This window comes from Clostridium sp. (assembly GCF_026168755.1).
Taxonomy (GTDB): Bacteria; Bacillota; Clostridia; order Clostridiales; family Clostridiaceae; genus Clostridium.
Genome location: NZ_JAPFDR010000014.1, coordinates 1 through 57,671, shown reverse-complemented (window position 1 = coordinate 57,671; position 57,671 = coordinate 1). Strand labels below are relative to the sequence as shown.

Below are 57,671 nucleotides of genomic sequence, written 5' to 3'. Positions count from 1 at the left end.
CTATAGCATCTACAACATAGTCTATATCTTCTGGAATTATTTCTTGTATATTATCTGCTGTAATAAATTCTTGCTTTGCTTCAACATTGCAATTAGGATTTATAGATAATACTCTTGCTTTCATAGCCTCAACCTTAATACTTTCTACTGTAGCCTGTGTAGCATGTATTTGTCTGTTTAAATTAGATATACAAACAGTATCATTATCTACTAATATTAAATTTCCAACTCCAGCTCTTGTTAAAGCTTCAACTACAAAGCTTCCTACTCCCCCAATTCCAAAAACTATAACTTTAGAATTATGTAACTTTTCTACTCCTTCTTCACCTATAAGTAATTCAGTTCTGCAAAATTCATTTAATGACATATGTTTTTTCTCCTTCGTCCATATTTATTTTCCTGTTGAGACTATTATATATTTCAGCTCAAATTAATACAAGTAATTCTATCGGCTTTCTTTGTTTTAAATTTACTAATAAATCTGCTATTAATTAATTGAATGTCAGTATATAATATATTTTAAGTAAATTTATATAAATTATATACTTACATGGAGGATTTAAAATGATTTTAGGAATAATAGGTGCTATGTCTGAAGAATTAGAAATTCTTTTAAAAGATATGGCGTTAGAAACAGTTGAGGAAAAGGCAAAAATGAAATTCCACAAAGGAAAACTATGGGGACATGATGTTGTTGCTGTTGTATGTGGTATAGGTAAAGTTAATGCTGCTATATGTACTCAAATACTAGCTTCTGAATATAACGTATCATCAGTGATAAATGTTGGAGTTGCTGGTGGTATAGGTAAAGATATTTATCCAGGTGATGTAGTAATAGCAGAAAATTTAGTTCAATATGATATGGATACAACTGCTTTTGGTGATCCAATGGGTCAAATTCCAAGAATGGATACTTTTGATTTTAAATGTGATGAAAAATTAGTTGAAACAGCTAAAGCTGCTTGTGCTGAAGCTTCTAATTTTAAAACTTTTTCTGGAAGAATAGTATCTGGAGATATGTTCGTAGCTTCACTTGAAAAAATTCAATGGCTTGAAAAGGAATTTGGTGCATTAGCTTGTGAAATGGAAGGTGCTAGTATAGCTCACGTTTGCTATTTAAACAATATTCCTTTTGTTGTTGTTAGATCTATATCTGATAATGCTAACAATGGAGCTCATATGGATTTTGAAAAATTCACTCCTATTGGAGTTAAAAACTCAACATTCATATTAAAAACAATATTAGAAAAACTTTAATAATATTTAGCACTACATGGGTACAAAAATGAAATATTAATTTTCCGATAATCGTGAAATTGAGTCTTAAAACTTAATATTTCATTTTTCTTTCTCCATGTATCTACTTATAACTCTATCATTTATAAGATATATTCTTAAAACCTCTTCATAAATTAAACTAAATATTCTACTCCTTCTATTGGCATAACATTATAAATACTAACTTTCATTCCATCAAGCTTTTTAAGAACTAATTTAATAGTCCCCGTTATAATCCTCATCAAAAATTAAAATTGATTCTGTTTCTCTACAATATTTAACACACTTACATTGACCTAAATGCCTTGGACATTTATAACATAAACACCCCTTGTCATCTCCATTACATCTTTTCTTTTCAAACTCTGGACAATACCTACAATTAACCCCATTTCCTGCTGGCATAATTTCTTCCTCCTATAATTAAATTCGTATACATATTTATATTTCTAATGGTTATATTAATAGTATAGACGATACATTAATTATATTAGTGTATCATTTATATATAAAGGGTGTAAACGGATGTAGTGTTTACACCCTAATTTATTTTTTAAATTTTGTAACATTTTTTATCATTTTAAATAATATATAGTATTCAGAAGCTTTTCGCTTATAGCGATTAATAAAATCTTCTAACTCCCGTCTATATAAATTTAGGGAATCTTCAATTTTATGAAGATTCCCTATCTCTTTAAATAAAATTCAAAATTCTAATTTAAAAAAATAATTGAAAAATTACTAAAAATATAACTCCTGGAATACCTAAAAATCCTGCAATAAGTGCAGTTATAGGATTAATTGTTATATAAAAATTAAAATATTCTCCTATGTAATTTGCTACATATAATAATACAATACCTATTATTCCATTAACCAATATTTTAATAGGCCACTTTAACAACTTTATAATCAAAAACAAAAGTGCTAATCCAAATAGAGCATAAATAATCATTTCACCACTCATTTTTATAACCCCCTATATAATATAAAATAATACAATACTATATTATTTTATATTATATAACAATATTCATTATATCTCCATTTCTTCATTTGATTCTATCTTTTGTCTTGAATATTGTTGCTTAGCTATAGATAGTAAATAATCAAATTTCTTCTTTGCTGCCTCTTCTCTATAAATTGCAGCTTCTATTAGATTTGGATCATCAACACTATTGAACATAGATTCTGCAACTTGCATTTCCTTAATAGATTCTTGTATTTCTTTTAGTATCTTATCACTAATCGAATCATCACTACTATATTTTACAAGCATTAAACTTAATACATTTTTTATATTCATATCCTACCTCCTAAAAGTACTTATCTAGATACTTTCCACATTAATAGAATCTTATTCAAAATATATTTCTATATATATTCATAGTTTCAAATTATTAGCATATATTTTCTGTACTTAATTTTAATTATTTGATATAATACCTTAAATAATGTTAAATTTACCAGGAGGTGTTTCTTTTTGAGTATAAAAATAATAGCAGATAGTACCTGCTACTTACCTCAAGAATACATAAATAAATATAAAGTTTCTATAGCTTCTTTAAACGTTTTGCTTAATGGTAACAGTTATAGAGAAATAGATTTATCAAATGATTGGTTTTATAATGAAATGGCTAAATCTTCAACAATCCCAACCTCATCGCAACCTAGTATTGAAGAATTATATAATATAGTAGAGTCTCTAGTAAAAGATGGTCATGACATTGTAGGAATATTCTTATCTTCAGATATGAGTGGTACATTTTCAACATCAAATTTAGTAAAAAATATGATTCTTGAAAATTATCCAAATGCTAAAATAGTAATGATAGATTCTAGAAGTAATTGCATGCAAGCTGGTTTTGCTGTATTAGAGGCAGCTAAAGCAGCAAATGAAAATAAATCTTTAGATGAAGTAGTAAGTATTGCAAAAAATGTTATAGAAAATAGTAAGTTTATATTCGTACCTGATACTTTAGAGTACTTAAAAAAAGGCGGTAGAATTGGTGGCGCTGCAGCTTTATTTGGCTCACTACTTCAAATAAAACCTATACTTACAGTTGAAGATGGAAAAACTACTGTATTTACTAAGGTAAGAACAAAGAAAAAAGCTATTGATAAAATAGTTAATACTGTTTTAGAACAAAATTCAAAAACACCAATAAAAGGTCTTATAGTTCACCATATAAACTGTGAATCTGAAGGTCAAGAACTGGCTGATAGACTTAGAAGTAGCTTAGGATTAGATAACGTAAAAATTCAATCAATAGGTCCTATTATAGGATTACATGTAGGGCCTGGAAGCATTGGCGTTGCATATCATTATTAAAATAAATATGTGGCTATATCATATTGAATTTATAAATTCAATATGATATAGCCACTTTTTAACTTATAAATATTTTTTTAAATTTCTTTTCTACCCTCAAGAGCCTTTGAAAGTGTTACTTCATCAGCGTACTCTAAATCTCCACCAACTGGTAAACCAGATGCTATTCTTGTAACTTTAACTTCTAATGGCTTAAGTATTCTTGATATATACATAGCTGTTGCTTCCCCTTCAACATTTGGGTTAGTTGCAATTATAACTTCCTTAACATCTGCACTCATTCTCGCAACAAGTTCTCTTATTTTAATATCTTGAGGTCCTCTACCTTGCATTGGAGAAAGATTTCCATGTAGAACATGATATACACCATTAAATTCTTTAACTTTTTCCATTGTCATAATATCTTTAGGCTGTTCCACAACACAAATAACATTTTTATCTCTATTTGGATTTCCGCATATTGCACAAGGGTCCTTGTCAGTAAAGTTTCCACATACAGAACAATACTTTATAGTTCCTCTAGCTTTTACCAATGCATTAGCAAACTCCTTAACTTCTTCTTCAGGCAAATTCAAAACATGCAATGTAAGTCTTTGTGCTGTCTTTTGACCAATGCTTGGCAATTTTGCAAATTCTTCAATTAATTTTTCTATAGCCACTGGATAAAAATCCATAATTACACCACTTTCTATTATTTTCTTACTAAAAAAGTATTACTTAACAATATTTTTAAAAAAATGAAGGACTGTTTAAAAAAACAGCCCCTATGTCCTAGAACATTCCTGGTATATTTAACCCACCAGTTAATTTACCCATTTTATTTGAAGTTTCTTCATCCGCTTTCTTTAGTGCTTCATTAACTGCGCTTAGCACTAAATCTTCTAACATTTCAACATCATCTGGATCTACTACTTCTTCTTTTATATTTATAGCTAAAACTTCTTTCTTTCCGTTAACCTTAACTACAACAGCACCACCACCAACTGATGCTTCAAATTCTTTAGTCTCAAGTTCTTTTTGTGCTTGCTCCATATCTCTTTGAAGCTTTTGAGCTTGCTTCATTAAGTTATTTATATTTCCTCCCCCGAAACCTCCTGGGAATCCACCTCTTGCCATAAAATATCCTCCTTTAAATAACTAAATCTATTTTTTATTATATAGTATTTCTTTAATATTTACTAGAATAAAGTAATCATATACTTTTATTCATCTATAAAATCAATTAAATCATCACCTAATGTATCTCTTAAAATATCTTCTGTACTTTTTCCATTATTATAATCAGATTGAACTACAAAATTAACTTTAACCTTTTCTCTAAATATTTCAAAGAAAACATCATTTATAACATCTCTATTTTTAGATTCACTTAATCTATTCTTAGCAAATTCATTTTGACTATCAAATTCCACAGTAATTACTCCATTAGAACAATCTACTGGTTTTCCTATCATAATTAAAGAACTTATTATCATTTCTCTTCTAGCTTTAAATCTTTCTATTATATCTTTCCAAGACTTTTTAACATCATTTATCGTAATTTTAGAATCTGGATTTTCACTAACATTTCCACCATTACTATACTGTTCTTTAATAACCTTATTGCTAGTCATTGTATTAACTTGTTTACTAGCATTTATCTGTGCAACTTCTTTTGATGCAGTAGCAACTTTAATACTACCATTTCTTAAACTTTCTTCTAACTTATTTAACCTAGTTAACATTACTTCATTTGATGTGTCATATTCTATCTTACACATTTTAATAATAGCTAACTCACAATATAACCTTGCTTGTTTGCTTAACTTAGCATTATTTTCTGCCTCTTGAAGTATTCTTATACATCTCATTATCTCTTCTGCTCTTAAACGTGCACCTTGCTCCTTAATTAAAGCAATATTTTCCTCTGACATATCTAATACTTCTTCAGGATTATTAGTTACCTTAACCATAAGTAAATTTCTATAATGAGCAATTAAATCCTTTATAAATAAATATATGTCCTTTCCTGAATATATTACATCTTCTATAATTTCAATACTTTTTTCTACACTTCTTTGAATTACTGCATTAACTAAGTTAAATAAATGTTCATTAGTAACTAAACCTAACATGCTCACTACAGTATTATAATCAACATTTCCATTTCCCATAGAAATAGCTTGATCTAATATACTTAACGAATCTCTCATCGCTCCATCCGAAACTCTAGCAATTAAGTTTAAACTTCTTTCATCCGCTAAAACATTTTGATCATTTACTATTTTTCTAAGCCTTGCTGTTATATCACTATTGTTTATTCTTTTGAAATCAAATCTTTGACATCTTGAAAGAATAGTAATAGGTAACTTTTGTGGATCTGTTGTTGCTAAGATAAATATTACGTTATTAGGTGGTTCTTCTAAGGTCTTTAGAAAGGCATTAACTGCACCTGCTGATAGCATATGAACCTCATCCATTATGTAAACTTTATATCTCGCTTCTTGTGGTGGATATTTAACATCATCAATTATATCTCTAATTTTATCAACACCATTATTTGAAGCTGCGTCTAGCTCTGTAACATCTATAGCCAAACCTTCATTTATCTTTCTACACATTTCACACTCATTACAAGGTTCTCCATCCCTTAAATTAAGACAATTAAGTGCTTTTGCAAATACTTTTGCTGTAGAGGTCTTTCCAGTTCCTCTAGTTCCACAAAAAAGATACGCATGAGCAATTCTATTATTTAAAATTTGATTTTTTAATGTTGTTGTAATATGTTCTTGACCTACAACATCATAAAATGTTCTTGGTCTCCATTCTCTATATAAAGCCGTATATGCCACTATACTCACCTCTCTTTTGCGTAGTTGTTTATTTTTTTATTATACCCAAATTATATTAATAGTTAAAGATTTTTCCCCCTTTTATTACTTTAAGCTCTAGATATATTATTTATAAAAACTACATATACCAATATAAGAAAACTAGAATTCACTTCTTGTATATTTATTCACATCTTATACATAACTCTATAAATATTTTCATATCTATTTATTACAAGAATTATTCCGCTCTTTATATTTCGTTATTTTTTTAACATTGTAATGTATTTATTTTACATTTACTTGTTAATTTCTTAACCATTCGCTATTTTCCTGCTTTTTTGCCTCTAATATGATTTTTTTATATACATTTCTTCGTTTTTTATATAAGAATTTTGTAGTAAAATAGATAATATACATTGTAGGAGGTGTTAAAATGAGTCTATACGACAAAAAATACTTAAGCATAGTAGAAGATATTTTAAATAATGGGTACTATGATAACAATAGAACTGGTATGCCAACATATAAATTACCTCATCAAATAATGCAATTTAATCTAGAGAAGGAATTTCCAATTCTAACCACTAAATTTGTAGCATTTAAAACTGCTGTAAAGGAAATGTTATGGATTTATAGAGATCAATCTAATGACGTAACTAAATTACAAAAACAAAATGTTAGAATTTGGGATGAGTGGGTTGATGAAAATAATACTATTGGTAGGGGTTACGGCTATCAAATAGCTAAATTCAATCAAATTGATAAGCTTATTGAAGCCTTGAAAACAAATCCTCAAGATAGAAGAATGATTATGTCTATGTGGAATATAGAAGATCTACCTCACATGACACTTCAACCATGTTGTTTCATGACTATGTGGGATGTTACTGATGGTAGATTGAATTGTATGCTTGTACAACGCAGCGGAGACATACCACTAGGTGTACCATTTAATACATCTCAGTACGCAGTGCTAGTTCATTTAATTGCTCAAGTAACAGGACTTAAACCTGGTTTATTTACTCATGTAATTAATAATGCACATATATATGAAAACCAAGTAGAAGGGATGGAACTTCAATTAACTAGAGCTAATGATGAATATGAAGCTCCTAAGCTTTGGATTAATCCTGAAATAACTAACTTCTATGACTTTACAGCAGATGATATTAAACTTATAGATTATAAATATCATCCAGCAATAAAAATGGAGGTATCCGTTTAATGCTTTCTATTATAGTTGCTGTAGCAGAAAACAATATTATAGGTGGGGATAATAAGCTTTTATGGCATATACCAGAGGACCTAAAAAGATTCAAAGCAATTACTTCAGGACATTCAATTGTAATGGGTAGAAAAACATTTGAGTCTTTACCTGGTATCTTGCCTAATAGAAAACATGTTATAATCACACGAGATAAAAGCTATTCTGTTGATAATGATAACGTAGAAGTTATCCACAGTTTGTCTGAAGTTATCAACAAATATAAAAACTCATCTGAAACCGCATTTATTATAGGTGGAGGCGAAATTTACGCACAACTTATCCACAATGTGGATAAGTTGTTTTTAACAAAAGTTTTTAAATCTTTTGATGGGGATACAAGTTTTCCACAGATAGATTTTGAAGAATTCGCTGTGGATTTTCAGTCAGAAATATTTACTTGTGAAAAAAGCGGATTAAAATATCAGTTTATTGATTTAATAAGAAAATAATATATCTACTAAAAAGCAAAAAAGTCGGCCTAGCCGACTTTTAATTGTTTAATTATTAATTTTATCCAATACTTCCTCTAACTTTACCCATTCTAATAATCCATTCATTTAGAATCTTTAACTCTTCAGTCTTACTTTGAATTATATCTGACTCTAAGCCTATTAAATGCATTGAATGTGATTAAATAATGGTTATAAAGATAGTAAATATCACAAATTTATATTAACTTTTTAACTCAACATATTCCTATTTAATTGGTTTAATTAATACCTCAATAATTGGTATAATAATATGTTATATTAAATAGTAACATTTGTAAATACTAAATTCCAATTTTATCTTTAATTTCTTCAACATCTTCTTTAATATCTTCTACAATAGATATTTTATCTGTTAATTTATCTATTGTATTTATGTATTTTTCTTCTCTTTGTTTACTATCTTTCCTAGTATCAAAAAATAGCCACACAAATAATACTGCAAATATTCCCTGACTAATAACCATCTTTATAATCTCTGTTTCCATATAAATTACCTCCTTTTCTATTTCTCACTCCCTCTCACTCTACTTTCAAATAATTAATATCTTGTAGTCATAAAATCAAATGTACCTACTTCTTCACCATTAACAATAGCATTTAAAGTACCTAATTCATTACTTTTTAAAGCCTTAATTGTACATGAATAGTTATCTGTAAATATTATTTCTGCTATATTACCTTCGATAGTATATTCATCCAATTCAAACTCTATCGTACCTACCTCTGGAGTTATTGTATATACTTGTGTGGTATTTAACTTAATAGTATCTGCACCAGCTATAGTATAGGTTACATTCTGTAACATGTTTACAGTAACATTAATTACACAACTAACCCCATTCCAACTGCATATAATTTTACAACTACCTTCTTTTAGTGCATTAATAGTTCCATCTTCTGATACTGTCGCAACTGTTTCATTATTTGAACTATACTTAATGCCTTCTGGACTTTCTACTATTATATAATCTTCTTTACAAGTAGTATTTATTTTATACGTGCTTCCCACATCCATAGAATAACTGTTTATAGCTTCTATAGAGTAATTCTTTGCCACATTATAATATTTAGTGTAATAAGTAAAATAAGGCTCTACTGTATCATCTATCGCAGTAACCTTATAAATTTTATTTTTATATGTAATTTCATCGTTTATTTTAAATGACTTATCTACTATAAAAATTAATTCATCTCCTACCATTGAAATTAATTCATTATTAATAACTATATTATTTTTATATTTAACAATAGCTTTATAACTGTTATTATCTACAAATATATTCTGTCCATTTAGTTCTATAGCCTTTTTATACATATTAGCTAATAATTTATTATTGTTCATACTTCCACCTACCTTGTAAAGAAAATAGGATTAATATTGCCATTATATTCTTGTTTAGCTTCTTCAAGCTCTATAACTTTAGCTTTTAAATTATAAATTCTTTGAGATAAATACTTACTAGCTTGATCTATAGTTAATATATCTTTACTATCAATTTTACGCATTATATCAACATCATTGGCTAATGTTTCCAGAATTGCAATTACTGTATTTAATAACTTTATTTCATCATTAGACTTTGAATATTCTTCATCATCTATAAGTCCATTTTCTTCTAAAAACACTTTATATTCATCGTCAGAATAATATTCTTTATTCCCTAATTCAAGTTTTAATCTTTCCAGATTTGTTTTTGGATAATTTTTAAATTCCATTGTATCAACTCCTTATTTTTTAATTATTTTGCAAATACTTGAAAATTAATTTAATTATTTTTAAATGAATGTTTTGCATTTCTTTGCATTGATTTGAATTAATTTGCATTTCTTTAAAAAGATTTACATAATAAAAAGGATACAAATTAATTTTGTACCCTTAACTTAAAACATTATTTATTAATCATAGCTTACATCTGTTACTTCAACGCTATACTTTTCTACACTACTTGATAAATTTCTTACTGATATTGTAAAATCCATTGTTCCACCTGATTTTAGCTTATCAGAAGTATTTGTCCACTCTGTATCAACTTGGTTACCTTCACTATCATAAAAGAAAACATCTACTCTTATATATCGGGTAGTTTTATTAGTATTATTCTTTACTGTAACATTCACCCTAGTTTCATTATTATATGTTGCAATACTTTTATCTATTATTTCTATATTGGGCTTTGTTGTATCTTGTACAGTTTCTTTGGATGCCACGTAATCCTCATCATCATAACCACTCTTACTATGTATAACCTTAGGATCTTCATTATCATTTTGCCTTTCCTTGACAGTTACTTCTACGAATGGATTATTAATATATTTAGAAGAATACTCAACAATCTTACTATACAAAATACTTGGAAGACCATTAGCTCCATCTGAAACCTCACCTTTATCATAGAATATATTTATCTCTACTGAATTTTCTTCATCTGCACTAGGCTTATCAAATACAACACTATATTCTCCACCATATTTTGATTGATACTCTTTCAACATATCTACTAGTTCTTTTTTAATTTTCTTGTTTTTTGCATCACCTTGACTCCATACTACTACATTCATATCCTTGTATCTTATTTCTTTAAATAATTCATTTGCCATTACTGATATAAACCCAATTAAACATATAACTCCTATTAAAAGACATATCTTTGCAGTTTTTTTATTATCACTCATATCTACACCCCCAAATATTATTATTCTATATTTTTTACATTTTTCCTTTTTTATTCCTTATTCATCCTAAAATATTCCTAAAATTATCTGTGGGTGGTTAAAGGTATAGTTAGTGGCTCCATTTTAATATAGGGGTAACGCAAATTATTTCCCAACTCTTTACCCTATATTATTATATAAAATGCATTAAATAAAAACTGCGTCTTTTCGTTAATAAACGCAGTTTTTTATAAGAACGGCTTATTTACTAGGTTTATGCACATTTAATAAAACACACTTATTATATTTTAGGATTGAATACGCAGTTTTTAAGTGTAAAACACGCAGTTTTTATCTGTAACAAATGGCTATTTTACTGGTTTTTAAAAATAACATCCTATAATTACATAATTATAATACGCTAATTTAATTAATTATTTCCCGATATTATTACTTAAAATATAGCCTATTTTTACCTATATAGATCTGCTACTGAATGTATTATACGATAAATTTTTTTACTATTATAATTTATTGTATATATTGTGTGGAAATAGCCACTATCAATCCCGACTACTTTACTCAGATATTACCCCACTATCAACCTCACCTACACCTTTATTCAATCTATTTAATTCTTGGTCTACATCTGTTGTAATAGGCGATTTCTCTATAATACTACGCTTACTAATAGCTCCCATATCAAATTGTTTTCTTATATTATCTAGTAATTCACTCGCATTCTGAGGTCTTGCATAATTGAAAGCTACGTCTATATAATCTTCCTTACCTATCTCATTACCTAACATCTTTCTAAATACTTCAAACCTCTTAGCGAATCCATTTCTCATTATTTTCTCTGATAACATAGCATACACATCAGCTAGTTGATACAATAACTTCAAAGATACTTCACTCACATTAGCTATATTACCATTACCACCTAATATACTTGGCATATAGGCACACATATTAAGATTATTTTGTAATGTATCAAGATAATATTTTATAGTGTTATAATCCATTTCTGCATTGACATATTTCATATCTGATCCATTTTCTAAAGCTACATTAAAGCCTACTGCATCATTACTAACAGTACCCTCTATAGCTTGTCCTAGCGTTAATAACAGTGGATTTAAAGATAATGTATAAATAGAATCCCCCATCTTACTTAATAAGTCTTCTATTTCATCTAATACAGGAATTATATTCTCTAATAAACCTTCTCCAAATCTTTCATCCTCATCACTTATTCCACAATAATGAATTGGCAAACCACTTATATTCTTATATGTAGCTATTAAGTGAGTATCACTTCCTTCATTACTCCATTCTTCAACTCTATCCTTATAATACACATTCCAATAACTTATATTATCTATGTTATTCCAATGTTCTATAAACGCTATATATTCTCCTGCATCATCAAATACTGGATAACCGTCCTCAGATGCAATCACCTTTGACTTTATGACTCCATCATCTTTATATATATATTCGTAACTATCTCCAAACTTTATAGCCTTATCTAGTAGCCTGTAGTCCACATCTGAATAATTTCCCTTCCTATATATATCTTCAACAATATTAACCATGTTCTCGCTTCCTACAAGGCTTATAGGATTACCCAATAAATATGTACTATGAAAGTTTAATATAGTTTTTGCATTGTTTAAAATCAGCTTCTTAACTTTAAACTCCTTATCCTTAAACTTCATGTCCTCTCGACCTAATACTCTATGTCTACCAGCTAAATACTCTTTTAATCCAAATATTTTACTTATTCTGTGCATATTTATCGTTTTATTAACTTCATGTGTAAACCATAATACATCATTTTTATATACATCTTGAATATATTTATCAATTTTATTCATTCTATCAACTCCTATTTACTTTGTATTTTATATTTTGCGTTATACCTTCTTATTTGAGCCTTTTTGCGTTTTAAAGCCTTCTTTTCAGACTTTGTATGACAAGGTATGGCTTTTATGTCTTTACCCTCTAACTTCAATTCTAGTGCCATTAAATCAATCTTTTCCTCGATAGTTAATTCATTATACCTATTCTTTAACTTTCTTACCTTTGTTCTTAAATTAAAATAATTATCAATCATATAAAACTTCCTTTCTATTATTTTTTAAATTTCAACTTTTTATAAATATTTATAAGTAGTAATTTAATTTATTCTATAATTTAAATTTTTATATAAATCAAAATTATCCCCACTTATAATACTTTCCACTCTTAACTCCAACTAAAGATAAAGCCGTTGCCATAACTAAGTCATCATGATATCCACTCATAGCCCCCATAGATCCATTTTCTTTAATTTCAAATACTTTCATCTCTTCAACTGTATCTGCCGAATTAATTAATATTTGTCCTTTCTCAAACATTTCTCTCAAATCATTAATAATAAGCCCTTTAGTTTTTGCATTAGTATCAAATCCTATTTGCCACTGAACTCTATTAAACTGGTCATAGGATTTATATTTTGCCATATTCATATATTTGTACTCGTATCTTAAACGCTCAATAACAGAGTGTCCTCCACTAGCTTTTTCTACTACTAAATATGCCTTGTTATAATATCGCCCTAGTTCATTTATAAACTCTGCAAATGTATGAGGCTTTATCTTATTATTCTTAAACATAGCCACTTCTTTACCGTCCTTATCTATGACAACACAAGTAGAATAGTCCTTTCCAATACCTTCGCTACTATCCACACCGATATAATATTTCATGCCTATAATTGGTTTTTCGTACATAAAAAAAGACTTACCATAATATCTGTTTAAAATACTCGGTAAATCTAACTGACCTTTATTTATATATTTTTCTTTTTTAAGTTGCAAAACTCTTAATACATTAGTAATTCTTTGATTATCAAATACACTTGCACCTGAAGTAATAAATGCCATTTCGTCTGTAAGTGGAAATTCTTGATTAAATTGGTCTACAGTAGAGTTTTGGATTTTTAATCTTCTCCAGCATAACATATCCAATGTTACACCTTCATAATCATTCATTAATTTAATTTCTTCATCTGTTAAATCATCCATAGAAAAATCCTTGCCATTTATATTCTTCCATATCCTTTTATATTTCTTATATTCATCTTCAAACATACAAGAAGTATCTATATAATTATAGAAGAAACTTTTATATGCGTTTTCATTTTTCTTAGATTTTTGATATAAGTTATGAAAGAAATTTAATCCATTTGCAGTAGTTTCTATTATTAGGTGTCCATCAGCTCTTAACGTTTGTTCTAGTGCCAGTAATTGTTTTGTTGCAATTTCACTATCAACAAACGCAAATTCTGAAAGATGTATTAATTTTGCAGTATTTCCACGACCCTTATCCGTTCTTCCTAATGTACTACAACTAATTATACTACCATTTGCAAGTTGTAATTCTGCCCTGTTATTCCTTAGTAATCGAGGTCTTATTGCCGAAGGTATACTGTTATATATAGCCTTTAATTTATTAAATATTGCCCTTGTACTTTCATCGTTATGACTTAACATCATGCACACACAATTAGGCTCTGTAATTGCATAATAAATAGCTAATGCACATATGCAAACACTCATACCACCTTGCCTAGCTTTCAGTATAATATTATATGAATCCATATTTTCTATAAAATCTTTCTGCATCTTGTTCCAAATAAATGGTACTACTTTACCCTTTTTATCTGTAATTTGCAGAAAGTTCTTTGAGAATAAATAGGGATTATTCCAAACTTTTAAGAATCTTTCTTCTCTTGGTGTCATATTATCCCTCCTCGCTAATATCTAATGTATCTAAAATCTTATCAATTTCTGATTTATTTGAATTAAAGAATGAACTATCACTAAATTTAATTACCCAATTTGCACTATTAACATCACCTTCAAGAGCCTTCTTAACCATTGCCATGTATATTTTGACTAAGTTTATATCCCTCTGAGCCTTAACTACATATGCAATAGCATATTTCACATCATCTCTTTCTAAGTACCTTGTAAGTGCCTCCTCGCGTTCTAGTCCAGTATATGACTTAATTCTTTCATAATCTTCTATATCTGCTCCATCTGTATACCAACGCACAAAATGCCTTAATTTTTTATTATCTAACATATCCTCTATATCTTTATTTAAATCATTTATTGTTCTTTGTTGTTTTTTTGCCATTAAATCACTCCTTCACTTTATTTTTAGCCTCTCTTTCTTGTTTTAATTTTTCCTCATATTCTTTTATCTTACGTTCAGCTTCCTCTTTATCTTTACTATGTATTACTTCTTCCTTTATTTCATCTGGAGCAGAAGCTAGTGAGTAGAGTTTTCTTACTGATATATTATCCAAAATGTTTGGTGAACAGTGTTCACCAAGTTCATTGTATATTCTTATATATCTATTTGCCATATTACGATTGAATCCCACTCTCTCATCGTTTAACCATTGTTCAAATAGTTTATAATTATTTAAACCTTCTCTTGTTTCTTTTAATATTTGTCCAAGTTCTATTACTCCTCTTGCAACTTCTACTTTCTTTTGATAAAACTTTTTATAGTAACCAATTTAGGGATACCCAAATGGTGTCCCTATTTATAGTAAGATACTAAATTTAGGGATACCCAAATGGTGTCCCTGTGGAGGTGTAATAAGAGAAAACCTAGGTGTGATTAAGAGTAAACCAGATCCTAACACGCGCAAAAAAAATATTTTTTTACACGTGTGAACTAACTATACTCTCTAGTTCCATTAACTCATCTTCAGTTATTGTATTGTTGTTTTGTTTTTTAATTAAATAACCTTTTCTTCCATTTATCTTTCTATTATTATTTTTATAATCTTTTTTAGTTATCTTAAATCCTTTATCTTCATAATCAAACTTCTGTTGTTTCATACCTTCTCTTAATTCATCTTTTATAAATTCTTTTCCACTTATTTTTATTAGTGCATATATATTAGCACAATCTGTTAATAACTTCGGATTATCCTCTTTATATTTCTTGCCTAAGTTGTCATAATCAATTAAATTTATTTCTTTTAGAATATCTATGTACTTTTTAATGTTTCCTTCTGATATAAGTGTATGTTTACTTATATTTTCATAACTACAATATGTTGTTTCTGCTTGGCCACCTGTATAACATAATTCAGTCCCTCTTTTATGACATCTAGCTTTTAAATAAAAATAAACTTTAATTATATTATTTACTTCCCTTATATCATCAGATGCATCAGATATTATTTTCAGTTCATCTTCTTCCACTACAAAGAATTCATCATTTACATTTAGATTTTCAGTATTTATTTTCATTATTTTGGAATAGCTTTTTATTTCACCTTCATAATCAATAAAACCTAACTGTTTTAATTGATTTAGTATTTCTTTAATTTGTGGCTGAATCTTTTTAGTTACTTTATATCCAAGTTCTTCTATAAGGAAATCTATACTTGTTATAGCTCGTCCTTTTCTATCTGTCATCAAGTATAAATTATGCATTATTAATAAAGTTTTACTATCTTTAGTAACTTTTAAAATACTTTCTTCTTTATTATCATTTAATTTATAAAATAATTTATTAGATATTTTACTAAAGTGGCTCATTATCTCACCACCCTTAATACATTATTATTTGATAACTTAGTAAGTCCATTATCTTCTAAAACTGCAAGATATTTTATTAACTCACTTACATCCATGTTTAAATCTTTTGCCATTCTTAATAATTCTTTTTTTGTTAGTTTTATTCCGTTCTTTTTATTCATAATTTTTACACTCCTTCTAATTGTTTTATAATAAAAGGGTATCCTGTTTTATCACACCTTCAGGACACCCTATAATTTTCTAATCTACTTTTCTATATTTATCGCAATATTTAGTCCAATACTCTCTAAACTCTGGTGTATCTCTAAATTTAAATACCACCTTATCTGTATTGAATTTATCTTTTTCTATTCCCATTAAATCAAATCCAGCTCTAACTAAACAATTAACTGCCTTTATATTTTTAACTATGTACATACTAATTACCTCCTTCTAATCCTTCTAAAAATTCTTTATGTTTTTTTAATAATTCTTCTCTTTCTTTTCTAGATTCTTCTATATATCTATCTACATCTTCAGATATTTCTCTTATCTCTTTATTTATTCTTTCTTGCCATTCCCTGTAAGTTTCACATCTTTCCACACCTTGAGAATCAACATATTTTATTTTCATTATTTTATTTATTAATCTTTTTAACATTCTAATTCCTCCTTTATTTTAAATAACTTATAACACCCTTGTTCCTATAACATAGGGCAAAATTAAATATATTGTATTTTTCTATTAAGTAATCTTTTGAATAGTTAACATTCTGTATATATCTCTTTTCCAATGTAGACTTTTCAGTAAATTCACAATTTGGTAAAGAAATATACCAAAATATATCTTCAAAAATCTCTGATAACTTGTCCAAATCAATTGCAGTAGTTAACTTTCCATCGCTTCCTACTTTTATTTTTGCATCTAGCTTCAATTTATTTTTTAAGTCCAATATCAGTTTCATATTTTCCTTAATAAAATCTTCTAAAAACTCATAACCTAATATTTTTAAATTCTTTCTTCCTGTTGCAATAAAGTTACTACCTATTCTAAATGGATAATAAAGTCCATCGATGGCACATAATACTGCTAGTTGTTCTTTACTCCATGTAGAAATATCTATATCGTAATAACTTAACATTGTTATAAATGTACTTACACACGCTTTATCTGTATAATTAATTTGACACACATCTAAAGCTAAGTTTAAATTAGCACTATTACTATTAGTTGTATCAGCTCTCTTAATTTTAACTATATGGTTGTCCCAAGTTTTAATATCTCCTTCTAGTGCAATATCTAATCCTATAACATTGTCATTTCCTACACTTTCTACATCTTTAGCTTTATATAACTTTTGTGTAAATCCTTGTGCATTTGCATCAAAGAAGAATTTAACTTGTCTATTAAAGTACCAATTTTGGAATGTATAACACATTAAACTATCAATATCATCACTCATAATAAGTGAGTATTTTCTTTCTGTATCTTCGCACCATTGCGGGAATTTGTCCTTGATTTCTTTTTTCATAATATAGATTAATTAATCTATCTTTTCTCTCTCTAAATTTTCTGATTATATTGTTGTTTAAAATTTTCATATTAAAACCTCTTTCATAATTTAATTTTTGAACATTTTTATAATCATAGTTAACGACCTTTTTAAACAAGTCGTTATGGTACCTCATAATCATTTTTCATCCTCATTCTCTCCTATAAGAGAAAACGAGATAAATTAATTAAAATTCACCTCGCTTTCTTAATTCTTATTTAATTCTAATTCTTTTTTTATATCCTCTAAGGCTTGATCTAATAAACCTTTTTTCTTAGCTTCACCAATTTTATAAATTCCATTTATTAATTTATTGTATTGTTCTTTGGAAATTTGTAATTTGTTATTTTCTACCTGAGAAATATAATTTCTACTTGTACCAATAGCTTTACCTATTTGTGTCTGATTTAATTGATATAGTACACGCAAATATCTTAATCTTTCTAATTTGTCCAATATTTCACCTCCTACTATTACATTTTGCACATTTTAAAAAGGAGGATAGAAAACCCATCCCCCTTATGGTGATGACTAAGCTATAGTCTTTCTTAAAACTACAACTCCTTCTTCATTCACTAATTTTACTGCATAAATTGCGTCAGTATAAATTGCAGTTCTCTTATATTTAGCTTGTCTTTCTACTTCAACATCACAAACTTTTTCTGATTTAAACATCTTAGCTAATGCGTGTTTCTTTATTATGTAAGTTTTACATTCAGATTTACTAGAGTCTAATGTACCTTTATCAGATAATAAAACTGGTACACCTCTAAAATATCCAATCACACCATTTTGAACTACTCCATTACCACCAGTTGTATGAGTTAAATTTGCATTGACGAACTCATCCATTTTATAAAAACTAGCAGATAACATAGAATTAACTACTATACCAGCCATTTCAGATGTATCTTGTTCATCACCAAACATCATAAAGCCTTGATTTAACTCATCAGCAGTTATTGAATTTGCATTTGCAACAGCTACTTTTAAAGTAGTCTTATCACACTCTGCTATTAGATCTGCATCTACTTTTCTAGCTATAGATGTTCCTTGTTGCATTGCACCATTTTCCACTTGATTTCCTAAAGCTGTTTTATTTTCTATATCGTATACCACAATACCTGGCGCTACTACTTGTTTAATTGTAGCTTTTGAATCTACTTGAGATAACTCTTGTTCGTTAATTCCTTCCCCTTTTGTTAATTCTGTAGCTTCTCCAATAGCCTTGAACGTTGGGAATGATACTGTTTCTCCAACATCACCACTTAATACCCCTAAGTCATCAGCTAAATGTGTTACCACCATTTTTCCTTTAATCTTTTCTGTTGCGATAGAAGTGTAAACTTCTGGTTTAATAAATGCCATAATAAATTCCTCCTTAATATTTTCAATTTATTTTTTTATATGTAAAAAGCCACATTGCCGTTCTAACAATGTGACCTATATAAGCTAACTATTTACTTAAAGCGTCATATAACGCCCTATTATTTTCAAATAAATTCATTCTCTCCATATAACTCATTTTTGAAAATTGTTCTTTTGTAACTCCTACATTGGATTCATGACCTCTAGGCTTGTACTCTTGCACTTGCCTACCTACTACTTTGGCAATATCTTCTATGTAAGTTTCTAAATCTTCTACCCCTTGCACATTTAAATATTTTGCAAGTTGTTCATCTAGCCCCTTATCCTTTAATTTGCCTTGTACTGTAGCCATATACTCTTTTTCTGCAATAGCCTTTTCTCTTTTCTCTAATGCCTTAATTCTTTCATCAAATGCCTTTTCTTCCTCTGTCATTTGTCGAGGTAATTTACTTTCTAAGTCCTTAATTTTCTTAGAGTATTCAGTTCTTAACTTATCTGTTTCAGATTGAATAATCTTATTTACTACTTGTAATTGTTCCTCAGATAAATTTAATTCTTTTAATTCCATATTTTCCTCCTTCTAGTTGCAATAATTAATCCCTATAATTAGTTACTAATTAATACCCCTATTCAAATATTTCTTTTTGTATTTTTATCGATAAACCTTTGCCTAAATCTTTACTATGAAATTGCATAGGTATCTTTTTACCATCTTTATTTTCAAAATTTCTATGTCTTCCACTTTTAACTTCTGAGAAGTCATTTTCTTTTAACATTTTCAGAATGTCTTTTCTCTTCATGTACTTATAACGAATCTTTTCTCTAGTTTCATTTAATTGTTTTATTTTTTCTTCTTCTGAAATATTAGAGTATAAAATATTTAATAAATGTTCTCTTAAATCTTCTACAATAATAAAAGTTTTACTTACATCAGATAAAATATCATCTATTACTTTCCTCATCGCATTATTTATATTTAACATTTTATTTTCTAATATTTCTCTCTCAAACTGATTTATCTTAATTAAAAATAGACAATATCCAATATCATTATGTACACTATCTTTGTATGTTCTTATATCCTTTCCAATACCCTTAACACCGTTTTCTACCTCTGATCTTAATAATTCAATTTCATTAAATACCCATTGTGAACTTTTAACTGTATTTACATTATGCTCACAGTCATTATCACTTTCTATGATGTCAATTAATTGATATAATGCTACAATACATTTATTGAATCTTTCGTCTTTAGATTCTATTAAGTCAAGCACTCTAACGTAAAACTCCTCAGAACAATATTGTTCTAATTTTTCTAGTTCCTTCTTCCAGTCTTTTCTAGGTTTGTTTAAATGATTTCTTTCCATTGTTAATACATCTCCTTCTTAATTCTAATTTTTTATATAATAAAAGACACTATTTCTAGTGCCTTGAATTATCATATCGACTATATGGCGTTAAATGCCATTGTAAGCGTTTCTAATTGTAAATGTATAAGTTATTGCCTACTATCTTAAAAACGATTGTAGGCTATAATATGACGTTTCTTATCGACTACAAACATCTATATTATAGATAGTTTTCATTAATATAATTTATTAATTTATCTGCTACAGTTTTAGTTAGATTTCTTTTATAACTAACAAATAAACTAATAGTTGTTCGTGAAATATCAATAGAACGACCTAGATGTGCATAAGATACACCTTTAGATTTTAATTCTATTAGCTTATTTCTTAATTCTTCCTCCCTCATAATTTCTCCCTCCAATAATTTAATGTAACGAATTGTTACTAAAAAAATATATACTGATACATTACTATACCATATTAGTATATGTTAACTTTTAAATTTGTTTTCAATTTACACCCTCTGAAGTGGCTATTTTACTAGGTTTATATTATTATTACATTTAATTCATCTTTATTCCATTTCTATTTTTTCTCTTTAATTCATTTTCTTTGCCACTCAAGTTGTTTATTTCTTCTACCATTTAAAGGAGAGCATATTGGTTTATAAAACGGCTACAAATGGCTTAAACACTAGGTTTACAACATCAATAAAATTATCTTACTTTAAATTTTTCTGTAAAACTTTTTCTTCTCCCATAAGGCTTTTAGCAGATTGTATTTTATACCCCTTGAAAATGGCTCTATGACTAACTTTGCATACTTTTATAAATTAATCATTCTTAAAATTTTCTGCAAAATTACTCTTATCATTATATAGAATAAGGACAACCTCGCAAACCGTTGATATTACTTATCTAAGGATGTGTTTAAAAATAAAAGTTGGAATTTTTAAGTTATTTTTGACGAGAATTTCTCTTCATATAGACAAAAGTTAAAAAATACCCTCTAACCATTGCAATTACTGTATTTGAAGTATGTCTACTTTTTGATTTTCAATTTTAAAATGCCTATAAACGGCTTGGTTGTGCGATTCTAGGTATATTGACAAATCAAACACTTTTTCTTAATTTTTTCATATTTTCTCTAGTTTTTATTTTTTATATTCTTGTTCTTTCTCATATACAGATTTCTTAGAATCTCTCGAAACCGTTGATATAACTAGCCTAGAGGGTGTTTTTATGTTTTAATTATTAAAGACCTATAGGCTATAAACGGCTTGGTTGAGCCATTTTCAACCAATAACCTAACTATCCTTATTTTTGAGTTTCCATTCTTTTATTTACTATACTTTTCTTGTCAATTTATTTTGTTAATTTATATTGACAAGCTTATATATTACTAATTATTACTTCCTATTACTTTGAATATTCATCTTTTTATTACTTATTGCCAAAATCACCCCACACTATCACTTACTTTAGATCCTATAGTTATAAGTCTAGCATATAGTAAGTGACTTACTATGTTGACATATAAGTAGACATATAACTATTTATTAATTATTTTTAAGTAAATACTTGCAATCAAGTAGCGAAGCGTTATAATCGACTGGCACGTGGACACGTTGTGAATGAATATAGTTTGCCCTAAGATTTTACTCTCAAGGCTCTATAATCGACTGTATACGAATTGTATCGCTCGTTTAATACTCTACTTGTAATTAAGCCTACAATGTGCCAACTGTTACCCAACACAAGGATATTAGCTTAATTCCCCCACTCTCGTGGCAGTTCCCTCACCATCTAATTTATTTAACGGTCAGAATGTACCCGTTTAAGGAGTATATCTTATAAGTAGAGTAATTAGATATAACCCAAACGACTTTCTGCATCAGCTCGTCCACACTTACCATTATCTTTATAGTTACATGGTGCATAATAACTAACCTACACCTAAAAAAAAGGGTGCAAGAAATACACCTCTTGCAACCCATGATTTTTTGAATTATAATATAATTAACGCTTTTCTCTTGTTTTGGTTGCAAGAGATATATTAAACAATATTAAATTGTTAGAATAGGGAGTAATTGCCGTTACTCTCTATTTTGTTACATATGACTCACTACTACTGATTTATCGTTTAAATAAACAATTAACTCATCTTCTATCCAATCATACACTGCACCAATAGCCTTGTCCACTAACTCTCTAACATAATCCTCGTAAACTACCCCATTATTTACAATAAAACATCCACTAAAACTCCCATCTAAAAATTCTTGCATAACATTATATTTTCTCATTCTTAAATCCCACCCTTTATAATTATTTAACTCCTAATTTTCCATTTTCATCAACATACCAAATTTCTTTATTTACTTCCTTATAAAACTCTTCTAACTCCTTATACCCTTGTATTAATCGTTCTTCATATGTTTTGAATTCTTCCTCTATTTTCATTTTTGGAAATTTTATCACTTTACCCATTTTCTCATCCCCTACATTTAATTAATCTAATTTATTTAACTTTTCTCTCAAATGGTTAACCCCAAGTAAACAAGTTTCTTCATAAAAATCTACCATTTCTTTTAATACTTCTTTAGATAACTCAGCTCTTTCTATTTCTTTTAAAATCCCAGAATAAACAATTGAACCTAATATATATTTAGCTTCTGCACTTAATTTAGTTTTACAATTTACACCATACATTTTGTTTACTACCTCCTACGCATATTTTCTAATGGTGAATATTTCATATAGCTTTTTCTAATATCCTCTGTTGTAATATCCATGTAGGCTTGTTGCGTTATCCTAACATCAGAATGACCTAAAATTCTTGATACCATGTAAATATCCATACCATTTAATAAACATCTTCTTGCAAAATTATTTCTTAATCCATGTGGAGTTATATTTTTTTCTATTTTTGCCCTTTTCACATATTTCTTAAATAACTTTTCAAAATTAGAGTTAATTATTTCATTATTTCTATTAGATACAAACAATAATTCATTTTCTACATATCTATCTTTATAATTGATCCACCTCTGTAGAATCTTCTTCATTGTGTCAGAAAAGAATACATATCTATCCCTTCTACCTTTTGCAATTTCTCCATCTATAAAAATTGTTTTATTTTTTAAATCTATATCACTAACCTTTAAAGCTAATGTTTCACCCAATCTCATACCAGTATCTGCCAGTAGCTGAATAATCACATAATCCCTATATTCAGAAAACAAAGTTAAATCTAAAACTTTAATTATCTTATTAAACTCTTCAGATGTGATTTCTTCCTTTTTATTTCTCTTGCATTTAATATTTTTAATTCTCTTGCATGGATTTTCTTGCAACAAATTATTATCAATACAATAATTAAAAAATGTTTTTATATTTCTTAAATAAGAATTAACTGTACCCATAGAAACCTTTTTTCCAAAATCTTGTCTCAAATCTGGTCTATTTATACTTACCGTCTTTTCATCTGCCACATAAGAATATTTACCTTTTTCCTTAGAGAAATCTATATAACTTTTAATGTGTTCTTCTTCGATATCCTCTAAATAAATAACGTTAAATTCTTCGGCTAAATATTTAAATAATAATTTTAAAGTCTGTTCGTACGATTTTAAAGTTTGTCTCCTCAAATCTTTCAAACTACAATAATACATATAATCTTCTAAAACTATTTCCAATAACTGTTTTTCTTTTCTTATTCTTGCCATTAAAAAAAGACACCTCCCATCATCAATCAAATAGGAGATGTCTCTTAAATTTATATAAATCGGTATAAAAATTAGCTAATTGGTAATTTAGATACATTTACATAAATTTTCATTAATATAATTTTGTATTTTTACTTAAATCAGAAAGTCTCTTTTATCCAATACTTCCTCTAACTTTACCCATTCTAATAATCCATTCATTTAGAATCTTTAACTCTTCAGTCTTACTTTGAATTATATCTGACTCTAAGCCTATTAAATGCATTATTATTGGTCTTGTAGTCTTTAATAGCGTATGATAGAACTCATTATCATTCATAAACTCATAGTCTAATCCTAAATCTAAGATTTCATTAACATACTTCATGTCTTCTTTATATTCTTGTCTTGCTGTTTCATCAATTATCCTTTTGCTAACTCCAGCATTTGCAAATCTAGCTGCAAATCCTAAGTCTTCTCTTAACATAGGATAGAATTCTAATAATTTATCTATTCCTTCTTGTCCGAATTTATCCTTTATTTCCTTAAGCCCTCTACCCATACCTAAAAGTTCTGGTGGCATACCTAATGTATACATAGCTCCAGTAAATGATATAGCTCTTGGTACAGCATACTCAACAGAATTATCTATACTTAATATTTCTTTTCTTAATTCCTCATCACTTACTAAGTTTGCTATATTATCAAGATTAGCTACTTCCCTATTATATTCTAATCCTGTCTTAGCCTTAGTTAATCTATCTCTATTCTTTGGAATAAAGTCAGATACAAATGAAACTGTGTTTATTACCTTTAAGAATGTCGTTAAATAGTGTTTAGATAGTATTCCTATAAACTCCTTCATTAACGCTATATCATCTTCTGAGAAGTTTCTAGGCTCATACATATCTACTTTCTCTTTAAGCTCTCTAGCAGCTTGTTTAGTCTCTTCTTCACCATGATCATATCTTAATGCTGATTGGAAAGTAAAAGTTTTTACTCCTGCATAAGTCTGTAATATTTTATCTATATTTCTTCCTGTAAAATGCCCTCTAAATGGAAGAGATCCACATCCTAATATCGGAGCTACCTCTACCCCATGCTCTTTGCCCCATTTATATGCCTTATCTACAGCCATAACAACAGAAAGCACTCCTGATATTAATCCATAAGACATAGCTGTATCAGAACGAGCTATCATAAATCTTAAATAATCTATGTTATGTCCCTTCTCTTCTGATATATGATAAAATTCATCTAATATCTTTTCAACATTAACTAATGCTGGAACATCCTCTACTAAAGGAATTATTCTAACACTATTTTCCTCAAACTTTACTGGATAATTCTTATTTCCTAACTCTATAACAGAATTAACTCTATCTTGGAACTCAGAAATTTCTTGTCCTGTTTCAACCATTGGAACTACAACTTCCCTAATAGCTTGTACACCTGTAAGCTGATAAGCCTGTGCATTTGTTTCTACAATAGACATTATACTCATTAATTGTCTAAATACAGACTCCTTATTTGCATTTGGTATTCTAGGAGTTATTCTAACATCCTTTCCTGGTATAACACCATTACCAATTAACCCTAATGCAACTTGTGATGTTTGATGATATGGAGTTAATTTACCTTCAAAATCTATCATTATTTCGTCTATTCCAAGTCCACCTTTATCTTGAGGTGTTAATCCTTCTATTGCCTCTGTAGGTTCTTGTTGAATTGATATATATTTTTCTACATTATCTGGATGTTGTGTCATCATTGAATTTGGAAAATTTCTCATTTTAAATAGCCCCCTCAACTTTTTTGCACTTTATATTTTTATTATATTTCATTTTAATATAATTTTACAACACTTTTCTGCATAAAATGCAATTTTTTATACTTTTAACTTGCATTAATTAAAATTATTATTGATATTTTCATATATTTGTACATATTTTTAAAATTATTTTCTTTTGTTTATCTCTAAAAAAAGACAGAAAAATAGGGATATTTCTAACGAAATTTCCCTATTTTTCTGTCCTATTGTTTTTTTGTCCTATATTGTTAATCCTATTGAAGAGTAACCATAATTAATAAAATTTTATGATGATAACTAGACTTACTCTATTTTAAATCATCAGTATAATTTAAATAAAATTCATTATAAACATTAAAAAAGCCTTTCTTTCTAAAAGAAAGGATAATTTAAAACCGTGCACCTCACTTCGACAGTAATCTATAAGCGTTACCTATGTAGTTAACTCAGGCAAGATTGATCCACGGCACACGCAGGGGCTGCTTATCGCTGCTTCCTTCCGGACCTGACGAGGTTCACAGTCTTACGTCGCGTGGGACCCGACCCTCAACATCACTTGCATAGGGCAGACCAAACAGATTAAAGCCTAGGTGAGGAATTAAATCCTGCTGTAGCGGATTGCAGGTTACAGGGCACCGCTAACTCCCCATCTAGCACGGCTATGGCGGAGAAAGTGGGATTTGAACCCACGATAGAGTTTCCCCTATACACGCGTTCCAGGCGTGCTCCTTCAACCACTCGGACATCTCTCCATACCGTAAAATAAAATTAAAAAATAATTTATTTTGTATCTATCATTGATACTTTCTCATTTTAACATAAATATTATTGTAGTTCAATAAAAAGATTTTCTTTATGAGTTTTCCACAAATTAATTAAGTGGAGAGCCTCTTTTTTTAATGGCTACTCCACTTTTTTAAGTAATTATATAAATTTTTTCTTACTATTTCTATTTGCTATAAATATTATTATAGCTCCAATAATTATTCCAATTAAACTAATTATTTGTGCTGTTCTTAATCCAAAAAACATTAAACTATCTGTTCTTAATCCTTCTATGAAAAACCTTCCTAAGGAATAAAGAATCATATAACTACCTATAACAATTCCATGTTGGTTTTTCTTTTTATAAATCATAAATATTAATATTGCAAAAACAATTAAATTCCATATAGATTCATATAAAAATGTTGGATGATAGTATGTTCCATTTATAAGCATTCCTTGTTGTATAAAATTCGGAAATTTACTTATAAAAAACTCTGAAACAGGTCCTCCATGTGCTTCTTGATTCATAAAGTTTCCCCATCTACCTATTGCTTGAGCTAATATAACTCCAGGCATTATTACATCAATATATTCAAAGAAATTTATCTTTTTTACTCTAGTAAATATATATGCAACTAATAATCCACCAATAAGTCCACCATGTATGGCCATACCACCATTTCTTATGTTTATTACATCTATAAATGAATGATAATTCTTATATTCAAAAGCAACATAATATAACCTAGCACCAATTATGGCAAATGGAAAACTCCATAAAAATCCATCTGTAATAATATCAAAATCTAATCCTTTTTTCTTAGCTAGTAAGTATGATACAAAAAATGCTATCAAAACTCCACTTGCAATAATAATTCCATACCATCTTATTGGCATTCCAAAAACTTCAAATGCTACTGGATTCATTTCTTACCTTCTCCTTTTTTGATTTAAATTTATTTTCTTCTCTCATGAAAAAATTTACTTATTAATTCACTACACTCATTATTATAACACCAATTTATAGTTACATAGGAATTAAAAATATCATAATCCAAAATATTTAATATTGTTCCACATGCCCCCATGTCTTTATTAAATGTTCCTATATGTAATTTAGATATTCTAGATTGTGCTATTGCAGAGGCGCACATAGAGCAAGGTTCTAATGTAACATACATTTCAGCTCCATTTAATCTCCAATCACCAATTTTTTTACTTGCCTCTTCAATTGCTAAAATTTCAGCATGCGCTATTGCAGACTTTAGGGTTTCCTTTAAATTATGTGATCTAGCTATTATTTCTCCATACTTTACTATAATAGCCCCAACAGGAACCTCTCCTTTAGAATAAGCTTTTTTGGCTTCCTCCAAAGCAATTTCCATATAATCCATTATTCAGTACTCCTTTAATTATTGATTATGTTTATCTTTCTAACCTTTATATAAACTAAAAATGGCAAATGACAAATTACTTTCTATCTTATATTTATCACTCACCATTTTTACATCAATTATAATTTAAAATTAACTTATGTGTAAATTCTTACTTTTTTTATTCTGTTTTTATCTACTTCCTCTACTACAAATCTAATATTATTTAGATTTACCTCTTCTTTATTTTCTGGGAATCGACCTAATTCACCTATTATTAATCCTCCAACAGAATCAAACTCCTCTGACTCCATGTTTACTCCAATTAATTCACTTATATCATCTAATCTTGAGCTTCCGTCTACAATATATTCATCTTCTTTAATTACTTCTATCTCATTATCATAATCATCATATTCATCTTCTATATCACCAAAAACCTCTTCAATTAGGTCCTCTATAGTAACTATTCCAACAGTACCACCATATTCGTCTAAAACTACACTAATATGATTTCGTGTCTTTTTCATTTCATTAAATAATTCTTTAATTTTCTTAAACTCAAATGTATAATAAGGCTCTCTCATATAATCAGTAACTTTAAAACCATCCTTATTTTGCCCTGCTATAATTAAGTCTTTAACATATAATATCCCAACTATATCATCTATAGTTTGATTATATACTGGAATTCTTGAAAACTGTTCCGTCTTTATAACATCTAATACTTCTTCATAAGTTGCCTCCGAATCAACAGCTACAATATCAACTCTTTGTACCATAACATCCTTTGCTTGTGAATCTGCGAAGTCAAACACGTTGAATATCATTTCCTTTTCCACATCCTCAAGGACACCCTCTTCTTCACCGACACCAACCATCGTTCTTAATTCTTCTTCTGTTATAAATGGTTCGCTTGCCTTTGGATCTCCTCCTAGTAATCTTATAAATCCACTTGATATAAAGGTAAATATACTTATAAATGGCTTAAATAGTTTTACTATTATATTTATCGGCTTACTTACCTTTAATGATACTTGTTCAGATTTTTGCTTTGCTATTGATTTTGGAGTTATTTCTCCAAAAATAAGTACTAATACAGTCATAACTGCAGTTGCTATTCCAACACCACTTGGTCCAACTAATGAAACAAATAATGTTGTAGCTAGTGATGAAGCTAATATATTAACTATATTATTACCTATTAATATGGCCCCTAACAACTTATTTGGGTCTTCTGTTAACTTTTCAACTAATTTAGCTCCTTTTACTCCATCTTCCACCATATGTCTTATTCTTATTTTACTTAGTGCCATAAGTGCTGTTTCTGACATTGAAAAAAATCCAGACAATATTAGTAAAATTATAAGTACTATTATCTGCCACACTTGACTGGGTTCCAAAAAAATCACACTCCTAGTAATTTAATATAATATTTTGATATTTTATTATATCATAATAGTAATAACGTATGATATAATTTACCAATAAATAAACATATAATTTACATTTTTTCAGAAAAAATATTTAGTATTTTTTCCGTATTTATAATATAATTTTTATACAATTATACTGAGTATTCTATATATTTAGTATATTTATTTTATACTTAACATATTTATTTTGAGGTGATATTGTGTTTATTATTAATTTTATCAGAGGTTTTTTTATGGCTCTAGCCGATAGTGTACCTGGAGTCTCGGGGGGTACTATTGCTTTTATTTTAGGATTTTATGATGATTTTATAGGTTCATTAAATTCTTTAATATCAAAAAATAGTACAGATGATAAGAAAAGGTCTTTAATCTTCTTAATAAAATTAGGAATTGGTTGGATAGTAGGTATGGTATTATCCGTACTAATATTATCTTCTATATTTGATGAGCATATTTATAGTATAAGTTCATTGTTTACAGGCTTTATAATAGTTGCAATTCCACTAATAATAAAAGAAGAAAAGGACTCTTTAGTTGGTAAATACAAAAATATTATATTTACTATAATTGGAGCTTTAATTGTTGTTTTAATTACGTATTTTAACCCATCAGGGTCAAATGGTGGATTAAATCTTTCATTAGGGCATTTAAACTTTAGTATTGGTATATTTGTATTTGTTGCTGGAATGATTGCAATTTCAGCTATGGTTTTACCTGGTATATCGGGCTCAACCTTATTATTAATATTTGGTCTTTATACAGGAATTATAAGTGCAATAAAAGAAGTTTTATCTTTAAACTTTTCTTACTTACCAGTACTTATAATATTTGGATTAGGTGTTATCGTAGGAATATTAAGTACTATAAAAATAATCAAATTTTTATTAAATAAATATAGATCTGCAATGATCTACTTAATCCTAGGATTAATGCTTGGCTCAATCTATGCAGTATTTATGGGTCCTACAACATTAGAAATTCCAAAACCAGCGATGGATCTTTCAAGCTTTAGTTGGATATTCTTCATTATAGGTGGAGTAGTAATAATAGTATTAGAAAAATCAAAAGACTTTTTAGAAAAAAATCTAAATAAGAATATATAATAAAAAAGTACCTTATAGAATAAATCCTAAAAAATCTATTCTATTAAGGTACTTTTTAGCTAAAGATAAACCTATTCTATAAAATTTATTTTTTTATCTTTTTAACAACTCTAATTACACTTAAAATTGCTCCAATTAAACATATTACTCCTATTCCTATAAATACAAATCGCATTGCATATACAAATACATCTGCTCTACCATCTACATATCCAGAAACTTTATACCCTAACTTACTACTCATTCTACTATATAAAATACTTGTAGAAAGTGCTATTCCAGTAGTTGTTCCTAAATTTCTTACTAATCCATTTATACTTCCAGCTATTCCAAGCTCATTTTTTTCAACTGTAGACATAATTAATGAATTATTAGGAGACTGGAATATTCCACTACCTAGTGAAAGTAATCCAACTAAAATTCCAACTACTATAAGAGATGTATTAACATTAAATATAACTAAAGATATTATTCCTATAGACAGAATTGATAAACCTAATGCCGATATTTTTTCACTTCCTATTTTATCTGATAAATATCCGCTTAACGGTGCTACTACTGCCAATATTATTGGAGATACAGTCATCATAAGTCCAGCTGTGCTTGGACTTAAAGATAATACATCTTGATAATAAAAAGGTAAAATTATGTTTACTGCACCTATTGATATAAATGATGTAAATCCACAGAATATACTTAATGAAAAAAGTCTATTCTTAAATATTTTTATATCTAACATAGGATTATCAGAATTTTTTTCAACTCTAATAAATATTGCAAATAAAGTTAATGAAATTATAAATGACATTACTATAAATAAGTTATTATATCCTAAACTTTGTCCAAAGTTTATAGATGTAAATAATAATGTTATAGAAATCATAAATAATATACTTCCTTTAATATCAATTATAAAATCACTCATTTTTTTCTTAAAAGGTAAAATCTTAATAACTCCAATATAAACTAATATACCTATAGGAATATTTATAAGGAAAATATATTCCCAAGGTGCAATAGAAACTATAAGCCCTCCTAATGTTGGTCCTACCATAGTTCCAAGAGCTACAGCTGTCCCAGTCATCCCAAGTGCACGACCTCTTTCATTTGCTGGGAAAGTCTCAGTTATAATTCCCTGATTTGTTGCCATAGCCGCTCCTGCTCCTATAGCCTGAACTATTCTAGATAATATAAGCATAAATAGTGTATTTGAAAACCCGCAAAGTAAAGACCCTATAGTAAAAATCCCTATCCCAAATTTAAATATTCTAGTCTTTCCTAAAATATCTCCTAATTTACCAAATAGTAATATAGTTGCACATATAGTTATTAAATAGCTTGTAACTACCCATTCTATTCCTGCCATACTGGTATTTAACTCTTTTGCCATAGTAGGTAAAGCTACATTTACTATGCTACTATCTAATGTGGTCATAAACGTCATTGGTAATACTGTAAGTAAAATTGCCCACTCTTTTTTTATTCTCATTATCTTCATCTCCTGGTAAATTTATCTGAAGCAATTTTATAATACTATTTTTGAAAAAAAATTAAAAAGCCTTAAAAAACTTAAATTTTATTATAGGTTTTGGTTTTATTAATTTATCGTCATATAATTATTATTTTCTTACTCTTATATGTAATATCTGGTATTTTAAATTTTATTAATGTGGTTCAATTAAATTATAATGCTTAATTGTATCTTCAATTATATTCAACACTTCATCATTATTATATATTCTTTGACTATTCGTTCCTAAAAAAAGTTTTGATGTAACTGAAGTAATTGCCTTAAGTTTAAACTCTTTTGGCGTACACTCACAATACTTTTTAAATGCTTGAGTCATATAACGGTAATCTGAAAAACCACATTGATAACAAATATCTACTAATTTCATATCAGTTGTAAGAATAAGCTCTCTAGCATGATTAAATCTTATAAATGTTAAGTAATCTTGAAAACTTAATTCTAAATACTTATGAATAAATCGTGATAAGAAATATACAGATACACCTTCCATATCTGCAATCTCTTTTAGTGAAATCTTATCATAATAATTTTCTTCTACATAATTAATAATTCTTCTTAACCTAAGCTTATTTAAGCAATTATCCTTGCTTTTATCATTATAAATATCATCCTTTGAATAAGTATCTAATAAGTGAACAAACATAATATTAATCATGCTTGCACACCTAACTTTATAAAAATTAGATTTTTCTATGTAAATTCTAGCAAGATTTAAAAACGTATATATCACTAGCTTATTTTCAGGATTATATGTGCAATGTCCTTTAAATGTAACTTGATTAATTTGTGAAAAATACCCCTCAAAATACTTAGTTGAAATATTTAAAACTAAAAAAGTTGATATTCCATTATTTGAAATTATTTCATGCTTGTCATTACTATTAATTAATATAATATCCCCTTGATGAAATTCAAATTTTTCATCATTAATTATAAAAATGGGATTACCTCTAAAAACAAATAAAATTTCCATTTCTGGATGAGTATGTGGTAGTCTATATTCTATATCAACAACAAATATCTTCATATTATCTACACTTGGATAATAAATAACCTCTAATTTTTCACTCATAATTACTCCTCCTTACAAAATATTATACCTAATTATCCTAAAGCTAAACTACCTTTTTTGCTATAAGTGCAACATTGTTATACTAACTTATAAAATTAGTCATATTTATAAAATAACTTCCTTTGTATAATTTATACATGAAATGTTAACGTTTTAATTCAAATTACAGGGGGATAAATATGAATAAAAAATCTAAATTTAAATTTACAGCAAAACTTGGACTAATCTTATCAATTGTTTTCACTTTATTATGTGCTGTTAGTGCCAATCTACTTTTAAGTAACTTTGGAAAAGTTAAAATTGAGACTACTACGGTACAAACCCGTTCTGGAGATAATGTAAGTATTAGAGTATATAGCCCAAAAGTTGCAACTTCAGAAAATAAAGCACCTGCTGTTGTATTTGCTCATGGGTTATCTACAACTAAGGAGTGCTATGCTCAATATGCTCTTGAACTAGCTCGTCGTGGATTTGTAGTTGTAACTCCAGATATGTTAAACCACGGTGGTTCTGATATAACACCATTTGAAACATTCTTTACTGACCCAAATGCTGATGCTTATGGAGTTTATTCTGCAGTAAAATATGTTAGTGAATTAGATTATGTTGATTTAAATCAAATTGGTATAGCTGGACACTCTATGGGTGGTAATGCTACAAACATGAGTGTTAGCTTAGATAATATGAGCGGAAATCCAGTACTATCTGCTGTATATCTAGTTGCAAGTAACCCAACTTTTACAGACTTCGAAGGTAATTGGACAAACGTTTATGGTGATCGTAGCGTAGGTCTTTACTATACATTCTATGATCATGTATACTTTAGCACTGTTGGTGAAGATGGAATGCCAGTTTCTCCTCAACAATTCTTAAGCTCTAATGAAGCAAAATCATTTGTAAGCTTTGGACAAGAACCAAGTGTATTTAAGGATAGCGAAGTAATTCCTGGACACACTTATACTACTGATATGAACGGTAAACAAGTTATTCGTCGTATTACAAAAGCAAATGAAATCCATCCTAAGCCACAAGGTGGTGCTGGTTCTGTAGCTGCTGTAGTTGACTTCTTCCAAGATGTATTTGTAGCTCCTAACTACTTAGTTGGTGGAATGCAAATCTGGGGAGTATACACTGCTGCTTCTATATTAGGACTTTTCGGTGCCCTTGCAATTTGCGTATTTACAATTGCTACATTAACAAAAACTAAGTTCTTTGCAAGCTTAAAAGCTGAAGATAATAAACAATTAAAACCAGCTCCTAATAAATTAGGAAAGGTTTGGTTCTGGGTATTAACTATAGCTAACTGTGCATTTGCTTTCTTAAGCATAACATTTATATTCAGTAAAGGTTTTGGTTACTTTGTAACAAATTACTTACCACAACAAACTACTAATATATATGCATTATGGTCATTAGCTAATGGTATATTTATGTTAATAACTTCATTTGGTTCATACTACTTATATGCTAGAAAACAAGGTGATACATTAAAATCATGGGGAGTAAAAATATCTCTTATAAACTTTGTAAAATCTATTTTACTAGCTGTTATTGGAGTTTTAAGCGTATTAGTTGTTGTGTATATAGCACAATATGTATTCCAAATTGATTTACGTTTCTACTTATGGGGAATGCGTGAATTACCTTTAGAACACTTATACTTATTCTTTACCTACTTACCATTCTTCTTGGTATTTGGTATAGCTGTAAGTATTTCAATAAACTCTGCTTACTACTCAAAGATAGGTAAAGAGCCAACATTATTAAATGATTTATTCTTTGCATTTATGAATATGGTTCCTGCATTTGCTATTACTTTCATTGGATACTACTTATTTGCAAAAACAGGATTCCAACCAGATATTTTTGGAGCACCATTTACATTCACATATATGATTAATGCAATACCAGTATTCCCTGTAGCAGTACTTCTACTACGTCGTTTAGCTAAATATTGTAATAATCCATATATCCCAGGAATTATAGTAGGCTCACTACTATGCTTCATGCAAGTAGCTTCAGTATTTACTTGTCATACATTTATGTTTATGGGATAAAAAATTTCAATAAGAAAGTTTTTATTTTATTATAATATTTTTAATATGGTTGATAGAATATCGATATGAGAAAAAATTAAGTCTATGCGTAAAAAATAAGATATAAAAAAACCTAAATGGTAACTTTATATATAATTAAAACCCACAAACCTTTATTTTATAAGGATTGTGGGTTTTTAATGGTACTCCCAACAGGAATAGTACCATATGTTTTAATATATTCTTTTACGTATCGTATATATACATAAACCTTTGTATTTACTATATTTTAAAGACTATAAAAGTATTTAAAGGGCAAGCTTTATTTTCATAAATATTGGAGGATAGTCCCCCTGTAGTCCCTTTAAAATTAAAATTCTTCAAGTTAAATTATAGTTTAGTAAAATAATTATTTTAAAGAAAAATAGTGATGTTCTAAACACCACTATCTTCCTCCCTTTAGTTAGGTATACCTAATAATAGTACACTTAGCTTCCCCTTATAATATATAAAAAAATTATAAGCTATTTTATAAATCACCCGAGCTTTACGACAATCATCACCTAAGCATATGTCCTTTTAGTAGCAGTTGCTCGGTTGCTACACTCAATTTCAGTTGGCATTGAGTAGTACCAACTCCCTTTTTATAACTCGCTATTTGGGATTAGCGACCAATAAACTTTTTAAATAGAATAATTATATTATAACCAAACTATCCTTGTTCATAGAATTTTTATCCTATAATTTAAAGAATAAATTTAGCTATTTTTATTATACCATATTTTTCAAACTTTCAATTATAGAATATAGAATTTCCTCATTTAAATCTCTTACAAATGGCTCTTTGTCTGTACCCTCAATACTCTTTTTAATATCTTGTTGTTTATTTTTTTATTTTTTCACATTCAATAAACTTTAGTCTTTTTAGTGCTTTAACTGTATGAAAACTTATTTGTTTATTACTCCATTTTAACTTCATCATTTCCAGAAATCTTGTCTTGTCTATGTGTCCATTTATATAATCTTCTAAGTTATCCAATATTGTATCATCGCACATAAATCCTTCAACAATATCATAATCATGCTCTCCCCCACTTCTACAATGAACAACGAAATCGAGCCATTCCTTATCATACTTTTCAAATACCTTAACATTCAAATCTGAAATATCAGTTAAAGCATATGAATTTATAACCGGTGTCTTATATTTGTTTACTAACTTTTCTGCTTGTTTCTTTATCCTAGTACAATAAAATCCATATCCAAAATCTTTTATATTTTTTCCTACTATTATGTTTGGATACTTAACTATTTTATAGCCTCCATAATAAATTATAGTTTCCATTTCTCCTCCCTTAACTAAGTTATATTACATCTAAACTACACAAAAATTTTAATTATACTCCTCAACATATATCATGTGTTTCATCACCAAATTAATTAAATTACTATACTTATAATATATCACCTATATAAAATATAAGAAAACTGGGACATATGCCCCAGTAAATTAAATAGAAAATACTAATGATTATTCTATCTCTTAAATTTTTTATTAAATCCAACTCCTAATCCAATTAAAGCTACTCCTAACATCATTAATATATTTGAACTGAAAGGGTCTCCAGTTTTAGGTAAAGTTTCTTGTGGAGCTTTAAACTCTTCTTTAACTTCTTCTTTTGGTTTTTCTAGAGTTACTGGAACTTCTTGTTTTTTATATTTAAATATTATAGTTCCATTAGGACTTTCTTCTGTTAAATCAATAACCTTAGTTTCTTCATCATCTAAATTATAGCCATCAATTTTTTTTGCAATCTCCGTATATTTACCTAAATAAAGTTCGCTTAAAGTCTTGCTATCTAACACATTACCATTCTCATCTTGATATTCTACTGTATAACTTCCTAGTATTATTGGTTTAACTCCTTCATTCTTTTTATACTTAAATATTATAACTTGGTTTGGCTCTAATTCTGTTAATTCTATATACTTAATTCCCTCATCATTTAAAGTATAACCATCAATAAAATCAGCAAATGCAACGTATCTACCTAAAACTAAATCATTAAAACTTTTACTGTCTAAAACATTACCTTCTTCATCTTGAAACTTAACTGTATAACTCCCTTTGATTACTGGCTTTGTTTCTTCATTTTTCACATATTTAAATACTATGGTTTTACTAGGCTCTGTTTCTGTAAGGTCAAAGCTCTTCATAGTATCATCAATCAATGTATAACCATCAAAGAATTTAGCAAATTCAATATAATTACCTAAAACTAAATCATTTAAAGTCTTACTATCTAATAAATTTCCATTTTCATCTTGATATTCAACTTTATAACTTCCCTTAATTATTGGCTTCGGTTCCTCATTCTTCTTATATTTAAATACTATAGTCTTATTAGGCTCTGTTTCTGTAAGCTCTACACTCTTATTATTAACATCATCTAATATATAACCATCAATGAATTTAGCAACTTCAAAATAACTACCTAAAGTCAAATCATTTAAAGTCTTACTATCTAATATATTGCCCCTTTCATCTTGATACTCAACTGTATAACTTCCCTTAATTACTGGCTTTGGAACATCTTTTATTTTTATTGTAATTTCACTCTTAGTTAAAACACTATCTATATTTCTAAATAAAACTTTAACCTTAGTTTTTCCAGATTTTAAAGCTTTAAATGTTGTACTACCACTACCATAAGGAACAGTAGTATTAACAACTTCTAATAAATTCACATCATCGGACGCAATGATATAATCTCCAAATATACTTCTATAACCTCTATTAGAAATTTCAGCTATATTATAACCATTCCCTTGTAACTGTTCAGAATCAAAGAAGAAAGGTATTTCATCACCTACATTCATTTCTATTAAAGTATCCCCAGTTACAGCTCTTTGAGGAGTAGTTTCTTTGTTATATTGAACTGGAATACTGTCTACAATACCCTTTTGAGTTCCGTCTACATCAATAAAATTATAAGAAATATCTAAACCAGTTAATTTAGGTAAACCAGTTAATGATGAAATATCAGTAATATAGTTATAGCTACAATCTAATCTAGTTAAATTATTAAGAGTAGCAACAACATCAACGTTCTCTAATCTATTAGAACTAACATTTAAAGAAAGTAAGCCAGAAAGCCCATTTAAATTATTGATATTTTTAATATAGTTATCTGCTAAACTTAAATTAGCTAAATTAGGAATAGTCTTTACTATATCAATAGCTCTATCATCTAAACCACAATCGTGTAATGTTAAATTAACAATAGTAGAATTATTTTCTAAATATCTTATATCTTGTACTCCACTATCATTAAGAATTTCAAACATAGTTAATGCTGGGAAAGTTCCTACCTCTGAAAAAGGTTTTAAACTTTCGCTAGTTAAATTCATTCTTGCTAAAGATAAACTATATAATTTATCTAAGTTTTTTATAATATTTAAATCAACAGTTGTTTCATTATATCTATTAAAACCATCTAATGTTAAAGCTCTCAAGTTTTTTAATTGACCTATAGGAGTTATATCTGAAACTTTAGTACCCACTATATGTAGTTGTCCTAAATTCTTTAATGTACCTATAGGACTTAAATCTACTATATCTGAACTTGTATAATAATCCTTAATAACTAATCTATCTAGAGAATTTTGTAAAGAAGTGCTAGTATTGAAAACTTGTAAATTAGAATTTGTTTGGTCATTTAATTCTAAATCTTCAAAAGAAAAATCTTTAATAGGAGTTAAGTCTACTGCTCCACTTATTCTAATCCTTCTAATTGGGTAAGCTATATCTTTTAAATCTTCAATTCCTGTTAAGTCAGAAACCCCCGAAATATCTATTTCTGGCTACATCTGAATATGGTTATCGTATATATACTTCATTTTATTTTCTACTTCTGACTTAGTGACCGATTGTCCATTAGCCTTTCCAACAAACTCACAAAATATATCATTTAATTTAGAATCTGCAAAATTCAAAGTATCAGTAGAAGCAAAAACCTTTAACGGTTTAAAAGGAACTAAAGTAAACATCAAGCACATTGTTAAAATCATTGAAATATATCTCTTCATAAAATAATCTCCTTTAAAATATCTTTTATACTAATAATCTTTAAGTTACAATATAGATTGGGTGAGCGACGAAAAAATTAATGGCTGCTAAATGGTTTCTACGAAGCAGATCCAATTTTGCTGACATTGATTTTTTTCATCAGCGAATCCTTACCCAATTTTTTGTTTAGGTAGATTGCTGACGACAACTACCTAAACCTTTATTTTTAATTTAAATATCCAGTTTCGACTATTAACCATTTCCCATTATCTTTTTTAAATCTAATTTCTGTAAGCAAGTCTTTTGTACCAGATAACTTATTCATTCCAAACTCAACTAAAGAACTATCTTCATATTGAACAGTACCCTTAACAGTAATTGTTGCATGCTCCATATCCTCAAGCTTTTTTTCTGTAATCTCTACTGTAGTAATCTTATTAGTAATCTTGTTACTTGAAAAAGTATTTAATTGATTGATTTTCTCTAATACTCCACTACCTTTTAAAACTACATCTGAATACTTGTCCTCTGTAGAATTTGAATAATATAACTCTAAGAATTTCTTTGTATTCCCCTCAAGCTCTGTTATTAATTCTTTACTTGGTTCAAATTTTATATCCATTTTACTGCCTGCTTGTACATCAGTTAAACTTACTTTTTCTCCTCCCTCCATTTCAGAATTTATATTAAAGTTTCCACTAAATATTGAAAGCTCATACCCCTCTAACATAGGATTATAATTATCATTAAAAGTAACTATATTCCCTACTGGTTGACTGCTTTTATTAGGCTCTATACCCTCTATATCAACCTTTGCTCCCTTAGGTGCAGTAACTAACCATTTAGTAGTAAAACCCTTAACATCAATCTTATAATCATCAAAGAACAATAACTTCTTACCATCTTTTAAAACATTAATAGGATAAGACTTTAACCCGATATTTACTGAAAATACATTTGATGAATTAGTAATATCAAAATTAGTTGAATTATTCGGGTCATAATAAACCATCTTATATTGTTCTGGCGTAAACTCTTCTATTTTGAAATCTTTGAAATCTGTTTGCTCCATTGACTTTTTAAATAAATCTTCACTTAAAAACTTATCATCTGTTCCCTCTAGCATTTTATAAGCACTACTATAATTACCATCAGCTAGATAATTGAAATATTTTTCAACTGTACTTTTCGGTGTATTCTTACTTTGAATTGAGCTATATCCCCCAATCCCTACAACTAACAATAAAGCTCCAGTAACTAAAAAAATAATTTTTTTCTTTGAAAACTTCGGTAAATTCATTTTAAAATCTTCTCTGTTAAATTCCTCTTTATGTTCCTCTTGCTTTGGAGCTTCCTTTGTTGAAACTGTTGCTCCCCCACAATTCTCACAAAATTTATCTTCAGTATTTATATTGCAACGTTGACAATACATCTAACTCCCTCCTTTGTTATGAAATATTTTTATTATTATTTACTGTTTGAACTCTTTCCATATAGTTAGATGACCAAGCATAATTATCTGCTGAAAGCTCCTTATTTTTACCTAGTACATTATCAAAATAATTTATTCTATAAGCAACAAGTGGTCTTAATTCAACAAATAAACTTGAAACTTCTTTATCACCTAATTTAAATACATATAACTTTTCTAAGTAACTTAATAAATCACTTGAAAACCCAGCCTTATGTGTAGCCCTATCAGCCTTTATAAATATTTTTCTTTCAAACAACATATAAGCAGTATTGGTATATTTTTTAGTTATAAACCAAAGTACAAGCCTTATAATACAGAATAAAGAATAAGTAATTATCGTCCCTATATTCCCAAAAACATCTGCAAAATTTGAACCATAACTACCACTAAATGAAGTAAAAATAGCACTACTAAATATACCTACAGTTAAAGCAAAAGGACTTAAAATCAATGATATTATTGCACTTGCACGACCTAAAAGTATATTTCCATCGTGTAACAACCTCATATTAGCTACATTAGTTTTTATTTGTGCAAATTCATTATAAATAACTGCTCTTAATTCATTCGTTGGTAAAGTATCCAAAGCTCCTTTACTTATAAAAATTGAATTTCCATAAGAATTAGTTTCTATATCAAGACTATCAAAAGTAAATATCTTAACTGTACCAGTAAAATACTCATACTTCATACGATTAACTCTTTTATTCAACCTCTTAATTTTCTTACCTGATATATTATTTAAAGCTTCTAAAATAATAAATTGTACTTTAACTGGTGCTGAATAACCTCTAATATCTGTTCTATCTTTTAATTGTTCTATGATAGGTTGTAATATTTTTTCCTCTCTACCAATGGTATTCCTACCTCTTGCAAAAAAGGCTACACACATTTGTCCAAACCCTGTGTACATTCCAAAAATTATAATCATATAAAGTATTAAAGTTCTTATTAAATGATTAAATGGTAGTAATCCACTAGGAAGAAAACAAGAAATCATAAACTCAAATATTCCTATAAAAAATATATTAAATAAGATATTAAATATCGGTATTAAAAACATATTAACTCACCATCCTAATTTTTATCCTTGCGTGTCTAAACTTAGGTACTTTTATAAATACTATAGCTTCCCCAATCGTAAGCTCTCCAAAATCCCTAGCCTTGTAATAAAGTTCTTCTTCAAGAGTAGCACTTAAACTATCACTCATTTGTTGGTTTTCTCCAGACTTACCTTTAGTAATTGTTGTTTTATATAAATCTTGAGTACCTACACCTTTTGATAATTCCTCTTGTGATGCCGATACATCTTGCCTTAAAGCAATCTTAACATTTGTATTACCCCATATTTGACGTAATAACTTTTCATCACCATTTATAATCATATCTGCTAATTCTTGAGTTCCCATAATATTTCTAAATCCATATGACCTAGTTTTATTAATTAAATTAACAATTATCTCACTTGCAAATACATTAAATTCATCAAAAACAGTATATATTTGCTTATCTTTGCCAGAGAACCTTGGAGCAACAGTTTTTAAATCTGCTATAATCAATCTACCCAACATTTGAGCATAAACAGAATACTTCAAACTATCTAATGAGAAGAAAACTATATCATTATTCTCAATGCTTTCCATCAAGTCAATTACATTAGGGTCTTGAGTATCAACAAATAACTCTCCTAATTCACTTTCGGCTACAGTCTTTAATCTACCTGCATACCCATTAACTGCTTTTACATCAGCTTCTGCCAAAATAGGCAACATAAAATTAGCTTTACCATCTAGTTGTGGTACTAAATTTTCCATTACTTCAATACTGAAAGCCTTAATTAAAATCTGTAAATCAATAACCTCATACCCCAATAGCTCCTTAGCTTCTGGAAGTAATAAAACTCTAAATACACCTTGTAAAAATCTTTCGGCTTGGTTTTTGTAATACTCTTCTGACCATTCAAAAATATCAATTAACTTATCTTTTAATTCAGTATATTGACCATGCCTTAAAGGGTTGTAATGTAATGATTTATCAGCTTCACAACAGAACAATTTAAAGTTTCTATTATACCTATCACACATCTCTTTATATTCATTGGGAAACTTAGGGTCGCCCTTACCATCAACAATAATAATAGGGTGATTATTTGTTAAGGCATATTCTAATAATGTTTTTATACACTCTGTTTTACCCGCTCCAGTTGCTCCAACAATTAAACACATAGCATTTAACTCTTTAGGTGAAACAAAAAAATCATCAAAACCTTTAATATCTTGACCTAATAAAATACTGGTCTTTTTCAATAATTCTTTTTCTTCATCAATAGTTACTAGAGTTTCCCCAAAAGGTGTTTTATTCCCTTGTGGTGCTTCTGGTGTATAACTATCCTTTTCCTTTGGTGGAGTTATATAATTATCCTTATCATATTCTGGAGCTACATTTTCATTAGGATTGTATTTTTTTAAATCCTTTGTAGTAAAGAACATTTGATAAATAACCCCTCCAATAATTAAAACTATGATTATTTCTAATAATCCACTCAATTAATTCCCTCCTTTTAAGTGTTCATTTAAAGCTTGTAGCCTATTAACAACAGTTTCATCAACAAAATTAAACTCACTATCTCCCTTGGTGGAAACTTTGATATATCCCTCAATATCACTAAATACCTTATATTCAATTTTCTTAACATTACTAATAACTAAATTTTCCTTAGTTTTAATATTGCTATTTAAATATTGAGAGTTCTTTTTATCAATAACCCCCATAGCTCTATCACTTATTCCCCTTAAAATAACTTTCCTATCCTCACTTAAAGTAACTATTTCAAGAGAAAAATTACAACAATTCAACAAATTATTTTTTCCAGTAGTACCTACATTATTTAAAAATTTAGATATTAACCTCAAAACTCTTAAAATTGGGTTTTCATCTGTTTCTTGATTAAAGTCAAACCATACAAATTCAAGATTAGAATTTTTAAATTCATTTGATGGCTCATAATTTTTAATAAATATAGCATTTCTATCCCCTAAAATTTTAAGCTTAGTTTTTAATCTTTCTACATATTCATCTTTTATAATTTTTCCTAAGTGAATATTGGAAAACCTATCTTTTTGAAATACTTCCCTAGCTATAGATATGAATAAGTCAAATGCTTCAAGTGAAGATATGCTATTAATATAATGGCTTTCCCTAATTAGATATTCAAAAGAATACACACTATTCATTATTGGTCTAAATCCTGGCTTATTTAATAATCTATTTATTTTAAGTTCGTTCAGCTCCAATTCATAAGATTTATATTTCAAATACTTTAGAGCTGTACTTTTTAAATAAACATATTTATTATTATTTAGCTGTTCTGTTCCTACCAAAAGTAACTCCTCAAGCTTTTTTATTTCTCTAAAACCCTTTGATTTATTTCCAAACCATTTATAAATTTGCTGAAATAATGCATAGCCCCCGCATTCATTAATCTTTTTTAACAATTCTTCATATTTCAATTCAATCTCTAGATATGTATGAGGATCAATAATATCTGTTCTAACCTCTATTTTGTACCCCACATTAATTCATTCCTCCTTTTTAATAAGGGCATATGCCCCAAAAACTATACCAAAATTGTGTTTCCTGCAATCATATTTCCATTCGAAACCTTATTGTTAATAGTTTCTTGTGTGTACTTATGTCCTATAACTTCAATAGCAAAGCTTTCTCCATTTAACTCAACTACTGCATCAACACAATCTCCATTAGGCAATATTTCTTTATTTTCAATATATACTTGCGTTTCATTTTTCCATATAGCATTAGGATATTGTTTCATAACTTGATAATAAGCTTCTGTGAGCTTCAAATCGTGAGTTACTTGATTTAAATTTGACTTGTAGAAATACTGTATGCCTAAATTGTTTTGACAATAGGATTTCCCTTTAGTATCAATTCTTACAACCTCTATCATTTGCCCCCCAACAGGATTAGCTTTTTCAATTTTTATATAACCAGACTTTTCAAGCTTAACAAGTCTATCCCTATTTAAATCACAATGCGATTTAGCTTGTTCTATAGTTGATAATCCAGTATTAGATATTTGCTTTAATAGTCTCATATCCCTATTAGTCATTACTTTAACTTTGGTTGACTTTCTCCCCCTTGCCATTACTTATCTCCTCTCAAAAGTTTAGTCATTGAAAAATTAATAGCTACTAAATAGTTTCTATGAAATAAATACAATTTGAAGAATATTAATTTTTTCATTAATGAACCCTTGTCCTACAATTATGTTCTTTAGAACATTAAGGGCATATGCTTACAAAATATTTTTGAAAAGTATTTTTCAAAAATACTAGCTTATGCCAAAGGCATAATTACAAAAAATGCGTTAGCATTTTTTAAAATGCAGTTGGCTGCCGCCCCCACTTATAAGGTCTAAAAGTCAGCTTGCTGATCTACGAAGTAGCCCGTAGGGTTTTAGCACCGTTCCATTAGAGTGTTCTTGAACGACTAAGGGGTCCCAAAGAATTATAAGTAATCGAAGTATAACGAGATTATTTATAATTTTTTGGGGTCGTTCCTAGAACCTCTTATGGATATAAGTGGGGGCGGAAGCCTACACAACGGTGAAACACAATTTTGTGTGAAAATCGTTATTTCAATAACTAGCATAGTTTTGATGTAACACTATATGTGGAACTGCTGACTTAATCAGAATTTCATATTTCTGTTATTATAAAGCAAATAACTTCTATATACCTTAAGTTTAAATTTCAAATCTAACTTGATAATCACTATACTCATTTATCTTTTTAAGATATTTATAATTTAGTGTTTTATATAGCTTTTTATCATAACAATGAACTTTTATAATGCCCTTATCTATATATGCACTTTCAACCATTCTACCTATAACAGATGGTAATTCCTTATTATCTATAGCCATTAAAACACCTTTGTAAAAATCTCTTACTTCATCACTTCTAGTTCTATCTAAAACCATTCTCTCAAGACGTAATTCTGCTTCTATTATTGTAGCTATTATGTCATCTTTTATATTCTTATCCATAACTGATATCAATGTTTGTGTTAAATCAGCACAGAAACTTGTCGTTTTCTCATTAATCTTCTCTAATATATCTTTATTAATCTTCTCAAGTTCATCTTGTCTTTGAATTATATATCCAAACTTTTCAAGTATTAAATCAGACTTTTTTTCTAATTCTTCTATTTGCTTTTCCAAACTCATCTTTCTATATCTCCTACCATAACTTAAAAATTTATTAACCTATATAGCTCTTGTTCAATTTGAATAATAGGTTTTTCAATGAATTTTCCAAGCTTATCTTTTAAATTACTAACTGTTCCTGGCTGTACCATATACATTCCACCTATACAAACTATTATTAATTTCACTAAAGCTTTCTTCATAGTCAGTCCTCCTCACCTATAGACTAGTATCATCCGTATGATATAAGTAAATTATTGTTGCTAACTTATACTTATTAATTGGTAAATATGGCTCTATTTCTGACCAACCTACCTCAACAAAAAAATCATCAAACTCAACCTCTATATACTTTTCTATTTTACTTTCTTCAATTGGCTCTATAATTCTATACTCTATAATTTCACTTTCTATTTGCTCTATCTTCTCTAAACTCCCTTTTGACATTATTCCTCCTACTCACCTAGCAAAATTCCCCTATAAATTTAGAAAAATAATATATGTTATATTTTTATTCAAAGTGGGATATACATTCTAATTTTTTATTAACTCTTGCTTGCAATATTCATACTACTTTCTAATAACAATCTCTCATGCTCTTCTATCTGCTTTATTCTTTTCAAACTTAACTTTGCTTTGCTAATCCTTTTGCTATTATTACTTGTATAGTTATTCTCTGGAACTTCCTTATCCCATCCTAATAACCTTTTTTCTAGCTTGTCATAATCATACTCTCGTGCTTCAAAATTATTAAAAGACATAGGATTTATATCACTATTACTACTCTTCATTGGAATAGATTTAATTAAGGTTTTATTCCTTTTTTTATTTTCTTCTCCCCTCTTAATTAAAGCTATCTCAACTTCCTCTATTGTTTTAAATCCTTTACTTCTCCAATCTTCTAATAATGAAATAATATACTTAAAACTTTTAATGCGTCTTTTTGATAATTCTATTATTGCCCTTTCTAAAAAATCATCTCCATATTCTCTACCTAATCTTATTAGTTCATCCAATTCAAACTGAGTAATATTTGCATTTATATAGTATTTATAGCAATTTAATATCTCATTATTTAGATTAATTACTTTAACCGTTTCTTTATTATTTAATATAGATATATTTTTAGATATATTTTTAGATAATGTATTGTCTAGTGTATCTTTTAATGTATTTTTTATAATATTATCTCCTACTGTAACGCCAGTGTTTTCAGTATTTTTACCATATTCTTTACTGTAATTTCTACCATATCCTTTACCATATTGATAATTTAATGCTATAATACTTGCTTCATGCCTACTTTTAGACTTATTTACCCAATCAATAAATTCTTCATCTTCAAGTTCTCTAATGATACGCTGAAGTTTTGTTCTCTTAATATTCAATACTTTTTCAAATACAGAGTAACTAAAATAACTTTGTAAGTTATCCAACCCTTTATATTGTTCTTGAAAATTAGTATTTAAAATAATTAGTATTAATGTATCAGCTTTATCCCTATCCTCGAAGAACATATCTCTTATGGTTTTATCTATGGCTCCAAAAAATATATATTTCCCCTCATGCTTTGATTTTTCACTAACTACTTCACTCATAAATCTACATCCCAACTATATTTTCTAATGTTCCTACTATGTTTCTAAATGTTGCAATTTGCATTTCACAGTTTTTCACTTTTGCTTCTAACTCTTTTATATATAATTGCATTTCCATACTTTTTGAATCTCCAACTATCCCTAAATACTTATTTACTTCCTCCGTATATATCCTCCATGACTTTCCTATTTTTACTCCATTTATTTTTCTTTCCCTTAATAATTGTCTTGCATAAGTAACAGTTATATTTGCTTTTTCACTAAATTCTTGTACTGTTAACATTTCTTTTTCACTATTCATCATTGTTTCTTTCCTCCTTTTGCGAAAAAAATAGCTCTTCAATACTACACTCTAAAATATCTGAAATTTTTTTCATCAATTCATTATTAGGGTTCCTAGCTATACCTTTTTCGATAAGTCTTATATACTCACGAGAAACTCCTACTCTTCTAGCTAACTCATTTTGTTTAATCTTTCTTTTTAATCTTTTCTCCTTTACCCTCATATTTTCCCTCCTGTTTGACAAATGACATTTGTTATTTTTAGTATATATTGACAAACAACACTTGTCAATATATACTTTATTAATTTTTGACAAATGATACTTGTCATTGCATAATATAAATATGATGTAAAAAGGAGTCAGTGAATTTAAAATGCATAATTTAAGTACAAATATAAAATTATTAAGAAAAATAAATAATATAAGTCAACGAGAATTAGGAAGAAGAATAGGTAAAAGCGGTCAATATATTTCACATTTAGAATCAACCCCTACTGCAAGTCCTAGCTTAGACGTAATTTTTTCTATAGCTAAAGTATTCAATGTGAGTGTAGATGAACTAACAGGACTTACTTATGATATAAATTCATACGAAGAACGACCTCATAATTATTCTGAAATAACTCATAGAGAACATCTAGATATAATTACTGAAAACTTAAATCTAGAATCAGCTTTTCATTTAATATTAAAAGAATTAAATTGTGATTTTTCTTTGATGGATAAATTAGATTATGAATTCTTCGAAACTTCTTTATTAAGATATGCTAAATTTTTATATACCGAAATACTTAATAACAAAAAATAAGGGTGAAATCGTATGGCAAGTTATAAACAATTAAACAAATACAATTGGCAGGTTGTAATTTCCCTTGGGTATGATGAAGCTGGTAAAAAAAGAAGAGTTAAAAAGCAAGGATTCAGAACTAAGAAAGAAGCAGAAGTATTTGTAACAGAAACATTGACTAAGAAAAACCATGGTTACATTGCTCCAACAAATACTAATATACTGTTTAAAGATTTTATTACTCAATGGTTTAATGATTATAAATCATTAAGTATAGGAATAAACACTAGAAGCAATTATTTAAGTAGAATAAATACTCATATAATTCCTAAATTAGGTCATTATAAGCTAGTTGATATTACTAATAATATAATTCAAAATTTTTATAATGATTTAATTAATAGAGAAAATCTAAATCCATCAAGTGCAAAAAAAATACTTGAAACGCTTAATAATTGTTTCAAATATGCACAAAAAAATAAATTGATATATACAGTTCCTACAGAAATAGAAACAATAAAATCACAAAAAAAAGAAATTGAATTTTGGACTGAAGAAGAATTGAAATTTTTCTTAAAAGAAATAAAAGATACTTATTTATATACTCCAATATTGATTGCTGCCATGACAGGAGTTAGAGTTGGTGAATTATGTGGTATTAGATGGTGTGATATTGACTTAGAAAATGGCTATATAAATATTAATAACCAAGTTATACAAGATAAAATCTCCAAGGAATTAACCCTATCATCCATTTTAAAGACTTCTACAAGTAAAAGAAGTATTAGTATACCTAAAATACTAATAAACAATCTAGAGCTTATTAAGAGTCAAACTACACCTAACGAGTATGATTTTGTTATACTTAATCGACAAAATACTATGTGTAATCCTAGAAATATTTCAATGGAGTTTACAAAAAAAGTAGCTAAGTACCCAAATATGAAACAAATTTCAATTCATTCATTAAGGCATACCCATGCTACTCTACTAATTTTTAATGGTGAAAATATCAAAGTAATATCTGATAGATTAGGACATAAAGATATTTCTATAACTTTAAATACTTATACTCATATTATTGATGATATGAAAAAGGATACTGCAACTCTATTAGATAAAATATTTGTTTAAAAGGAACTAATTTTTCTTATACTAAAGTTAGTTCCTTTACCTCTTATTCCTCTATTATTTTATTTATATCTGTTATCCATGAAACATCATCACTTGATAGGTATTTAATAAACTTAATAAAATTACTACTCCCCTTTTGTGTATCATCCTGCCCTAAATTCTCTATTCTCGTTTTCATTGAATAATAATTTTCAACAGTAATTCCTTCAAAAAGTGCTTTTCTATGTTCTGCCTTTCCTTTATAGCAACTTACTCCTATTGATTCTTCTATTATTGGGGCATTTACCTTTTTACTATTAGAAGTCAACATAACTTCCTTCCAATGCATAATTATTATCTGCATTGTACACGGATTAGCAAAATATATAATCTCATTTATAACTTTATTCCCTAACTCAAGTCCATGAAACTCACATACTTTTCTCTTTATATCAATATATTGTTCATATGGTTTCTTCTCTGTATCACAAAATATTAAAATAATATCAAAAGAACCATTTTGGTATTTATCTTGATATCTAGCAAAAACATTTCCATTTCCGGTCGCATTTTCTAAATAAATATCGTACTTACTATCCCATACATTTAGCTCTTTTATTTTTTCAAGATATTCATATTCTTCATATCCCTCACATATTACGCATACTTTTTTTCGCTCGTCAATTCTCGGTAACCTTATCTTGTTCATCTTTACCTCTCATTTTTATTGTCTTCACTTATATCAATCAATGTGTTTATAAATTCTGGCTCAGGTATTGCTGCAAGCAATCCTTTCTTATATTTTTCTATAATATCACTAGTATCTCTTACTCCCTTCTCTGCTGTAAACTCTGCTAATGAATACAAGTAAAATCCATCAGTATCCTTATGAACAAACCAAATTTGTTCCTTTCTAAGCAACCTCTTACAATCCATTAAATTTATATCATGTACAGTAAAAATTAATTGTGATTTTTTATTCAGTTCATTATTAAACATAGCAACTATAGCTCTTGTTAGTTTAAAATGTATACTACTATCAAGCTCATCTACAACCAAAACTTTTCCTTCTTCCAGACTCTCTATTATATAACTTGCTAAAGCTGTTATCTTCTTTGTTCCTGTAGAATCAAATCCCATGCTAGGAACAGTAACCCCTTTATACACAGATGCCAGTCTTATATAATCTTTAACACTATCAGGAAGATTTAAAACTTTTTCCTGTATATTATTTTCCTCATCAACATCATCTATTTCTATTTCATCCCAATCAAGGAACTTAAAATCTTCTAAATATAAATCCGCATTTTTTATTAAACCTACAACTTTATCTTGTAATTTATTTTTATTTTTCATCATTTCTATAGTTTTTTTCATTGGTATATTATTCATATCAATTATTTCAATTTTGTTTGCAATCTCTCTTAATATAGTTTTAATTTTTTGTAAATCTTTAAACTTACTTACATCCATTTGATAGAATAATAAATCGCTTTTAGATATTAAAGGAATCATCTTCTTTAAGTCTTCATCTTCATATTCATATTTTTCATTAACGCAATCTTTTAGAAATACAATATTATCTTTTTCATTTCCATATGTATCTTTTGTTATTTCAATAAATTTTTCATAAATAAATTCTTCTTCTCTTGTATCATATTTAAAATCATAAGAATACTTATTACCATTTAATAAAAACGTAATTCCAAGCTCTGATATACTACTATCAGTGAAAATATTATCTCGTATCACACTTCTTTCCTGCAATAATACATTTTTAATACTCCTAATACATTTAATAATACATGTTTTTCCTGAATTATTAGCTCCATATATTCCAATTGTTTTCAATACATTAAAATTTTTTTCAGTATATACATTTGAAGAAAACTTTTTATTTCTCATATCTGCTTTCATAGAAATACTGATTTGATCCTCAAATGCAAAACAATTTTTAGCTCTTATTTCAATAATCATATTTAATCCTCCTAGTCCTCTCAAATTAATTATACACACTTTTATATTTTTTATGCAACTTTTTTACACAAAAAATTATTTTTAATATATACTATGCTCTCTATTAAAATTTGATACTTAATCCTGTATATATCGAGTAAAAAAATTCAAATAATTTTTTAGTCCCTTTTCAGTCCCCTATAAAATAGAAGAAACGGCTTAATCACTGCGATTAAGCCGTTTCTTTGTTATATATGGTACTCCCAACAGGCATCGAACCTGTATCTATCCCTTAGGAGGGGACTATTCTATCCATTAAACTATGAGAGCACGCATCTTAAATTATATTATAAAATAACTTATCTTCATAAAAATAAGTTATTTTATATATATTTTATTACAACATTTAGTGTATGTCAATTTTTTCTACTTATACCTAGGGTTTTTAACATTTTTTATTTTTACTCCATTTTCATTAATTAAAAATGTTATTATCATATTATTATAAAAAGGAGGTCTCTTACCGACTTTAAGTCCAATTACTATTTCATATTCCTCACTACAAGGCCCATAAGTATTTACAGCTTTTGCATCAATTATTTCTGATCTCCTTATGCAATAAGGTGTATTCTTTCCAAACAAAGTATATACTTCACTACTTATATATTTATCTAAAATAGTTATTAATGCCATTTCTATAGCACTATCTCTTTTCTTTTTTTTCTCATTCACAGCCTTCATATATCCTGGATTCTGTACTGGTGGCAATATTGGAAATGGATTAAACTTATAATTTATCGATTCATTTCTGTATCTTTCAGATTTATATTTATAATCTTGTACCTGTCCCCATTCTTCTAATGTGTCATACTCACTAAATTTTGAATTAAATTTCACTCTAATAGGTGCTTCATATAACTCTTTATTATTTTCAAAGAATAAATTATCTCCATATATTATCGCCATTAATGCTAAAGTAAGCTCTCGCCTAAATATTTTATCTCTATTAACTGTATTCCCAATCTCTTCACCATTATCAATCTCTAATGTAATAAGCAAATATTCTTTATCATCCTTTTCCCAACTTCCTAAAACTTCATCTCTAACATTATAATTAATCTGATCTAAATCATAATTCTTTCCTATTGCTAAAAACAAGTCACCACTTTCATCAGAATGTGTCAATGTATATTTTCTCGGAAATAATAAATTATTTGCTCCTATTTCATCTTTATAACTTACATTTAATTTATTTGGTTGAAATTTAGTCACTATAATATACCTCTAAAAAAATTCTCTCATCTTTAATTAATATATGACTTTGTTCCTATTTAGTTTATTAATATTTTCTACTTCAAAATATATTACTCTCAACTTATATTTATAGTATACTTTATTTATATTTAAAATTTTGAGGAGTGACAAAACAATGATAAGAACTATAATTTGGTTTATATGGTTTGTATTAAGCTTGATAATTAGCATACCATTCATGTTTAGGGCTAAATATTTAATTAAGAAAAATAGAATTGAGGAAAGTGAAGCTTTAATATATAAGTGCACTAACATATGGGCAAATTCACTACTAAAATTAGCTGGAGTTAAAGTTAATGTTCATGGAATAGAAAACATTCCTAAAGATAAAACAGTATTATTTGTAGGTAATCACCAAGGTAACTTTGATATTCCAATATATATTACTCAAATTCCAAAAGTAATAGGATTTATTTCAAAAATAGAAGTTGAAAAAATACCACTAGTAAGAACTTGGATGAGCCTTCTACACTGTGTTTTTATGGACAGAAGTAATCTTAGAAAATCAGGTGAAGCAATAATCAAGGGCGTTAAAAATCTAAAAAATGGTCATTCAATTGTAATATTCCCTGAAGGAACTAGAAGTAAGGGTGGGCCAATAAAAGAATTTAAAGCTGGTAGTTTTAAGCTAGCTACTAAGTCAAAATCTCCTATAGTACCAGTAACTATGGACGGCTCTTTTAAAATAATGGAACATGGTAATGGACCTTGGATTAAGCCAGCTACTGTTAACCTTTATTTCCATCCAGCAATTGAAACTTCAAATTTGACTAAAGAAGAACAAGATATTTTACCTAAAACTGTTCAAAGTATAATTGCTTCAAAAATTTCTTAATAAATTTTAAAAGGTGAGTTAAAAACTAACTCACCTTTTTATATTATAACCATATAGATATATATTCCTCTGAAGGAGTTATTCTATTGCAAAAAAATAGAGTACATAGGTAGACATAACTTCCCACATACTCCATGACACAATAACACAATATTTAAAATTTAAGTAATGACTATTTCCATTGCATATTTTGAACTATTTTTCGCTAATTGTCAATTATATTTTTGAGGTATTTTTATTTTTTTTAAAATTTACCTCATAAAAACATTTACATTTCGTCTTATTTCAAAAATAAACAAGTATTTCATATTTTACAATAAATACTTAGTGCATTAATTATGTTTTTGCTATATACTTAATAAAGTCGATTAATTAGAATAATTATTTAAATAATTTGAAATAAATAAAAAAATATATGAAAAAAAGAGGATACTATATGACGAAATTAACATTTAATGATTTAGGCTTAAAGGAGAGTTTAGTGAAAGCTATAGATGATTTAGGCTTTACTACTCCATCTCCAATTCAAGCCGAAGCAATTCCAGTTGCCCTTTCGGGTAAAGATATTATAGGTCAAGCTCAAACTGGTACAGGAAAAACAGCTGCATTTGGTCTACCTATGATAAACAATTTAAAAATAAAAAATGCTATTGGTTCAATAATCTTAGCCCCAACAAGAGAATTAGCAATACAAGTACACGATGAATTAGTAAAATTAACTAAGTACGAAAAATTAAACATCGTTGCTGTATATGGTGGAGCACCTATTCATCTTCAAGCTAGAGATTTAAAAAGAGCTAACATAGTAGTTGGTACTCCAGGTAGAGTTTTAGACCACATAAGAAGAGGAAATTTACCTTTATCATCAGTAGAATTCTTAGTGTTAGACGAGGCTGATGAAATGCTAAACATGGGATTCATTGATGATATGGAAGAAATAATGAAGAGTATTCCTGAAGAAAGACAGACTTTATTATTCTCTGCAACAATGCCACCTCAAATCAAGAAATTATCAAAAAAATATTTAAAAGAAGATGCACAACACATAGTTATTGCTAAAAAAGAAATGACTGGTTCTACAATAAAACAAAACTTCTTTGAAGTTAATGGTACTCAAAGATTAGAAGCTCTTTGTAGATTAATAGATTTTGATAATCCATCAGCAGGTATCATCTTCTGCAGAACTAAAAAAGGTGTTGATGATTTAGTTGCTACAATGCAAGCTAGAGGATACATGGTTGAAGGTATGCATGGAGATATGTCTCAAATTCAAAGAATGAAAACTCTTGCTAAATTCAAAAACGGTTCATTAAAATTCTTAGTTGCTACAGATGTTGCTGCTAGAGGAATTGACGTTGATGGTGTAACTCACGTATTTAACTATGAGTTACCTCAAGATATTGAATCTTATGTTCACAGAATCGGTAGAACTGGTAGAGCAGGTAGAGAGGGTACTGCTTACAGTATAATTACTCCAAAAGAATTTGGATTCCTTAGACAAATAAAAAATGTAACTAAAGGTAATATCGAAAAAGGAAATGTACCTACAGTTCAAGAAATATATAACGCTAAATTTAAATTAATGGCTAATGAAGTTGCATCAATAATAGAAGCTGAAGATTATTCAAAATTTGTAGATGTTGCTACTGAATTAACTGAAAATCATGATTCTGTTAAAGTAATTGCTTCATTACTTCAAAGCCAATTTAAAAATCAATTATCTTTTGATTATTCAAGTGATAAACTTGAAGCTCCTAAATCAAGCAAGGAAAATTATGTTAGACTATTCTTCTCTGCTGGTAGAAGAGATGGCTTAACTATTAAGACATTAATAAACTATATAAAGAATAATGCTAAGGTTGGAGCATCTCAAATAAGAGATATTGATATAATGGAAAACTTCGCATTTGTTAATGTAGACAATACAATTCACAAACAAGTTCTTGAAAAATGTACTGGTGGAAAGATTAACAAGAGAAGAGTTAACGTTGAAGTTTCAACTAATAACAAGAAAAAAAGAAGTAATAACAGAAAAAAAGCTTAATAAAAAAGATAAGGAAGTAGTTACTTCCTTATCTTTTTTTTGACACCTTCAATTAAATATTCTAAATGACTTACATCAAAGTTTGCTCTCTTTATCATTTTTAATCGTTCTTCTGCTCTTTGTATAGTTTCTAAAGCTTCTGAAAAATCTTTTCCTTTGATAGCACTATTTGCATATTCTATTAGATAATCTACCTTTAATGCCATTTCTGCTAAATCTTCTCTATCTTCATTTACTAATTCAATTAAAAGATCATAGACTTTTGGTGATACCTTATTTCTAGAATCCCTTAATAAATTATTATTTCTACTAGTTATTTTAGCCATTAATTTACCTCCGAAAGTATCATATTTATTAGTTCATCTTATTATATTATAACTTATGCCTAATAAATATACTCAGAAAATATTGAGGCAAAACTTTCTATGCCCATTGGAGATATTCTAACCCTTTTTAATTGGTATAAACCATCACCTACAGAGCTTATTCCTCCTTGAGTAGTAGTTGCAGCCTTAATACCTAATTCCTTTTCAATCTCAATAGTTTCATCATTATATTTTCCAACAGGATAACATAAATAATTAGCATCAGATCCTATATTATTTCTTAAGAAATCCTGACCTCTTTTAATGGCATCGTAAGCATCTTCTCTAGATAACTTATCTAATTCTAAATGATTAGCTGTATGATTTTGTATTGACATTCCAGCTGTCTGCATTTCCTTTAACATGTCTGAGGACATATAATATCCATCATCCACTCCATCAGTTATAACAAAAAACGTGGCCTTTAACCCATGATTTTTTAATGTTGGAAAAGCACTAGTATAGTTATCAGAATAACCATCGTCAAAAGTTATTACTACAGGTCTTTTAGGCACTTTTCCTGTTTCCATAGCCTCTAAGGCCTCATCTAAGTCCATTGCAGTAAATTCATTTGCTTCTAACCACGCCATTTGCTCTTCAAACATACTTGGTGGTACTAATAAATTATTACTAGGATCAGCATCACTTATAGAATGATACATAAGGATAGGGATTCTAACTTCTTCTGGTGCAATATTTATGTACTCAACTTCTTTTTCTTCTACTTTACTTTCTTCTTCCTTATTTTCTTCTTGAGTATCTTGTTCCACATTTTCATTATTATTATCAGTTTGTTGTTCTTGATTTTTAGTTGTATCTAATTGCTTATTATTTTCTTGATTTTTTCCACAAGAAACAATTCCAAAAATCATTAACAACATAAATGATATTATCATTAAAAATTTTTTCATAATTTTTTCTCCTTTTTTTTTAGGTTAGTGTAAATTTTTCTACACTACTTCTCTTTTTAAATCTTTATATATCAAGGTTTCGCAAGTTTTTTTGTATAAAAAAACAACGACCCCCTAATTTCATGTTAAAATTGAATCTCTTACAAAACAAAAATAACCATG

65 protein-coding genes, 2 tRNA genes and 1 other RNA gene (1 of these 68 running past the window's edge) are annotated in these 57,671 nt (G+C 28.1%); 10 read left to right on the top strand and 58 right to left on the bottom strand.

Annotated features, from left to right (window positions below; all coding sequences use genetic code 11):
* Positions 1–367, bottom strand: partial view of a tRNA threonylcarbamoyladenosine dehydratase gene (locus tag Q0Y03_RS07550; RefSeq protein ID WP_297713227.1) — the 5' portion only. It extends 350 nt beyond the left edge of the window; only the first 367 of its 717 coding nucleotides appear in the window; the start codon lies at positions 365–367; the stop codon falls past the left edge of the window.
* A 197-nt stretch (positions 368–564) separates the two neighbouring features.
* Between Q0Y03_RS07550 and Q0Y03_RS07545 the strand changes: the two genes are divergently transcribed.
* A complete protein-coding gene (locus tag Q0Y03_RS07545; RefSeq protein ID WP_297713226.1) occupies positions 565–1,257 on the top strand; it encodes a 5'-methylthioadenosine/adenosylhomocysteine nucleosidase in 693 nt (230 codons plus the stop codon).
* A 237-nt stretch (positions 1,258–1,494) separates the two neighbouring features.
* On the opposite strand, the gene Q0Y03_RS07540 is transcribed toward Q0Y03_RS07545, so the two are convergent.
* The 3 genes from Q0Y03_RS07540 to Q0Y03_RS07530 all read right to left on the bottom strand — a co-directional run bounded on the left by Q0Y03_RS07540 (position 1,495) and on the right by Q0Y03_RS07530 (position 2,584).
* A complete protein-coding gene (locus Q0Y03_RS07540) occupies positions 1,495–1,683 on the bottom strand; it encodes a hypothetical protein (protein ID WP_297713225.1) in 189 nt (62 codons plus the stop codon).
* Positions 1,684–1,996: 313 nt separating this feature from the next.
* Entirely contained in the window at positions 1,997–2,245 is a 249-nt protein-coding gene (locus tag Q0Y03_RS07535; protein ID WP_297713224.1) for a pro-sigmaK processing inhibitor BofA family protein, read from the bottom strand.
* 69 nt (positions 2,246–2,314) lie between these two features.
* The gene (locus Q0Y03_RS07530) at positions 2,315–2,584 is read right to left on the bottom strand and encodes a DUF2508 family protein (RefSeq protein WP_297713223.1); all 270 of its coding nucleotides are present in this window, start codon (positions 2,582–2,584) and stop codon (positions 2,315–2,317) included.
* 177 nt (positions 2,585–2,761) lie between these two features.
* On the opposite strand from Q0Y03_RS07530, the gene Q0Y03_RS07525 reads away from it, so the two are divergent.
* Positions 2,762–3,610: a DegV family protein gene (locus tag Q0Y03_RS07525; RefSeq protein ID WP_297713222.1), complete on the top strand. Its 849-nt coding sequence runs from the start codon at positions 2,762–2,764 to the stop codon at positions 3,608–3,610.
* Between the two features lie 77 nt (positions 3,611–3,687).
* On the opposite strand, the gene recR is transcribed toward Q0Y03_RS07525, so the two are convergent.
* From recR to dnaX, 3 genes are all read right to left on the bottom strand, one after another.
* A complete protein-coding gene (gene recR, locus Q0Y03_RS07520) occupies positions 3,688–4,284 on the bottom strand; it encodes a recombination mediator RecR (protein ID WP_133016304.1) in 597 nt (198 codons plus the stop codon).
* Positions 4,285–4,381: 97 nt separating this feature from the next.
* Positions 4,382–4,726, bottom strand: coding sequence for a YbaB/EbfC family nucleoid-associated protein (locus tag Q0Y03_RS07515; protein ID WP_291678625.1), 345 nt, complete (start codon positions 4,724–4,726; stop codon positions 4,382–4,384).
* An 86-nt stretch (positions 4,727–4,812) separates the two neighbouring features.
* The gene (dnaX, locus tag Q0Y03_RS07510; RefSeq protein WP_297713221.1) at positions 4,813–6,441 is read right to left on the bottom strand and encodes a DNA polymerase III subunit gamma/tau; all 1,629 of its coding nucleotides are present in this window, start codon (positions 6,439–6,441) and stop codon (positions 4,813–4,815) included.
* 415 nt (positions 6,442–6,856) lie between these two features.
* Between dnaX and Q0Y03_RS07505 the strand changes: the two genes are divergently transcribed.
* Positions 6,857–7,648, top strand: coding sequence for a thymidylate synthase (locus tag Q0Y03_RS07505; RefSeq protein ID WP_297713220.1), 792 nt, complete (start codon positions 6,857–6,859; stop codon positions 7,646–7,648).
* A complete protein-coding gene (locus Q0Y03_RS07500) occupies positions 7,648–8,139 on the top strand; it encodes a dihydrofolate reductase (RefSeq protein WP_297713219.1) in 492 nt (163 codons plus the stop codon). Before Q0Y03_RS07505 ends, Q0Y03_RS07500 begins: the two co-directional genes overlap by 1 nt.
* Positions 8,140–8,462: 323 nt before the next feature.
* On the opposite strand, the gene Q0Y03_RS07495 is transcribed toward Q0Y03_RS07500, so the two are convergent.
* From Q0Y03_RS07495 to Q0Y03_RS07355, 29 genes are all read right to left on the bottom strand, one after another.
* On the bottom strand, positions 8,463–8,666 hold the full coding sequence (locus tag Q0Y03_RS07495; RefSeq protein ID WP_297713218.1) for a BhlA/UviB family holin-like peptide: 204 nt from the start codon (positions 8,664–8,666) through the stop codon (positions 8,463–8,465).
* A 53-nt stretch (positions 8,667–8,719) separates the two neighbouring features.
* A complete protein-coding gene (locus tag Q0Y03_RS07490) occupies positions 8,720–9,523 on the bottom strand; it encodes an Ig-like domain-containing protein (protein WP_297713217.1) in 804 nt (267 codons plus the stop codon).
* Positions 9,524–9,531: 8 nt separating this feature from the next.
* Positions 9,532–9,897, bottom strand: a complete 366-nt coding sequence (locus Q0Y03_RS07485; RefSeq protein ID WP_297713216.1) for a hypothetical protein — start codon at positions 9,895–9,897, stop codon at positions 9,532–9,534.
* A 180-nt stretch (positions 9,898–10,077) separates the two neighbouring features.
* A complete protein-coding gene (locus Q0Y03_RS07480; protein WP_297713215.1) occupies positions 10,078–10,854 on the bottom strand; it encodes an FxLYD domain-containing protein in 777 nt (258 codons plus the stop codon).
* Positions 10,855–11,411: 557 nt separating this feature from the next.
* On the bottom strand, positions 11,412–12,713 hold the full coding sequence (locus Q0Y03_RS07475) for a phage portal protein (RefSeq protein WP_297713214.1): 1,302 nt from the start codon (positions 12,711–12,713) through the stop codon (positions 11,412–11,414).
* Between the two features lie 11 nt (positions 12,714–12,724).
* A complete protein-coding gene (locus tag Q0Y03_RS07470; RefSeq protein ID WP_297713213.1) occupies positions 12,725–12,952 on the bottom strand; it encodes a hypothetical protein in 228 nt (75 codons plus the stop codon).
* Between the two features lie 103 nt (positions 12,953–13,055).
* Complete coding sequence (locus Q0Y03_RS07465; protein WP_297713212.1) at positions 13,056–14,621, bottom strand: terminase family protein; 1,566 nt, start codon at positions 14,619–14,621, stop codon at positions 13,056–13,058.
* 1 nt (position 14,622) lies between these two features.
* Positions 14,623–15,021, bottom strand: a complete 399-nt coding sequence (locus Q0Y03_RS07460) for a hypothetical protein (protein WP_297713211.1) — start codon at positions 15,019–15,021, stop codon at positions 14,623–14,625.
* A gap of 4 nt (positions 15,022–15,025) precedes the next feature.
* Positions 15,026–15,355 carry a DUF3102 domain-containing protein gene (locus tag Q0Y03_RS07455; protein WP_297713232.1) on the bottom strand — a complete coding sequence of 110 codons (330 nt, stop codon included), beginning with the start codon at positions 15,353–15,355 and terminating at the stop codon, positions 15,026–15,028.
* Positions 15,356–15,557: 202 nt separating this feature from the next.
* Positions 15,558–16,445, bottom strand: a complete 888-nt coding sequence (locus Q0Y03_RS07450) for a hypothetical protein (RefSeq protein ID WP_297713210.1) — start codon at positions 16,443–16,445, stop codon at positions 15,558–15,560.
* Positions 16,445–16,606, bottom strand: a complete 162-nt coding sequence (locus Q0Y03_RS07445; RefSeq protein WP_297713209.1) for a hypothetical protein — start codon at positions 16,604–16,606, stop codon at positions 16,445–16,447. Before Q0Y03_RS07445 ends, Q0Y03_RS07450 begins: the two co-directional genes overlap by 1 nt.
* 79 nt (positions 16,607–16,685) lie before the next feature.
* Entirely contained in the window at positions 16,686–16,862 is a 177-nt protein-coding gene (locus Q0Y03_RS07440) for a DUF5659 domain-containing protein (protein WP_297713208.1), read from the bottom strand.
* 1 nt (position 16,863) lies between these two features.
* Positions 16,864–17,085, bottom strand: a complete 222-nt coding sequence (locus Q0Y03_RS07435) for a hypothetical protein (RefSeq protein ID WP_297713207.1) — start codon at positions 17,083–17,085, stop codon at positions 16,864–16,866.
* Positions 17,086–17,098: 13 nt separating this feature from the next.
* A complete protein-coding gene (locus Q0Y03_RS07430; RefSeq protein ID WP_297713206.1) occupies positions 17,099–17,956 on the bottom strand; it encodes a hypothetical protein in 858 nt (285 codons plus the stop codon).
* A gap of 228 nt (positions 17,957–18,184) precedes the next feature.
* Entirely contained in the window at positions 18,185–18,433 is a 249-nt protein-coding gene (locus Q0Y03_RS07425; protein WP_297713205.1) for a helix-turn-helix transcriptional regulator, read from the bottom strand.
* 75 nt (positions 18,434–18,508) lie between these two features.
* Positions 18,509–19,345, bottom strand: coding sequence for a hypothetical protein (locus tag Q0Y03_RS07420; protein WP_297713204.1), 837 nt, complete (start codon positions 19,343–19,345; stop codon positions 18,509–18,511).
* 88 nt (positions 19,346–19,433) lie between these two features.
* Positions 19,434–19,913: a hypothetical protein gene (locus Q0Y03_RS07415; RefSeq protein WP_297713203.1), complete on the bottom strand. Its 480-nt coding sequence runs from the start codon at positions 19,911–19,913 to the stop codon at positions 19,434–19,436.
* A gap of 58 nt (positions 19,914–19,971) precedes the next feature.
* Entirely contained in the window at positions 19,972–20,715 is a 744-nt protein-coding gene (locus Q0Y03_RS07410) for a type II toxin-antitoxin system HicA family toxin (protein WP_297713202.1), read from the bottom strand.
* Positions 20,716–20,917: 202 nt separating this feature from the next.
* A complete protein-coding gene (locus Q0Y03_RS07405; RefSeq protein WP_297713201.1) occupies positions 20,918–21,103 on the bottom strand; it encodes a hypothetical protein in 186 nt (61 codons plus the stop codon).
* A gap of 1,704 nt (positions 21,104–22,807) precedes the next feature.
* Complete coding sequence (locus Q0Y03_RS07400) at positions 22,808–23,002, bottom strand: hypothetical protein (RefSeq protein ID WP_297713200.1); 195 nt, start codon at positions 23,000–23,002, stop codon at positions 22,808–22,810.
* A gap of 22 nt (positions 23,003–23,024) precedes the next feature.
* Positions 23,025–23,186, bottom strand: a complete 162-nt coding sequence (locus Q0Y03_RS07395; RefSeq protein WP_297713199.1) for a hypothetical protein — start codon at positions 23,184–23,186, stop codon at positions 23,025–23,027.
* 21 nt (positions 23,187–23,207) lie between these two features.
* Positions 23,208–23,408 carry a hypothetical protein gene (locus Q0Y03_RS07390; protein ID WP_297713198.1) on the bottom strand — a complete coding sequence of 67 codons (201 nt, stop codon included), beginning with the start codon at positions 23,406–23,408 and terminating at the stop codon, positions 23,208–23,210.
* An 8-nt stretch (positions 23,409–23,416) separates the two neighbouring features.
* Positions 23,417–24,424, bottom strand: coding sequence for a tyrosine-type recombinase/integrase (locus tag Q0Y03_RS07385; RefSeq protein WP_297713197.1), 1,008 nt, complete (start codon positions 24,422–24,424; stop codon positions 23,417–23,419).
* Between the two features lie 154 nt (positions 24,425–24,578).
* Positions 24,579–26,195, bottom strand: coding sequence for a phosphoenolpyruvate carboxylase (ppcA, locus tag Q0Y03_RS07380; RefSeq protein WP_297713196.1), 1,617 nt, complete (start codon positions 26,193–26,195; stop codon positions 24,579–24,581).
* Between the two features lie 413 nt (positions 26,196–26,608).
* An RNA gene (ffs, locus tag Q0Y03_RS07375) (signal recognition particle sRNA large type) lies at positions 26,609–26,872 on the bottom strand.
* A gap of 3 nt (positions 26,873–26,875) precedes the next feature.
* Positions 26,876–26,965 (bottom strand) — tRNA-Ser (locus Q0Y03_RS07370).
* 172 nt (positions 26,966–27,137) lie between these two features.
* Complete coding sequence (gene lgt / locus Q0Y03_RS07365; protein ID WP_297713195.1) at positions 27,138–27,908, bottom strand: prolipoprotein diacylglyceryl transferase; 771 nt, start codon at positions 27,906–27,908, stop codon at positions 27,138–27,140.
* Positions 27,909–27,937: 29 nt separating this feature from the next.
* Positions 27,938–28,375, bottom strand: a complete 438-nt coding sequence (locus Q0Y03_RS07360; protein WP_297713194.1) for a nucleoside deaminase — start codon at positions 28,373–28,375, stop codon at positions 27,938–27,940.
* Positions 28,376–28,512: 137 nt separating this feature from the next.
* Positions 28,513–29,757, bottom strand: a complete 1,245-nt coding sequence (locus tag Q0Y03_RS07355; RefSeq protein ID WP_297713193.1) for a hemolysin family protein — start codon at positions 29,755–29,757, stop codon at positions 28,513–28,515.
* A 233-nt stretch (positions 29,758–29,990) separates the two neighbouring features.
* Here Q0Y03_RS07355 and Q0Y03_RS07350 point away from each other — a divergent pair, with 233 nt between their 5' ends.
* Positions 29,991–30,893 carry a DUF368 domain-containing protein gene (locus Q0Y03_RS07350; RefSeq protein ID WP_297713192.1) on the top strand — a complete coding sequence of 301 codons (903 nt, stop codon included), beginning with the start codon at positions 29,991–29,993 and terminating at the stop codon, positions 30,891–30,893.
* 85 nt (positions 30,894–30,978) lie between these two features.
* Here the strand turns inward: Q0Y03_RS07350 and Q0Y03_RS07345 are convergent, their stop codons facing one another.
* Both Q0Y03_RS07345 and Q0Y03_RS07340 read right to left on the bottom strand, forming a co-directional pair.
* Complete coding sequence (locus Q0Y03_RS07345) at positions 30,979–32,382, bottom strand: MFS transporter (RefSeq protein ID WP_297713191.1); 1,404 nt, start codon at positions 32,380–32,382, stop codon at positions 30,979–30,981.
* Between the two features lie 175 nt (positions 32,383–32,557).
* Entirely contained in the window at positions 32,558–33,496 is a 939-nt protein-coding gene (locus tag Q0Y03_RS07340; protein ID WP_297713190.1) for an AraC family transcriptional regulator, read from the bottom strand.
* A 179-nt stretch (positions 33,497–33,675) separates the two neighbouring features.
* Here Q0Y03_RS07340 and Q0Y03_RS07335 point away from each other — a divergent pair, with 179 nt between their 5' ends.
* On the top strand, positions 33,676–35,553 hold the full coding sequence (locus Q0Y03_RS07335) for an alpha/beta fold hydrolase (protein WP_297713189.1): 1,878 nt from the start codon (positions 33,676–33,678) through the stop codon (positions 35,551–35,553).
* Between the two features lie 862 nt (positions 35,554–36,415).
* Here Q0Y03_RS07335 and Q0Y03_RS07330 read toward each other — a convergent pair.
* The 14 genes from Q0Y03_RS07330 to Q0Y03_RS07265 form a co-directional block, all read right to left on the bottom strand.
* Positions 36,416–36,877: a DUF3990 domain-containing protein gene (locus Q0Y03_RS07330; RefSeq protein WP_297713188.1), complete on the bottom strand. Its 462-nt coding sequence runs from the start codon at positions 36,875–36,877 to the stop codon at positions 36,416–36,418.
* Between the two features lie 191 nt (positions 36,878–37,068).
* Positions 37,069–39,096, bottom strand: coding sequence for a MucBP domain-containing protein (locus Q0Y03_RS07325; protein WP_297713187.1), 2,028 nt, complete (start codon positions 39,094–39,096; stop codon positions 37,069–37,071).
* Between the two features lie 300 nt (positions 39,097–39,396).
* A complete protein-coding gene (locus Q0Y03_RS07320; protein WP_297713186.1) occupies positions 39,397–39,621 on the bottom strand; it encodes a hypothetical protein in 225 nt (74 codons plus the stop codon).
* A gap of 206 nt (positions 39,622–39,827) precedes the next feature.
* Positions 39,828–41,033, bottom strand: coding sequence for a hypothetical protein (locus Q0Y03_RS07315; RefSeq protein WP_297713185.1), 1,206 nt, complete (start codon positions 41,031–41,033; stop codon positions 39,828–39,830).
* 16 nt (positions 41,034–41,049) lie between these two features.
* Positions 41,050–42,138 (bottom strand): hypothetical protein, encoded by a 1,089-nt coding sequence (locus Q0Y03_RS07310; protein WP_297713184.1) that lies wholly within the window; start codon positions 42,136–42,138, stop codon positions 41,050–41,052.
* Position 42,139: 1 nt separating this feature from the next.
* The gene (locus tag Q0Y03_RS07305; protein WP_297713183.1) at positions 42,140–43,621 is read right to left on the bottom strand and encodes a type IV secretion system DNA-binding domain-containing protein; all 1,482 of its coding nucleotides are present in this window, start codon (positions 43,619–43,621) and stop codon (positions 42,140–42,142) included.
* Entirely contained in the window at positions 43,622–44,647 is a 1,026-nt protein-coding gene (locus Q0Y03_RS07300; protein ID WP_297713182.1) for a hypothetical protein, read from the bottom strand.
* Positions 44,648–44,691: 44 nt separating this feature from the next.
* Positions 44,692–45,240, bottom strand: coding sequence for a hypothetical protein (locus Q0Y03_RS07295; protein ID WP_297713181.1), 549 nt, complete (start codon positions 45,238–45,240; stop codon positions 44,692–44,694).
* Positions 45,241–45,840: 600 nt separating this feature from the next.
* A complete protein-coding gene (locus tag Q0Y03_RS07290) occupies positions 45,841–46,323 on the bottom strand; it encodes a hypothetical protein (RefSeq protein WP_297713180.1) in 483 nt (160 codons plus the stop codon).
* Between the two features lie 23 nt (positions 46,324–46,346).
* Positions 46,347–46,505, bottom strand: coding sequence for a hypothetical protein (locus Q0Y03_RS07285; protein ID WP_297713179.1), 159 nt, complete (start codon positions 46,503–46,505; stop codon positions 46,347–46,349).
* 16 nt (positions 46,506–46,521) lie between these two features.
* Positions 46,522–46,749: a hypothetical protein gene (locus tag Q0Y03_RS07280; RefSeq protein ID WP_297713178.1), complete on the bottom strand. Its 228-nt coding sequence runs from the start codon at positions 46,747–46,749 to the stop codon at positions 46,522–46,524.
* Positions 46,750–46,847: 98 nt separating this feature from the next.
* On the bottom strand, positions 46,848–47,900 hold the full coding sequence (locus Q0Y03_RS07275) for a DnaD domain protein (RefSeq protein WP_297713177.1): 1,053 nt from the start codon (positions 47,898–47,900) through the stop codon (positions 46,848–46,850).
* A 4-nt stretch (positions 47,901–47,904) separates the two neighbouring features.
* On the bottom strand, positions 47,905–48,204 hold the full coding sequence (locus Q0Y03_RS07270; protein WP_297713176.1) for a helix-turn-helix domain-containing protein: 300 nt from the start codon (positions 48,202–48,204) through the stop codon (positions 47,905–47,907).
* Positions 48,194–48,406, bottom strand: a complete 213-nt coding sequence (locus tag Q0Y03_RS07265; RefSeq protein WP_297713175.1) for a helix-turn-helix transcriptional regulator — start codon at positions 48,404–48,406, stop codon at positions 48,194–48,196. The genes Q0Y03_RS07270 and Q0Y03_RS07265 overlap by 11 nt, the downstream gene beginning before the upstream one ends.
* Before the next feature lie 151 nt (positions 48,407–48,557).
* On the opposite strand from Q0Y03_RS07265, the gene Q0Y03_RS07260 reads away from it, so the two are divergent.
* The gene (locus Q0Y03_RS07260) at positions 48,558–48,992 is read left to right on the top strand and encodes a helix-turn-helix domain-containing protein (RefSeq protein WP_297713174.1); all 435 of its coding nucleotides are present in this window, start codon (positions 48,558–48,560) and stop codon (positions 48,990–48,992) included.
* 12 nt (positions 48,993–49,004) lie between these two features.
* Positions 49,005–50,105 (top strand): site-specific integrase, encoded by a 1,101-nt coding sequence (locus Q0Y03_RS07255; protein WP_297713173.1) that lies wholly within the window; start codon positions 49,005–49,007, stop codon positions 50,103–50,105.
* A 43-nt stretch (positions 50,106–50,148) separates the two neighbouring features.
* On the opposite strand, the gene Q0Y03_RS07250 is transcribed toward Q0Y03_RS07255, so the two are convergent.
* The 4 genes from Q0Y03_RS07250 to Q0Y03_RS07235 all read right to left on the bottom strand — a co-directional run bounded on the left by Q0Y03_RS07250 (position 50,149) and on the right by Q0Y03_RS07235 (position 53,312).
* A complete protein-coding gene (locus tag Q0Y03_RS07250) occupies positions 50,149–50,793 on the bottom strand; it encodes a hypothetical protein (protein WP_297713172.1) in 645 nt (214 codons plus the stop codon).
* 2 nt (positions 50,794–50,795) lie between these two features.
* Entirely contained in the window at positions 50,796–52,061 is a 1,266-nt protein-coding gene (locus tag Q0Y03_RS07245) for an ATP-binding protein (RefSeq protein WP_297713171.1), read from the bottom strand.
* Positions 52,062–52,295: 234 nt separating this feature from the next.
* A tRNA-Arg gene (locus Q0Y03_RS07240) sits at positions 52,296–52,370 on the bottom strand.
* A 96-nt stretch (positions 52,371–52,466) separates the two neighbouring features.
* On the bottom strand, positions 52,467–53,312 hold the full coding sequence (locus Q0Y03_RS07235) for a staygreen family protein (protein ID WP_297713170.1): 846 nt from the start codon (positions 53,310–53,312) through the stop codon (positions 52,467–52,469).
* A 157-nt stretch (positions 53,313–53,469) separates the two neighbouring features.
* On the opposite strand from Q0Y03_RS07235, the gene Q0Y03_RS07230 reads away from it, so the two are divergent.
* Together Q0Y03_RS07230 and Q0Y03_RS07225 are read left to right on the top strand one after the other, a co-directional pair.
* Entirely contained in the window at positions 53,470–54,189 is a 720-nt protein-coding gene (locus tag Q0Y03_RS07230; protein ID WP_297713169.1) for a lysophospholipid acyltransferase family protein, read from the top strand.
* Between the two features lie 436 nt (positions 54,190–54,625).
* Complete coding sequence (locus tag Q0Y03_RS07225) at positions 54,626–56,233, top strand: DEAD/DEAH box helicase (RefSeq protein WP_297713168.1); 1,608 nt, start codon at positions 54,626–54,628, stop codon at positions 56,231–56,233.
* Between the two features lie 20 nt (positions 56,234–56,253).
* On the opposite strand, the gene Q0Y03_RS07220 is transcribed toward Q0Y03_RS07225, so the two are convergent.
* Positions 56,254–56,559 (bottom strand): hypothetical protein, encoded by a 306-nt coding sequence (locus tag Q0Y03_RS07220; protein ID WP_297713167.1) that lies wholly within the window; start codon positions 56,557–56,559, stop codon positions 56,254–56,256.
* Between the two features lie 59 nt (positions 56,560–56,618).
* Positions 56,619–57,509: a polysaccharide deacetylase family protein gene (locus Q0Y03_RS07215; protein WP_297713166.1), complete on the bottom strand. Its 891-nt coding sequence runs from the start codon at positions 57,507–57,509 to the stop codon at positions 56,619–56,621.
* Positions 57,510–57,671: the final 162 nt, after the last annotated feature.

Bases quoted from the DNA above. Each gene is read 5' to 3' on its own strand.
- Q0Y03_RS07275 (WP_297713177.1), bottom strand. From the start codon at position 47,900: ATGAGTGAAGTAGTTAGTGAAAAATCAAAGCATGAGGGGAAATATATA.
- Q0Y03_RS07475 (WP_297713214.1), bottom strand. From the start codon at position 12,713: ATGAATAAAATTGATAAATATATTCAAGATGTATATAAAAATGATGTA.
- recR (WP_133016304.1), bottom strand. From the start codon at position 4,284: ATGGATTTTTATCCAGTGGCTATAGAAAAATTAATTGAAGAATTTGCA.
- Q0Y03_RS07540 (WP_297713225.1), bottom strand. From the start codon at position 1,683: ATGCCAGCAGGAAATGGGGTTAATTGTAGGTATTGTCCAGAGTTTGAA.
- Q0Y03_RS07465 (WP_297713212.1), bottom strand. From the start codon at position 14,621: ATGACACCAAGAGAAGAAAGATTCTTAAAAGTTTGGAATAATCCCTAT.
- Q0Y03_RS07390 (WP_297713198.1), bottom strand. From the start codon at position 23,408: ATGTATGGTGTAAATTGTAAAACTAAATTAAGTGCAGAAGCTAAATAT.
- Q0Y03_RS07215 (WP_297713166.1), bottom strand. From the start codon at position 57,509: ATGAAAAAATTTTTAATGATAATATCATTTATGTTGTTAATGATTTTT.
- Q0Y03_RS07395 (WP_297713199.1), bottom strand. From the start codon at position 23,186: ATGGGTAAAGTGATAAAATTTCCAAAAATGAAAATAGAGGAAGAATTC.
- Q0Y03_RS07340 (WP_297713190.1), bottom strand. From the start codon at position 33,496: ATGAGTGAAAAATTAGAGGTTATTTATTATCCAAGTGTAGATAATATG.
- Q0Y03_RS07320 (WP_297713186.1), bottom strand. From the start codon at position 39,621: ATGAAGAGATATATTTCAATGATTTTAACAATGTGCTTGATGTTTACT.
- Q0Y03_RS07490 (WP_297713217.1), bottom strand. From the start codon at position 9,523: ATGAACAATAATAAATTATTAGCTAATATGTATAAAAAGGCTATAGAA.
- Q0Y03_RS07545 (WP_297713226.1), top strand. From the start codon at position 565: ATGATTTTAGGAATAATAGGTGCTATGTCTGAAGAATTAGAAATTCTT.
- Q0Y03_RS07315 (WP_297713185.1), bottom strand. From the start codon at position 41,033: ATGTATTGTCAACGTTGCAATATAAATACTGAAGATAAATTTTGTGAG.
- Q0Y03_RS07480 (WP_297713215.1), bottom strand. From the start codon at position 10,854: ATGAGTGATAATAAAAAAACTGCAAAGATATGTCTTTTAATAGGAGTT.
- Q0Y03_RS07330 (WP_297713188.1), bottom strand. From the start codon at position 36,877: ATGGAAACTATAATTTATTATGGAGGCTATAAAATAGTTAAGTATCCA.
- Q0Y03_RS07495 (WP_297713218.1), bottom strand. From the start codon at position 8,666: ATGGAAACAGAGATTATAAAGATGGTTATTAGTCAGGGAATATTTGCA.
- Q0Y03_RS07385 (WP_297713197.1), bottom strand. From the start codon at position 24,424: ATGGCAAGAATAAGAAAAGAAAAACAGTTATTGGAAATAGTTTTAGAA.
- Q0Y03_RS07410 (WP_297713202.1), bottom strand. From the start codon at position 20,715: ATGGAAAGAAATCATTTAAACAAACCTAGAAAAGACTGGAAGAAGGAA.
- Q0Y03_RS07220 (WP_297713167.1), bottom strand. From the start codon at position 56,559: ATGGCTAAAATAACTAGTAGAAATAATAATTTATTAAGGGATTCTAGA.
- Q0Y03_RS07345 (WP_297713191.1), bottom strand. From the start codon at position 32,382: ATGAGAATAAAAAAAGAGTGGGCAATTTTACTTACAGTATTACCAATG.
- Q0Y03_RS07225 (WP_297713168.1), top strand. From the start codon at position 54,626: ATGACGAAATTAACATTTAATGATTTAGGCTTAAAGGAGAGTTTAGTG.
- Q0Y03_RS07280 (WP_297713178.1), bottom strand. From the start codon at position 46,749: ATGTCAAAAGGGAGTTTAGAGAAGATAGAGCAAATAGAAAGTGAAATT.
- Q0Y03_RS07535 (WP_297713224.1), bottom strand. From the start codon at position 2,245: ATGAGTGGTGAAATGATTATTTATGCTCTATTTGGATTAGCACTTTTG.
- Q0Y03_RS07500 (WP_297713219.1), top strand. From the start codon at position 7,648: ATGCTTTCTATTATAGTTGCTGTAGCAGAAAACAATATTATAGGTGGG.
- Q0Y03_RS07265 (WP_297713175.1), bottom strand. From the start codon at position 48,406: ATGAGGGTAAAGGAGAAAAGATTAAAAAGAAAGATTAAACAAAATGAG.
- Q0Y03_RS07335 (WP_297713189.1), top strand. From the start codon at position 33,676: ATGAATAAAAAATCTAAATTTAAATTTACAGCAAAACTTGGACTAATC.
- Q0Y03_RS07270 (WP_297713176.1), bottom strand. From the start codon at position 48,204: ATGATGAATAGTGAAAAAGAAATGTTAACAGTACAAGAATTTAGTGAA.
- lgt (WP_297713195.1), bottom strand. From the start codon at position 27,908: ATGAATCCAGTAGCATTTGAAGTTTTTGGAATGCCAATAAGATGGTAT.
- Q0Y03_RS07245 (WP_297713171.1), bottom strand. From the start codon at position 52,061: ATGATTATTGAAATAAGAGCTAAAAATTGTTTTGCATTTGAGGATCAA.
- Q0Y03_RS07405 (WP_297713201.1), bottom strand. From the start codon at position 21,103: ATGAGGGAGGAAGAATTAAGAAATAAGCTAATAGAATTAAAATCTAAA.
- Q0Y03_RS07435 (WP_297713207.1), bottom strand. From the start codon at position 17,085: ATGTTAAAAAGATTAATAAATAAAATAATGAAAATAAAATATGTTGAT.
- Q0Y03_RS07515 (WP_291678625.1), bottom strand. From the start codon at position 4,726: ATGGCAAGAGGTGGATTCCCAGGAGGTTTCGGGGGAGGAAATATAAAT.
- Q0Y03_RS07460 (WP_297713211.1), bottom strand. From the start codon at position 15,021: ATGGCAAAAAAACAACAAAGAACAATAAATGATTTAAATAAAGATATA.
- Q0Y03_RS07415 (WP_297713203.1), bottom strand. From the start codon at position 19,913: ATGGAATTAAAAGAATTAAATTTATCTGAGGAACAATTACAAGTAGTA.
- Q0Y03_RS07445 (WP_297713209.1), bottom strand. From the start codon at position 16,606: ATGAATAAAAAGAACGGAATAAAACTAACAAAAAAAGAATTATTAAGA.
- Q0Y03_RS07505 (WP_297713220.1), top strand. From the start codon at position 6,857: ATGAGTCTATACGACAAAAAATACTTAAGCATAGTAGAAGATATTTTA.
- Q0Y03_RS07230 (WP_297713169.1), top strand. From the start codon at position 53,470: ATGATAAGAACTATAATTTGGTTTATATGGTTTGTATTAAGCTTGATA.
- Q0Y03_RS07400 (WP_297713200.1), bottom strand. From the start codon at position 23,002: ATGAGAAAATATAATGTTATGCAAGAATTTTTAGATGGGAGTTTTAGT.
- Q0Y03_RS07290 (WP_297713180.1), bottom strand. From the start codon at position 46,323: ATGAGTTTGGAAAAGCAAATAGAAGAATTAGAAAAAAAGTCTGATTTA.
- Q0Y03_RS07250 (WP_297713172.1), bottom strand. From the start codon at position 50,793: ATGAACAAGATAAGGTTACCGAGAATTGACGAGCGAAAAAAAGTATGC.
- Q0Y03_RS07260 (WP_297713174.1), top strand. From the start codon at position 48,558: ATGCATAATTTAAGTACAAATATAAAATTATTAAGAAAAATAAATAAT.
- Q0Y03_RS07530 (WP_297713223.1), bottom strand. From the start codon at position 2,584: ATGAATATAAAAAATGTATTAAGTTTAATGCTTGTAAAATATAGTAGT.
- Q0Y03_RS07360 (WP_297713194.1), bottom strand. From the start codon at position 28,375: ATGGATTATATGGAAATTGCTTTGGAGGAAGCCAAAAAAGCTTATTCT.
- Q0Y03_RS07285 (WP_297713179.1), bottom strand. From the start codon at position 46,505: ATGAAGAAAGCTTTAGTGAAATTAATAATAGTTTGTATAGGTGGAATG.
- Q0Y03_RS07430 (WP_297713206.1), bottom strand. From the start codon at position 17,956: ATGAAAAAAGAAATCAAGGACAAATTCCCGCAATGGTGCGAAGATACA.
- Q0Y03_RS07310 (WP_297713184.1), bottom strand. From the start codon at position 42,138: ATGTTTTTAATACCGATATTTAATATCTTATTTAATATATTTTTTATA.
- Q0Y03_RS07470 (WP_297713213.1), bottom strand. From the start codon at position 12,952: ATGATTGATAATTATTTTAATTTAAGAACAAAGGTAAGAAAGTTAAAG.
- Q0Y03_RS07420 (WP_297713204.1), bottom strand. From the start codon at position 19,345: ATGGCATTTATTAAACCAGAAGTTTACACTTCTATCGCAACAGAAAAG.
- Q0Y03_RS07440 (WP_297713208.1), bottom strand. From the start codon at position 16,862: ATGTACATAGTTAAAAATATAAAGGCAGTTAATTGTTTAGTTAGAGCT.
- Q0Y03_RS07255 (WP_297713173.1), top strand. From the start codon at position 49,005: ATGGCAAGTTATAAACAATTAAACAAATACAATTGGCAGGTTGTAATT.
- ppcA (WP_297713196.1), bottom strand. From the start codon at position 26,195: ATGAGAAATTTTCCAAATTCAATGATGACACAACATCCAGATAATGTA.
- Q0Y03_RS07295 (WP_297713181.1), bottom strand. From the start codon at position 45,240: ATGGCAAGGGGGAGAAAGTCAACCAAAGTTAAAGTAATGACTAATAGG.
- Q0Y03_RS07450 (WP_297713210.1), bottom strand. From the start codon at position 16,445: ATGAGCCACTTTAGTAAAATATCTAATAAATTATTTTATAAATTAAAT.
- Q0Y03_RS07485 (WP_297713216.1), bottom strand. From the start codon at position 9,897: ATGGAATTTAAAAATTATCCAAAAACAAATCTGGAAAGATTAAAACTT.